Genomic DNA, 57,671 nt, shown 5'->3' with positions numbered 1-57,671 from the left:
ATCTTCAACTGGATTATTTGTTGAGCCGTGATCAGTTTGCGGAAGCGTATGAGCGGGTACGGCCGATTGTGACCGGGCAATTGAGTTGTAGCCAATCCGTTCCACATATCACTTTTGCCAATTTTCTGCTCCCCTTGTTACAGGAAGGTCGGCTGGAAGAAGCGGCCATGTTCCACGAACGGGGCTACCGCTTAATTCATGACCAGCCAGGTTATATCTCCTCGCAAGCAAAGCATTTGAAGTATCTGACGATTGTCGACCGCGCACGGGCTATTTCTTGTTTGGAGAAGGGATTGCCAGAAGCGTTGGCTTCAGCAGACCCCCATTCCAAGTTTGAATATTTCTTGGCGGCTTCTGTGCTGTTCGCTTATTTGGATGATCGGGAAAAGCAAGTACTTCATATTCCCGAATATGTGACAGAAACATGGTTGCAGGAGCAAACGCAGATGCTGGCACGCCAATTTGACGAACGCAACGGCACCACCCACTACAGTGACCGCATCAGGGAAGAACTGCGGGAAGTGACATTGCTCGCCGGACGGGTGCGCGCTTGGCAGATGGAACAAAAGGCGGGCCAGGAAGAGGGGGAAGCGAAGGCACGAGCTGCTTGGGAGGCACTGATGCGGGGCGTGGAAGCCCACGATCCGGAAGCGATGTTCCGGCTTGCGCTAGCCTTGCTCGAAGGCGGCCCGGAAGAGCAACAGGAAGGGATCGCTTGGTTGCGCCGGGCGGCTGAGGCCGGTAGATTGGATGCGGCTCATGTGTTGGCGGAGCAATTGTTTGAGCGACAAGCAGCTGAAGAGGGGGCTGCGCTATTGCGGCAAACTGCGCAGGCGGGGGATCCCCAGGCGATGAATCAACTGGGCTACCGGTTGTTGTTCGGTGTAGGCTTGCCTGCCAACCAAGAAGAAGGAAGAGACTGGCTGCGCAAGTCGGCTGAAGCAGGTGCGTTGAGCGGCATGTTCCAATATGGGTTGTGTTTGCTTGATGGCCTGGGAGGGTCGCAGGAGCTTGAGCAAAGCGAGTTCTGGCTCCAACGCGCAGCCGAAGCGGGCCATGCAGTGGCGATGCAGGTGCTGGGTACGCTTTTGTTGGAAGGCAATCTATTCCCGCACCGGCAGGAAGAAGGGGAACACTGGCTCCGCCGATCAGCGGAGGAAGGGTATCCTCCTGCCATGCACCAGTTGGGAAGCCGTTTGATCACGGGCCATGTGCTTACCGCGCAACCCGAGGAAGGGAAGCAGTGGTTGAAACGGGCCTCGGAAGCCGAGTATGGACCTGCTATGCATGAACTGGGCTACCGGTTGCTTGAAGGGGATGGCCTCGCCAAGAGCAGTTTGGAGGGTGAAGTGTTGTTGCGCCGGGCAGCCATGGTGGGAGAGGAAGGCGCCATGTTGGAGCTGGCCGGGCGGCTGTTGCAAGGAGATGGGGTCGCATTTCGCTGGGAAGAAGGGTTTGAGTGGTTGCGGAAGGCAGCTGCCACCGAACTGCCGGAAGCCATGTTTTTGCTAAGTTGCTATCTGCTGGACTATCCCGATTTAGCCACCCATGAGGGCGAGGCGGTAGAATGGCTACGCAAAGCGGCTCTCACCGGCCATGAAAAAGCGCAAGCCTTGTTGGATGAGTTGGGAAAAGCATAAATTACGCATCAGCCGGAGGCTGGCCACCCATGAGGGAGGCCGGCCGTTTTCATTTGGTCTTCACTTCCTGATTTGCACATTTTTTAAACAAAAAGGAATTTAAGAGAGAATGGAGAATTAACAGCGTGAATGTACGGATGACTCATTGATATTTGCTTGGGGTTGTCTGATAAATCAAGTTGATACATATGAAGTGGCGGAGACATCTTTTCCTGATAAGCGCCGATGGGCAAGGAAAGCGAAGGGAAAGTGGTGTTGGATTCGCCGGGGATACGCACCAGACGCACCCTGAAAACCAGATGGATGAACAAAGGGGAGATGTGCAATGCGTTTGAGAATGGTATGGCTGTCAGTTATCGTGGGCTTGTCGTGGATGTTGGTGGGATGGACGAATCCGCCGGCGCCAGCAGATGCGGAGGTTCCGTCCAAGTGGCAAGCCGCTCAGGGGAAGGCATTGACAGTGAGGCTAGAGCCAAGCAAAAACAAGCAGGAAGCGGTGTCCGATGTGGTGATCACATACAAACCGGATGTCGTATTGGCTTATGGGCGGGCGAAGTTTCATTTGCCTAAAGGGTTTTCTGCGGTGGCCGGAGATCTGATCAATGGCCAACCATTGACGGCGGACTATATTCAAAACGGGGGGCAAACGGTGACTCTGCCGTTCGGCGTGGATATAGGGGCGATGCGCATATTTGAGTTGCGGCTGGTCGGGAAAAAGTTGCCCTCGGCGGGACAGTATAAGTTCAGAGCGGAATATTGGGGCATTGGCATCGGCATTTACAATACGGCCGAAGCGGTGCTAGAGTTGAGAAATTAAGTGCATCACCCCCAGTCTTATGCGGTCGGGGGTGTTTTCTATTGCGCCGATCATTTAAAATGAATGGCAACGGATGGTTCAATCAAGTGAGGAGGCGAAAGCGTGTCCATTCGCAAAATCGAACATGTCGGCGTGATGGTAAAAGATATGGATGCTTCACTAGCTTTTTATCAACAGGTGGTGGGGATGGAATTGATCCGCCGCATGACGGTGCCTGCCGGGGGATTGGAATTGGCGTTTCTCGGTTTTCCGGGGGCAGAGGAGACGCAGGTGGAACTGATTCAGGGATATCCGAAAGCATTGCCGGAGGAGGGCAAAGTCCACCACATTGCATTTACTGTGGATGATATCGAAGAGGAATGGAATCGGTTGAAGCAACTGAATGTCTCTTTTCAAGACGAGGAGATTACCACCCTGCCTGTTGGTCGCTATTTCTTTGTACACGGCCCTGATGGGGAGTGGATCGAATTTTTTGAACCGAAGAAGTGACGACAGAACGCCATGCTTTCCAGCATGGTGTTTTTCAAGTCATTATGCTAGAGCGTGTCTGATGAATAGGCCAGCGGCCAGACACACCCTAGTGGCATTTGCTGTGTTCATTGTATAATGAAGAGGGAGCGAAACAACTGATGACTTCGCAGAAGAAATGAGTGAAACCATGAGTAAACCATCGATGAAACGGGTATTGCCGGCTTTGGTTATGGTTGTGTTTGTGATATTTTTCACAAATGATCTGGTGGAGCAATTATTGCTGTGGGCGATCGGTGTGACCGTGCCATTGACGCTCTGCCTGACAGAAACGAGGAATCGTTTGGGACAGATTGATCGTGTGTATCAATGGTGTTGGCGCAGTTATCCGTGGTGTGCAGGACTGGGGGCGGCTTCATTTCTTTTGCCCAAGGGTAATCTTGCTGGGCTTCTCTCTGTGCCGTGGCTCGTCTTCACCGTGGTGGTGGCGGTGTACGGATGCAAACGCCTGCTTGAGCGAAATCGCCATGCATTGGAAGAGCTGGCGATGGATTGCGGTTTGCTCTACCTGGCTATCGGCGGGGGATGGTTGGCGGCAAGCCGTTTTGGGATGCCTGTTCTTCATTTCAGTGAAGAGATTGTAGCGTTGACTGGCATCCATTTTCATTATTCCGCCTTTGTGGTGCCGATCTTTGTCGGATTATTAGGCCGTGCAGTGGACTGGCGTGCCCAATTCCCTCTTCGGTACCGGTTGATGTCCGTGGGAGTGATCACCGGCCCGATGTTGGTGGCCATGGGCATCACTTTCTCCACCGTACTAGAGTTTGTCGCAGTTGTTTGGTTTGTCGGAGCCTTGCTACTTTATACCGCACTGCTTCTCCCCGTGGTTTGGAAGCGGGAACAGCGTGGAGGGATTCGGGCCTTGTTTTTGCTTTCTTCAGTGACTATATAGGGGACAATGGCTTTGTCTGTCATTTATAGCTTGGGGCGGATGATGCAGATTTCTTTTTTCACCATTGAGGAAATGGTTCTCCTGCATGGGATTGCCAACGCATTTGGCTTTGTGACAGCCGGAGCGTGGGCTTGGTGTGCGAGTTTGCCTCCAGAGCGCGGATTGCCGTCTGGGATTCCGCATAGTTTGCTTGCGGGAAAGGGGCGGATTGGTGCCGACATTTTGACCCGCTTGGGATGGGTTGATGAAGCACGCTGCGTGCGGGGGCTGGTAGATGATTTTGCTGTTTTCGCCCGGCCTGATTTTGATCCGGATGCCGTTCATCCTTCGATTCGATCTTTTTATGAGGATACGCTGGCCTACCGACTGGAGGCGAAAGTAGAGTGGCAAAAAGGATTCCGGCGTTTTTCCGCATGGTATAGCCGGTTAACTGGCCGCATCGGGCAATGTCATCTTCCTCCAGCTGGCGAAAAGGTGACGGAAATGAACAGTAGACTGGCAGCAGTGAAAGAAGTGTGCGACAGGAGAGTGGCGCCCCGCGCTTGGGTTCGCACGCATGCTGGAACGGGCCGGACGGTATTCGTGGCGGTTTACTCCATTCATACCTTCGCAGAGGAGACATATATGAACATTGCCCTGCCGTTTCCCGGGGGCAACTTGACCGGCGTGTTGCGGCTGGAGCATGGTACGGGGGCGAAAGGGAAAAGCGATGGGTTGGTTCTGACGAGCATCCAAGGAGTGAAGCCGGGTGATCAGGGGCTTTATTGGACCTCGCGCTGGGGTTTGGTGGTTTTACCTTTGCGTGAACGGTTCCATGTCTGGGTGGATGAAGAAGGCAGGATGAAAGCTGAGCATGAGATGTGGATATGGAAATGGCGGTTTCTTCACATCCACTATCAGTTGATCCGTAAGGAGGCTGCCCAAGGGAAGCCTTAGGTTGATCCGTCCTAAGGTTGTTCTAAAAAAAATAGACAAAGCGTTAAGAGATGCGCTTTGTCTTACTTATGTTAGTAGATGGGGTAAGTTTCGCCAAACAAATTTCCGGCTGGGTAGACATGAGTGAATGAATAAAGCGATTGGTTAACAGAATGTAACGTTTTCCTTGCTTTTGGAAATAATCAATCTTGCACTCGCGCCGCAATTGGCTCAGACAGCGGGTGATGGTGGCGCGAGTGGAGAGGATGGCGGCAGCCAGCTCTTCATGCGTGATGGGAAAGGGCAGGGCAAGCTGATGCTCGGTGGTCTTGGATTGGAATGGCTGAGCAAGGAAGAAAAGAAATTGGATGAGGCGATCCTCCACAAATTTGTTATGTTTGATCATTTGCAAAGTTTGTACGCGGGTCCAATATTTTCGCAATTCAGCGATAACGGAAGCGGCGATTGGAGAGTGGAGAACCTCCCGCCAATCACAGATGGAGACCTGGACGGGGCTGTGGGGGCGAAACTCACAGGTTCGATCTGGGATGAACGGTACCTCAAATATGCTTCCTTCCTGCAAGACATCCAACAAGACATGGTTGCCATCCTCTTTGGTTTCCCACAAGGTGCCATAACCGGCTTGGATTATGTACACCTTTTCGGGTTCCATTTGGACGGGGTGATGTTCAATCCACTGATCGTTGGGGCATTGACTCAAGAATGTTTGTATGGTTTTCTCCACGCCTATGCCTCCGCGAAAAAAAGCTGAGAGGAGATTGCGTTTTTATTATAAAAAGGACGCAAAGTTTAGTGCAATGAGTTAAATCTAGATATATTTACTGAATATTAACCTTTATTTAACGAAGCCGATTTGATGAAATGCCGTTGTTCTGAGGTTGTGGGATCGTTTGAGCGAGCAAGGATCGACGAAAATGGTTAAATGAGATGGTTAAATTGTCGTTAAAAACAGCTTTGAATTCCTGTCATTTAACCAGTCGGATTAACTAGATTTCAGATGATGAAAATGATTTAATTTTTATATGAATAGAAAAGCGGTTTGACGCCTCACTTGAGCGGCGTAGCAAGAAGGCAGTATCAGATTTTTCCGCCATTATAACCCACTTATTTCAAAAAACGATATAAAAAGGAAATTTCGTTGTTCAACGAGCGCCGTAGGCAAGTGATGCGAAAAAGGGGCACGGTTTTGAAACCTAAGGGGGATGCCGCGCATCTATTCATCAGACAAAGTACCAGTGAGAAAGGAGAGGTTTCGATGGAAAAGCAGCCGATGCCGACCGTTGGCGGCAAAAAGAGGGAAAGCAAGGAAATCCTCAAAAATAAAAAGCCGCAAAAACCAGGGACGGATGATGTGACCACTAAAGGCGATCAACCTCCTCCAGGCGGTATGCCGTCTGAAGATTGATGTTGGGATAACGGCAACCCATATGGTGACAGCGAAAGCTGAACCTGAAATGGATCAGCTTTCGCTGTCTGCCAAGGTGGTGGGTGCGTGCAATAGGGCCTCAAACCGCAGGGCCATATCGTAAAAATCGGCCGCCTTTTTGTAAGCGTTTTTCTCATAGTAATGTCGCCCCAAATCGTGGGCCATTTTTTTTGCCAAGTTTAGCTGGTTCTTTTCGACAGCCATATCAATCAGTCTCTGCGTTTCTTTTTCATACAGCTGTTCTTGAAAGTGGGATTTGTACAATAGCGCTTTAAACATGTGAAACTCGACATAGTGGTACCATTGTTGATAGGTTTCCGCGATTCGCAGGCCCTCTTTCAAATATTGGTCCACTTTCCCCAAATCTTTGCGTTCCATGTAGATGAGAATCAATTCCCGGTATGTGTGCACTTTCGGTTGTTCCGCGCCGATTTTACTACGTAGCTGGAGGCATGTCTCATAGTGTTTGATGGCGGTGTCAATTTCCCCTTTTGATTGGTATGCGCGGCCGTAATTGTATTCAATCATGCCGAGGAAGTTGACGTTTTCGGTTTTTAACACGATTTCCAACGCCTCATCCAAACACTTGATCGCTCGGTTGTATTGATGGTTCAAGTTGTATTGCGTTGCTTTGGTAATCAGCACTTTGGCCTGATCCACTTCATTGCCCAGCTTTTTATGTATATCTAAGCTTTTTTGCGAATAGTGCAGGCAGATTGTTTTGTCCTGCGACAGATGCTGTTTAACAAGGCTGAGATTATAAAACAGGATCGCCAAATCTTTTTCTCCAACGCGGTTAGACAAGCGCTCAGCCAGCTCGTAATAATGAGTCGCTTTGATGTAATCTTGCGTGCTGAAAAAGATGTTGCCGCAGTTGAGATAGTAGTAGAAAAATTCGATGGACAGGTCGGGTGGAACTTCGTCGGGAACCGATTTCTTGGACAATTGAAACACTTGTTGCGCTTCACTGATGCGGTTGTCTGTCAGATAGTGCCGGATCAATATCGTGTAAATGTTGATTCGTGTGTCCAGCAGGTGCGATTCAAACAGAGCGATTTTTAGCAGGTATTCATCCGTTTCATTAAGAATGCGCGTTTTTTTGTACTGGTTGATGATGTTGGCAATCCGTTGCTTTTTTTTGTTGGAATCATCGTCGCAGATGTCATCGGGAACAATGCCAAGCTTCTGGCATACGGCGCGGATAAATGGGGCAGATGGTTTGGTTTTGCCATTTTCGATGCGGCTGAGATAAGCAACTGAACAAATGCCCTCGACCAATTCACTCTGTCGCATATTCTTCATCATGCGAAGCTGTCTTATTTTTTCTCCGATATGCATGGCCACGGCCACCTACTCTGTTAGTCAATTCTTTAATTTTAATATACCAAAATATTGTACCAATAAACATTATTAAGTGGAATGATGTAAATGCATTTGCTACTTATGATGATCATCTTTTCCACATGATTGATCGTGATTAAAACACGATATTTACTATGAGGGGCGGGTACGTCAAGCGGGGAGGGGCGCCACCGCTGAATGGTTATCTTTCTCTTGGATGAGATTTCTTCTATATTAGAAAATGGATAGGCTGGACACGATAGGAGAATGGAGACAATGAAGAAATCAATTTTCATAGGGGCTTTACTCTTGATTTTGGTTGGCATCGCCATCTTGCAGAAGGGATTGCCAGGCTCATCAGAACTCGGCCCAGGGGACCCGGCACCCGCTTTTACGCTTGAGACCATTGACGGTCAAAAATACGTATACAGCCATGCCAAAGGCAAACCAGCGATTATCAGTTTTTTCACCACGTGGTGCGATCCTTGCCATAAGGAGGCCCCGCTGTTGGTGGAGTGGCATCGAAAGTACGGTTCGCAAGTGGAGTTTGTGTTTGTCAATTGGACGAAACGGGATGATGTAAAATCAGCCCAATTCTTTGCCAAAGATTATGGGATTTGGTTTCCTGTGGTGATGGATACACAAGACCGTGTATCAAACCAGTATCAAATTCAAGTGATTCCGACCACTTATTTTATTAATCGGGACGGGAAAATCGAGCGGATTGTTAAAGGTGTGCGTCCGGCCGATACAGAAGCATGGTTGCGTGCGCAGGTCAAGTAGAATCCTGAGACAGAGATGAACGGGTGTGGCAAAGAAGGATAACTATCTTTTTTCAATAGGTTTTGTTTCGTTTCATAACGGATAAATCTATGTCGTAAGAAGATGAGATAATAGTATAATAGGTGTCAAAGTCATGATTTCATAGCTTTTAAAAAATCGCATGACACAAAGGAAGGGAATGGTAACATGTTAGGAAAAGTGGCATCTGATGTACTTGGCCTGAGCGATGTGGGGATTGTAATTAAGCCGGAAGATTATAACAAGGTAGATACCGACGATTATGTGATGCATGAAGATAATGAGCGGATCTACTTCCTCATCAAGTCGAAGGCCGATGAGTATTGCTTCACCAACAGAGCGTTGATTCACCTGGATGGAACCAGCGCATCGAGCAAAAAACGCACACTGTACCGGTACGACTACTGCAACTATCGCATCTCCAATGTTACCTTGGAAACTGCTGGCGTGATGGATATGGACGCGGAGATCAAGTTTATGCTCGGCAAAAACGTGGAGTACTCGATCGATGTACATAAAAAACATATTAATGAGTTGAAAGACTTGTACAAATCACTCGTTCGCATCTCCATGGTGCAGGCGGACAGCGAAGCATTGCTGGGCTTGTCCAGAAAGAGCATCGAGATGGCCTCCAACACCCTGAGCCAAATCAGAAGTACAGAAGGCATGCTCAGCCAACAATTTAAGGAATTGAACCAAATCGCGTTTGATTGGCTCGCCAGCACAAGAAGTCGTTACATGGTGACAGATTTCGGCTTTGTGTTTGATCGTTACATCAACAACTGATAATGGATTCTTGTCCGCCCGTGCATCGAAAGCTCGATCACGGGTTTTTTTTAGGTGAACAAAGGGGCCGACTTGGAGCGAGGAACATAAGATAACGATTGAAATGAAGCACTAGATGCGCGAAAATAAATATAAAAGTTCCTAATCGAAAGCGTTTGCAAGAGCGGATGAACTGTGAAGGGAGCGGACGATGGTGGATGATCCGAGGAGTCGGATGTGGGGAGTGGGGCTCCTGTTTCTGGCTTTTGTCTTGGCTCTGCTGCTGAAACAAGCGTTTTTTGCGCATCTCTTGGGAGTCGGATTCGCGATGGTGGTCTGGACGAAGCTTGCCGCTTTGTTTCCGCGCAAACTGTCTGACTTTTCACTCGCGCAAAAGGTGCTGTATGTCTTTTTGATGTTGTCGGTCTTCGGTTTGACGATGGCGTTGGTGACAAACCGGGGGTGACCGTTTGATTGGCATACCAATGGGAAGGCGCGCTTTCGCCGGTATATGACGGGAAGTGCCACGCACTCTAGCTGTGTGGCATTTCCCTTTTTTCCATCTATGGTTCGGATGGGAGTTTTTTGCTTGGGCGCAAAAAATAGCGAGCCTTACGCCTCGTGAGCGGCGATAAACTCGTCCAGCCGTTTCTTTTGCCGCAAATGGTGGGCGAAATGCATCACGATGTGATGATACCATTCTTGGGCGTTGATATAGCCGAAATACGGGTGTTTTACCTTGCGATCAGGCGAGATGGAGTCAATGGTGGGGGCGATTGCTTTCATTTGTGCTGACAATTGCTCCAGCTTTTGTCGAAGTTCTTCTCGGGAGCGGGGCTGCTGGGAGGTGTGTTCGGCCGATGGTGGCACTTTGGCTTTAATCGGGGGAATAGCACCTGTCATATACACCCATTTGCCTACCCACGTTTTTTTTAATTTGCGGTTTTCCGGTGCCGTGGCGCAGGCTTGGAGTGATGCCAATTGTAAAAAGCCCGTTTCGATGAGGTGATTGTACATCTCACCGAGTGACCATTCTGTTGCTGATGGCTTCAGTGTAAACAATTCCCATGAGTATTTGTCCAATTCGTCCATGTAGTAGCCGGCTAGTTCTTCATATTTCTCCAGAATTTCCTTCGTTTCCATCTGATTGTCTCCCTTGGTCGTAGTTGCCTTCATTATAACAATCGTAATCCGCTTCACGATGAGCAATTGTGTCCATTACCTGAAACGCTTGGCCTACCTTGATGAAGTAGTTTCAATTGACCAATCCATATGCATGCGGCCAAGCCATCGGAAATCATTGGATTGGCCGACGGTAAAAAAATTGTTGCATTCTTGACATAAAATCACTTAACATAAAAGAAAGTTGGAAGCGCTTAGATCGTTTCTGTATTTGTAAGTTAATAATGGTGATGAGGATAGGAGACCACTAATTTAAACTCTTTGCGACGTTGCAAAAGGGTTGTATTTGTGGTCTCTTTTTTTCATCCCAATATTTAGCATGGGAGGGAATTGCCGATGAATTGGCTATTGACATTGTTCAAGCCAGCTCCTCATATTGAGAGGTTGCCAGCGGATAAGATTGATTCAACTTATCGTCGGCTTCGGCTACAAGTGTTTTTGGGCATTTTTATTGGTTATGCTGGCTATTATTTGGTGCGGAAAAACTTTTCCCTGGCCATTCCCGATTTGGTGCGGGAAGGCTTCTCCAAAGGTGAGTTGGGACTGGTGCTGTCAGCCATTTCCATCGCATATGGTATCAGCAAGTTTTTGATGGGGATCGTTTCCGACCGGAGCAACCCCAGGTACTTCCTAGCGACGGGCCTTATTTTATCAGCTCTGATCAACATGGCGTTCGGTTTGATTCCCGCTATTACATCCAGCATCACAGTGATGTTTGTGCTGATGTTTTTAAACGGCTGGGCGCAAGGCATGGGATGGCCCCCTAGCGGAAAAACGGTGGTGCATTGGTTTTCCATCAGTGAACGGGGCACAAAAATGTCTTTGTGGAACATCGCCCATAATATTGGGGGCGGGCTGGTGGCTCCGTTGATGACACTAGGCATCGCGATTTTCGCCACCTGGAAAAGCGTGTTCTTCTTCCCGGCGATGATTGCGCTGGTGATCGCCCTGTTCATCTTATTGACAGTACGCGACACGCCGCAGTCGGTAGGCTTGCCGCCGATTGAAGAATACAAAAACGACTATCCGCAAGGAAGCGAAAACGAAGATTACGACAAGGATTTGACCACGAAGGAAATTCTGTTCAAGTATGTGTTGAACAACAAGTTCTTGTGGTATATCGCCCTCGCCAATATCTTTGTGTATTTTGTACGCTATGGTGTCATCGACTGGGCACCCACTTATCTCACGGAAGCGAAGGGCTTTTCTCCAGAGGGTTCTAGATGGGCGTACTTCCTGTATGAATATGCTGGCATTCCAGGCATGCTGCTGAGCGGATGGATGAGCGACAAGCTGTTCAAAGGGCGGCGCGCACCGGCAAGTGTCATATTCATGGCCGGCGTATTGATCGCGGTATTAATCTACTGGCTAAATCCGGCGGGCAATCCCTTGTTGGATAACATTGCCCTGGTAGCGATCGGGTTCTTGATTTATGGTCCAGTTATGATGATTGGTTTGCACGCATTGGACTTGGTGCCCAAAAAAGCTGCAGGCACCGCGGCTGGCTTGACTGGATTTTTTGGGTACCTCTTTGGAACCGCTTTCGCCAGCGCCATTGTTGGCTATGTCGTTGACGGCTTTGGTTGGGATGGGATGTTTACACTGTTGGTTGTTTCTTGTGTTTTAGCCATCCTTTTCTTGGCTCTGACATGGAACACAGGCAAATCTGAGCAAAAAACGGTTTAAACCGTCATTTGACTACTGACATCAATGGGGGAACAGCTAATGAAAAAGTCAATGAAACGTGTAGCCATGACCATTGCCGCATTAGGACTCAGCTTTGCAGTCGGGGTGACCAGCGCTTTTGCCGCACCAGATGCAGCTCTGGCGGGCAAAGGACACAAGGATCTTTTGTCACCCGACCGGATCCTGAATGTGGCCCATCGGGGGGCTTCCGGCCATGCGCCTGAGCATACCATCGTCGCTTATCAGCTGGCGAAAAAGATGAAAGCGGACTACATTGAAATCGATTTGCAGATGACCAAAGACGGCCACCTCATCGCCATGCACGATGAAACGCTGGATCGGACCACGAACGGCACCGGGTTGGTCAAAGATCACACCTTGGCCGAAATCAAGCGGTTGGATGCCGGATCATGGTTCAACGAAGCATATCCGGATAAAGCGAAGCCGGACTACAAAGGATTAAAAGTACCGACGCTTGATGAAGTGCTTCACCATTTTGGCCACAGTGCCAATTACTACATCGAAACCAAAGCGCCGGAAATCTACCCGGGCATGGAAGAAAAATTGCTGAAGACCTTGGAAGCTCATCGACTCATTGGCAAGCACGCCAAGCGTGGAAAGGTGATCATCCAATCTTTCAGCCCAGAAAGCTTGAAAAAAATCCATGCCCTAAACCCAGAGATCCCCTTGGTTACCCTGCTGTGGTATGAAAACGAACAAGGCCACATCACGAAACGGGAACTGGATGAGATCAAAACCTACGCCATCGGGGTTGGTGCCAACTTCGACCGCATTGACCGCGCGTACGTCCAAAAGGTGCGCAAGAGTGGCTTGCTGTTCCACCCTTACACCGTCAACGAAAAACCGGATATGAAGCGCATGCTCGATTGGGGCGCGACCGGCATGTTCACCAACTACGCCGACCGCTTGACCGACCTTTTAAAAAAGAATTGCAACTAGCTGCCGGAAGATCCAGGACGGTGAAAAAAACTCTTCTCACAAGCTTGTGAGAAGAGTTTTTTTTGGTCGGCATCACAATGTTAATTTTTTCCTTGCTGACTCTTTAAGTATTGGATTAGTTGTGGTTGATTACTTTCTTTTGCTATGGTTTCAGTTAATGCTATCGTAACTAATCATCCTGTTAATTTTGGCATGTTTTAAAGGTGAGATATTTTATTGTCTGATGCAAACATGTTTCCTTCTAAATACGCTATCACAAAATCTTTATACTCTTCCCATTCCCATTGGGTTATGGGCAAAAGACTGATAATTTCTTGGATGAGTTGTTTTAGTTTGGGTGCGTTCATTCGTGCCATTTCCTCTGTTCGTTTATCACGGATCCAGCGGAATGGTACAAAGATATCTGTGTTTACCTTGATATATAGCCCCCAATCTTCTCCGTCAGCCTCGGTATAGAATGAGAGTGTGATGGCTTCTCCAAATACTTCCCATTCGAAATTGTCATTATAACAAGTAGTTCCCAAATCAATGTGCATTTCGGTGATATCGCCATTTTGCTCTATAAAGGAAACCAGATCTTCGGTTGGATGTGATGTGGTTACTTTCATTTGATTGTGCGAGGCCAAAGTTCGTGTCTCTTGTACATTGAAGGATTTTCTAAATGCATCGTCACCAGCAGAAACTGTAACCATTTCTATATAACTTACATATCCAAATGATTGAGCGGCCAAGAATATTTTATGAATGAGATCTAAGTTTGTTGTTTTGTGTTTGTCTATTTCAACATAGATTGCTCCTGCTATAGAGGGATCATGCCGATGATAGAGTCTTTCCATTTGGATCGGCTCCTATATCATTGATATTTACTATATTCATATGATTTTAAAACGATGTGATTTTTAAGCAAGCTAACCTTGATCAGTTGGATTAACATGTTGTCAAGTTAATAACTGTTAGCCAAGAATAATACCTAATCCATGTCTGGGTTTGAAACATTGACTCTAGGACAAAATTTTTCGTTACGGTTATCTTCTAACATTTTAACATCTGTTTGTTTTCAATAGCATTTTGCTCCAATAAGTCGGTTTCGCCAATTGTTTCAAATCAAGATTATTGTCTGAGCGCCTGCATTCTGTTTTCAAAAGAGGCTGTTCTGTGGGCTTCCCAATCAAGTTTGGTCTGTGTAGCGTCTCGATAAACAGGTAGCTTAGATGTCAATAGATGTTCGCCTCGCTGTTGATAGTAGATTACTTAACGGATAGTTTGAGATATTCTTCCATATAAGGCAGAGGGTCAAGCCACTCCCACTCGGTGACAGGGAAGCGGGTTAAGCAATTCTCAAGCAATTGCTTCAGGATGGGGGCGTTTTTTTGTGCCATTGCTTCTGTGCAGTCATTTTTTTCCCAAAAGAATGGAACGAAAATGTCAGTATTAATATGGATATTAATCCACCACTCCTCGTCAGGTTCAAGAAAGAGGACTAGGGCGTGTCTGGTGAATCCATCATGATTTCCTGTTAGAATGTTCATAACAACAAAAGCAAGGAGACATCATGATGAGACGGCGTTATGAGATTACAGATGAGGCTTGGGAAAAGATCGAGCCTTTATTGCCTTCGAATGGGAAACGAGGCGGACAGTGGAAAGACCACCGAACCATTTTGAACGGAATCCTGTGGAAGTTTGGGACGGGAGCTCCCTGGCGGGATCTGCCTGCACGTTATGGTTCTTGGAAAACTTGCTACTATCGTTTTACACGTTGGCAAAAGGATGGGACGTGGGATCGCTTGCTTAAGCATGTTCAGACTTACTCCCACGCCGTTTCCGATGTCGATTGGGTTGTTTTCGTTGACAGCACGATTGTCCGAGCTCATCAGCACGCCGCAGGCGCGCCGAAAAAAGGGGGACCCTCGCTTCCAGAATGAGGCACTCGGACGAAGCCGCGGAGGTCTGACGACCAAAATCCATCTTGCTTGTGACGGAAAAGGTCGACCGCTTGCTTTTACAATCACTCCCGGTCAACAGCATGACTGTACCCAATTACAAGCATTACTCGATTCCATTTCCGTTCCCTGTTTGGGAAAAGGAAGGCCTCGCAAGAGGCCGGATCATCTGATTGCCGATCGCGGCTACAGTTATCCGTCTTGTCGTCGATTTCTTCAAAAACGTGGGATTTCCCATACCATCCCCGAACGCAGAGATCAGGCGGAGCGTCGGGCCAAAAAGCCGGGGCGTCCTCTGACCTTCAACAAAGAACAATATTCACGCCGAAACGTGATTGGACGCTGTATTAACCGCCTGAAGCAATGGCGTGGCTTCGCCACTCGTTATGAAAAACGGGCGGTTTATTTTTGTGCCGCCATTACCTTGATTTCCTTGATCATGTGGCTCAATTAATCATTCACCAGACACGCCCTAGTTGTACGGCACGTCCCAAAAGAACGGTGTTTCCATATTCATTTATACCGGTGGTGCATAAGGAGAAGTAAAGCCTGCTGACATCGTGATTTTTTTCTACAAACGCAATGAGTTCTTTTGTCGGTGTTTTGGTAGTAATATTCAACTTTTCAATTGGTTGTTCAAATGGTTCTACCCCTTGTAAATTATAGGTTTCAACAAAAGCGTCATCACCGATTGATTCGGTGGTTACTTCAACTCGATTGATATATCCGAAGTCTTCTGCTACACTGAATACTTTTTGACTCAGATCCATTATCGAGGTTTTGCTTTTGTCCAACTCGGCATAAATCGTTCCAAGTCCGTAGTTATAACGCCATACACGTATTGCCAATTTTCATCACACCTTTTTAATTTAATAATTCAATTATAATCTAAAATATGTTTTTGTGAATATTTCAGATGATGTAGAAATCGACAAAAGTTTCCTTAAAGAGCTTTTTACGCTCGGAGACAGGAAACCATAACAAACATGGTTGTTCCTGCCTTTGGTGTTATTAACCTGCAGATTGGTTGTTGTTCACTGCAAATAATCCAGACTTCTTCAAATCATCCAACTCACCCAACTCACGCTCAATTTCGGCCAAAGCCGCTTTGATGGACTCCGCTTCTTTCTCTTGCTTAGATTCCATTGCAGTCAAATCAAGCTCAGTGATTTCATCAATAACATCACTCAGCGAAATCCACCCATCTGAAGTGTCTTCTGTTGTTCTTTCTTTTACTGGAGCGGTTTTCTTTTTCTTCTGATCCTGCATTTCCTGCTCAATCCGGTTGCGCTCGGCTTCCGGTTTGGTTTGGTAAAAGTCGAAGCGACAGCTTTAGCTCTTTCTCAATAAATTGAAGAGATGCAATTCCCTGTGGCTGTTGATCATCAGTATAAGTAGGCATATCGTAGCCGGAGTTTTTTATTTGCTTATTGGCTTTTTTCAATTGACCAGTGATTGCGCTTTTTCCTGAAGTGCTATTGATCCCTTTCACTTCATATATTTCTTGTTCAATTCGAAAATCAGGGTTTGAAATTTTGGTATCTGGATAAATGTGTATATCACGGTCGTCTTCTAATACTTCAACGATCTGTTTATTTTCAAAAACTTGACGCTCTAGGAACTCGATCTCACCGACCGTTCCCAGCCAAGCTGCTTCATTTTTTTGCTAGAAGAATTATTTCTAAAGTTAATGAATTTTTCTTCCGCGTAGCCTGTAAGATAAGGTCTGAGCGCCTGCATTCTGTCTTCAAAAGAGGCTACTCTGTGAGCTTCCCAATCAAGTTTGGTCTGTGCAGCATCTCGATAAACAGGTAGCTTAGGTGTCAATAGATGTTCGTCTTGCTATTAGATAGTAGGTTACTTGTTCTTTACGGAAAGGTTTAGATACGTTTCCGTATAATATAGGGTGTCAAGCCACTCCCACTCGGTGACAGGAAAGAGTGTTAAGCAGTTTTCAAGCAATCGTTTCAGGACAGGGGCATTTGTTTCTGCCATTGCTTCAGTACAAGAATCTTTTACCCGAGACAAAGGGACGAAAATATCTGTATTGATAAATATGTTCATCCCCCACTCTTCGTCGGGGTTGAGATAAATGATTAGATCCACGGCTCCGCCTATTAGAACAGTCTGGCCCTTATCGTTTATTCCTGTTGTGCTTAATGAGAAGCAAAGTTCATTGACATCAGGGTGTTTTTTTATAAAGGTTAAAAACTCTTCAGTCGGGGCTTTGGTAGTGATATGTAACTGATCGATTGGTTTAAACGCTCCTGTTCCTTGCACATTATATTGTTCAACAAATGCATCTTCACCGATTGATTCAGTAGCTATTTCGACTCGACTGATAAATCCAAAATCTTCCGCTATGGCGAATGCATTCTTGATTATGTCCATCATCGAGGTTTTGCTTTTGTCCAGCTCGGCATAGATTGTTCCAAGACCATAGTTATAACGCCAGATACGTATTGCCAATTTTCATCACACCTTTCTGTATAGGGTCGCTGTATCATCTTCACGATGTGCAGTGTATAACTTATTAGTTGATACATGTTTGCCTCGCTGTTGATAGTAGTTTACTTAACGGATAGATTGAGATATGTTTCTGTGTAATGCAAGGTGTCTAACCACTCCCATTCGGTGACAGGGAAGCGGGTTAAGCAATTTTCAAGTAATCGTTTCAGGACAGGAGCGTTAGTTTCGGCCATTGCTTCTGTGCGGGCATCTTTGATCCAAAACAAGGGGATGAAAATATCTGTATTGATAAAGATGTTCATGCCCCACTCTTCGTCATGTTCAAGATAGATAGTCAGATTTACGGCTCCACCTATAAGAACAGTGCGACCATGATCATCTACTCCGGTTGTACTTAATGAGAAATTAAGCTTTCTAACATCAGGATGTTTTTCTATAAATGCAATGAATTCTTCAGTTGGGGCTTTAGTTGTGATATGTAACTGATCGATTGGTTTAAATGCTCCTGTTCCTTGTACATTATATTGTTCAACAAATGCATCTTCGCCAATTGATTCAGTGGTGATTTCGACTCGACTGATATATCCGAAGTCATCTGCAATAGCGAATGCTTTCTGAATTAGATCCATCATCGAGGTTTTGCTTTTGTCCAACTCGGCATAAATCGTTCCAAGTCCATAGTCATACCGCCAGACACGTCGTGCCATTTTTCATCACATCTTTCTGTAAGGTTTCAATGACGTATTGTCTCATTAGTATATATATTAGTTCCCGTTTTTTTCGACCAAGGCAAACTTGAGAATGAGCTCTTTTTCGTAATACACCTGAACATTTTTATTGAAAGCACGAATAAAGGACACAGTGGTTTTTGCCAGGTCATCCTTGAATGTACTCCAAGCACTCAAGTCATATGTTCTCTACGCATTTAAAATTGTTAATTATATAACATATACAATTTATAATTATTTTGAATAAAGTTCAACGTGTTTATATATTGTGATCGTTTTTTGGAAAAAAATAAATTATTGTGCGAAAAAGAATGGAGAGGAATTAATGAAGGTGGGCTGTTCATTAGATTGTGGAGATAGAAAAGGCTAAGCATACGAATAAATTCATGTTAGAATGACAAAATCAGTTATAATATATTTGTTTTTATAACAATCAGTATTGCATGCATAGATTTTCTTTGCAATACAACGGTTGTTAAATGTATCTTGATACAAAGATGCAGTGGGAGTGGAGGATAGCATGATGTCACGAGATCCAGGTGTATCACGTTTTCATGGATGTCTATTTATGTTTTTAGCCATCTGTGTTGTTTCGATTATCTTTCCGCTGGTATTGTTTTTTTTCTTTTTCAATGGAATGGGACCGACTGTGTTTTTCTATGTCATCCCTGTATTATATGTCATCTTTATTAATGTGTACTGTTTCCTCCTGGTGGGGCGGGAGCGGAATCAAGAATCAATTGAAGAAGAAGAACGGTTGAGAACTTTTGCCTATTTCCGACCTTCCGGAGGGCGTCTGTTTTTATGGTCTCTGCTCGGTGGGGCATTGGGAACCTTAATCGGGCGGATGGTCTTCAAGTATCAAACACATGACAAATTGTTTAAGTGGGGCCTTGTTTTTCTCTTGTTTTTGAATGTGGGAGGATGTGTGCAAGTGTTTAGCATCCTTGGTGTAGCAAGCGATTATTTTATAGAGGAAGACAAACGCGCGCAACAACATGAACAATGGGTAAACTCGAAGGAAGTTGCCCACACCTTGGTGCAAGTGATAAACACCTATGCCAAGCAAAAAGAAGATGCCATTAATCGGCATGATCCTTCCCTGATGAAGAATGTTGACTGGGAAGCGTATGAAATGGACAAGCTGCGGTTGAAAATCGAGAACGCCGACCCAGGGTTACGCATAGATATTAAAGGCACCAAGATCTATTTGGATGGGAAAGTGAACGCTACATACAGCGGAAATGAAGAGTTTTCTGTCATTGTCGAAATGATGCAAACATTCCGCGATCCCTCCGATTCTTTCGATGGAGATCCAGTGCGAGAGATTCACCTTTATTATGATAAGGATCAACAAAAATGGATAATCAATAATGATGTGTCCACTGACAGAACGATCGCTGTGGCCGAGCAAAAAGGAAAGCCGGTAGTAACTTCTTTTGATTGATGTACATCTGGTACAAGTGTAGTGGACATGTAGAAAGAAGCAGAAAAGGTAAATTGAGAGAAGAATCTTATATCATAAATGGGAAGGAGGTGTATAGTTTACAATCTACGACCACCAGTAGTAAACCTTGTACCCAATGAGCCTTTTCAGGCTTTGAAGTGATGAAAAGGTTTTTGAATGTGGCTTCTTCAGCTGTTTTTATTCATTAGGCGGTCTCCTAGGCATATACCCATATCATTTCAAAAAAAATCCTTTATTTGCGCCATCGCTTGATTTGACTGGTCAGTCAAGTCCTGAGGCTTTTTTGAAGTGCTCGAAAATGGTAATAAACGGAATGAAAGGGGGATTTTGTTCGTGTGTTTTTGGGGATCTTCCCTTACACTGGTTCAAGGGATATGATGACCCCTGTAACTGCGGGAGGCGGAAGGTATGAAACGTCAAGGACTTATCTGGTTATTATCCGGTTTGATTCTATTAATTGTGTTAGCAGGTTGCAGCTCGTTGGCGGGTGCCAAGAGTGATGTCACTTTGCGCATGGGCGTTGTACCCAAAGGGGATCCGGCGGAGATGCGCGAGCGTTATGAGAGCCTTATTGCTTATTTGGAGAAAGAGCTGAGCGTTGACATTGAATTGTATATGCCGAACAATTATGACGACGTGATTGCGGCAATGAAGGAACGGAAGATTGATTTCGCCCTGTTTGGTGCTTATTCTTTTGTGAAAGCGGAGAAAGAAATCGGCGCCGTTCCTTTGGTGATGGAATCATATCCAAAAACGGGAAGTGGATACCGTAGCTTGATTGTCACCCGCCGGGGCAATGGCATCACTTCGATCGCAGACTTGCGGGACAAGCCGTTTGCATTCGTGGATCGCACATCCACATCCGGCTTTTTGATGCCCAATGCCTACTTTCAATTATTGCATATCCAGTCGCACCAATTCTTCAGTGAAGCACGGTTCATGGGAAGTCATGACGCGGTGGCGAAAGCGGTGAAGAGCGGCCGGGCTGTGGCAGGGGCGCTGGACAATCAATCCTATGAGCAAATGCTGAAAAGCGGAGAGATCAGCCCAGATGATTTGACCATTCTTTGGAAATCAGAGTTAATTCCTGGCTCACCCATCGCTGCCCACCCGGAGATGGATGCCCAGTTGCGGGCGAAGTTGACCGAAGCCTTGCTTACGGCTCACGCCCGCGAACCGGATGCGGTGGAGGATTTGGGATTGGCCAAATATGTTAAGGCGGATCGCGGGATGTATCAGTCCGTACGTGATGCGATGTTTTTGATTGACGCAGGCTATACGTTAAATCGATAGTTTTAGTAAGGCGGCAAGCGGGAATATGGTCTTGTCGCCTTGTTCTATGCGCTTATCCCATAGAAACGTCCCCAAATGGTTTACTGGTGGGACGTGACCGGAACATAGGCACTCATCCAATAAGGAAAGAGTGTCTTTTCATTTTTTATTTTAATTTTTGCAACTGTTTTTAGTTTGGTTTTCTGCTAAAATGAAGGAATGTCAGGAGAAACATGGAAAAGGAGTGAGTATGATGGGCCGTCGCTTTGTGTCGGATGATATCAATGATGATTTGATGCAAGAGAAGGTTGAAGATGCACTGGAGTACAAGCCGGTAAATCGGGACAAGCCGAAGCGCAAGCGTTTGAAGCGCTTTTTCTCGTTTTTGTTCGGGGTGATTCTCATTCCTACGGTGATGTCGATCGTATTGACGGCATACGAGGGAAAAGCAAAAGAATGGGTATGGGATCTGTTGGGAATAGAACAGGCGAAAGAAACCGAGATGGATCAATTGAAACGATTGGTTAAAGATGGGAACTTGATCCATTACGATTGCGGTGTGTTAGGCTCTACCGTGCGCGGTGTGGTGGACAACTGTGGTGAACCTGCATTGAGTAGAAGAACGCTCCTCTCTGATGCGATAACTCAAACTCTGGGCTATCAAAAAGGCGATCATCATATCATTTTACTTGATTTTAATAATGAGAGATTGAAACGGATCTCTGTGCTTGACAACATGTTTCAGTCGACGACGTTGGACGATATCCAGCGCACGTTTGGCGTAACAAATAATAAGCCGTTTGAATTTGAGAAAACAGAGGGCAAAGAGAAAATCAAAACGCAAACATACACATACAACATGGAAGGCGGACAAGAATTAAAATTTACTGTTCGCAAGGATAACAAAAAGTTGTTACAAATCGAGTTAGAAGATCCCAAACAATACCCTTATGTCAAGAAGTATGATCCTTATAACCGAGTTCATCGGGCACCTGCTCACAAAGAAGCGAGTGGCGGCATGGATGCGGTGCTCAAGCTGAAGGCCGCCTTTGACAAAGGGGACATGATCAATTACGACTGTGGCCCGTTGGGAAGCAGTTTGGCAGAGGTATACAAGAAGTGTGGCGCCCTCGTATCTGCAAAGGGTTACGACATGGGAGAAGAAACTCAATATGTGAATTGGGCCTTTAAAAACAGAGAGATCAAGACCAAGTTTTATCGTGGAGTATTGGCTTCCATTTCTGTGAACACTTTCTCTTATTCTGAGAAAAATTTTAAAACGGTGGAGAGACCTTCGCTCGCTATCACCCCAGAACAAGTGAAGCAAGTGTTTGGTAAGCCGATGCAGGAGAAAGAAAGTACGTTCTTAGATAGCAAATCCCTTTATCTTACATACAAGATAGATGGGAAAGAGATTACGTTCTCTTTCAGCGAAAACAAGTGCCAAGACATCTGGTTGCGCCGAGCTGATATGTTTGAGCCGAATTTTGGCTATATCAAAAGGGAGTTTAAAGAGAAACAAACCTATCGTTAATGGCAAGGGAGGGAAATGATCATGTCGAAAAAAAAGAAATGGTTGTCCGCGATCTTTGGCGTGCTGTTGATCCCGGGGATCTTGAGTATAATTCTGATTGCGTTCGAGGATCAAACCAACCAATGGGTGATGCAGATTGCCGGTAATGAGCCGGTAGAGGTGAAGACAAAACGATTGGCGCAGAAGAATGAATTGATCTACGGCGATTGCGGCGCACTGGGGGATCACTTGGATGAAGTGATGAAAGAGTGCCCCAACTATGTGTATCAATTGCGTTCGCAATCGACGACTGCCCCGTTTGAATTGAGACATGAAGTGCGGATCAAAGGGGAAGCAGGTCGGTCGGTGACGTATTTCTTCACCAATGAAGTGTTGACGGAGATGGAAGTGACTGATCCTGCTTTCTCACAGGTGACTTTCAATAAGGTAAAAAAAGAGTTCAATGACACAAAACACAATGGACTTAATGATGAAGTGAGCGAATATGCCTATCCTGTGGGCAAGAACAAAGTGACCTTCGTGTATGATCCAGACAAGCGGTTGTTGCGCACCATCCGCTTGGAAGGAAGCAACATCAGACCAAAGGGAGAGAACAAATCCGTTCCGGCGTTGCAAAAGGAATACAAAGCGAGCCCGGATAAAGAGCTGCCCTTGGCTGGTGGGGAATCCGCAGCGCAAAAGCTGAAGCAATACATGCAGGCTGGGGATTTGCCGGCATATGGTTGTGGCGCTTTGGGTGCTTCTTATGACCAGGTGCTGACCACCTGCGGCAAGGACTTGGTGTATGAAGAGCAAGATAAAGAGCAGAAAATCAAACGCATCGGTTATGAATACAAGAATCGAGCGATCAGATTAACTTTCCATGAAGACAGACTGACACGAATCGAAGTGGAGCAAAAAGATAATCATTGGAAAATTGCCGGAGTGAATAAGGTGTTTGGCAATCCGGTCAAAAGAGAAGTGAAGCAATCTTATTACCAATTGGGAGAGCATGTGGCGGTGCTCAGCTATAATGATACGATGCAATTAAACAAAGTGGCCGTCGCCGATGCAAAGTGGCACAAGCAAGAATTGCAAAAGAAAAAATCAGACGAATTCAATCTGGAAGATTTGCTCTATTAGTAAAAAGCCCACGGAACAACCTGCCGTGGGCTTTTTTATCGTTTGCTAATGGAACTTTTTTCTCCATTCAATTACGCTATCTTATGTGATTGCAATCACCGTCGGCGTATAATCGATCAGCAACATGCCGCGCTCAGCGATGTTGCCGTTGGGGCCGCAAGTGACAGGGCTGACATAGTGGCTGACCATCCTGTCGCAAACGCCGTAAGAGTCCAGGGGTTCGGTCAACGTGAATCGCGTGTGAATCAGATGTTCCGGAACCTCATCCAACTGCTTGCCAGTACAGTCAGGATGGGCAATGGCATTAAGGCCACCCTTCACATTGCGGTATGTGATCAGATGAGCAAATGTGAACGGCTCGCCGTCCTGATGGATGTGGTTGGGGGATGCGAATGCTTCTTCGCCCGGTTTCACAAGAAAATTGACCAAATGCACACCGACATGAATGGGCATCACCAATTCGCGCGTATCCCAAAACGTTTGCTCATAATCATGGAGGATGATGTTATGTAACAGGGGATTTGCCTTTGTGGCTTCAGACAGCGGCGCGAATGCCCGGTAGGTATCCACATGTTCGGCATTGAAGGTCCCTTGAAAATATTCGCAGACTTCCACGCCATCTTCCCGGACATGGTTTGGTAGCCAGTAAAAAGTGCCATCCCACGGCAAGATAATAGCCCGAGAATAGCGGCGGAAACGTGTGTGATTCGGTGCATAAGGATCAGGCGGCAGATCGGCGAACGCCTGTTGCAATTGTGACAACTCTTCTCCCAGTGTCGGATATGACCACAATTGTTTAAGGTCGAAACGAATGAACCCGTTTTCTTGTAATGGTTTAGATTGAGTGAGTAACTTTTCCATGTCGACAAACCTCCTGTAAGCATCATACCATGCCGCATAGATGCAGAGGGGAATTTTGCAAAGTCTGAATCTTGGGATGATCGAGGGGCCTGCTGTGATGAAAGGAAGAAACCGAGGTGGGATTGTAACTCGACTCAGGTGGATAATATATTTCAATAGTAAAAGAAAATAACTTTTCCGGAATGGATATTTTGTTGTTGACATTGGTGTTCCATCTGGATACAATAACTATTGTAGTCAATTGAACACGGGGCATTAGCTCAGCTGGGAGAGCGCTACACTGGCAGTGTAGAGGTCAGCGGTTCGAGCCCGCTATGCTCCACCAAAGACAAACCGCGAAATCTCGCGGTTTTTTGCTGTTCTCAGATAATGGAATGGGGCTGAAAATGGCCGTTTGACCACATTTTGACCACACACTTAAGGTAAGTAGAATGCGATAGAAGGCATTAGAGTACCAAGAGAAAATGCCACTTCATGAATGTGATTTGGCCTCTATGATGAATGTGGTCAAGGTCGTAGTCATACCAAATGATGCGCATTACACTTAGAAAGGATTAAGACAGCGTATGGTTGCAAACAAGATTGCAACCATACCTGTGTTCCGGCAAAACCGTCTACAAGAGGTTCTGATCGAGAGACTTAACGATCTAGTTGACTTAACTCCTTTTTTATCGAACGTATACCTATTTCCTTCCATATTTGAGTGGTAATTGGGCGTATTAATAAGTGATAGATGGCAACTACAAAGTTAACTGTATTAATAATTTTTCCATCCAGATGATATAAAGGATAACATTCTTCAAATTTCTCGTTCTGTTTTAGAGAAAAGAAACTTCTTTTTTTATTTATAATGACCAATTTATTAATTTCGTTCCGTTTTAAAGAAGAGAAACTTTCTTTTGCTTTTTCAATTAATCAATTCAATAAAATAGTCATACTCATCTGTTAAACGGAGCCAAGCATCTGGCTATCTGTTTTTAGCAAAAGAGTGTTATTTTTTGGGGGAATATGTATTTAAAAAAGAAATTGTTAATAACATCACGGCTGCGTAAATCACTAAATCCCATAAGTCCCCGAGATTTTGACCGAAAAATTTAGCCCACCTCACGAATTCAATTATTGCACTCTTCATTTATGGTGTTTAATATTCAACCATTTACTGTGCAAGATAATCCTATCGTGCTTTTGGGTTTTGGGCACTTTTTGGCACATGCCGTAACTTTGCCTCCATATACCCCGGCATAAAATGTTAGGCAAATAAGGCAAGTTGCCCAGACTTTGCATGCGGTACCACAGGCAATTGCAATTGCGACGTGTACGGCTTCTGGAACTCCGGCATTTAATATACATTTCTTCATACAAGGTGTAACTCTAGTTGTAATAGAATTTTGTTGTTCTATATCCTTATAGAATTTAACAGTATCTAGTTTTTCCCATTATTAAGAATCCATCCACTGATTACTTTGCTATTTTCCATATTGTAGTGAGAAGTTTTTACTCCGTTTAAAGTTGTAAACACTTCAGCTTTATTATTTTCTTTTGATATGAATATCAATGAAATTGTATTTTTGATTTTAATTGTATTCGAATCAAATTGAACTCCAAAAAAACTTTTTCCTTGTTTATTATTAAAGTATACCGTTATAATATTATTGTTTTTGACACTGTTAGGGAAATTTTCTTCAAATTTCTTTTTCTCAGGCTGAGCCAGTTTTATATACTTATCAATAATGGCTTTATCTGTTACTAAGCCATCTTGGAGCTCTTCAGCATTCTCAATATAATATATAATCGTTTCTAAAATTTTACGAAAACAATAATGTTATTTATCGCTGAAATTTGACTGTATCTTGTGGACTTGCACTTAAGTAGGTAAATATTTGGGATCATTGAATGGTATATGCAATTGGATTATATTTTAGGGAAATCAAACATTTTTTTACATTATATCTAAACTTTTCTAAGTGGATAATTATGAGCAAAAACATTTTGCAATCATTGTAGACAGATCTGAGTGGAAGTAAAACAAAGAGTATCTTTATGGGGAAGATATTTCATGAATTTCTATTGATGAAAATATGTTACAGTAATTCTGCGATTTTAAACAGATGAGTAGAAGTATGTTCATATTCTTCGATAAGATGATTGATTATTCTAAAAACTTTTGTAACGATTCGTATATATATTTAAATGAGATTTTATTATAGATGGAACTAATTAATATTGTCTAAGAAGCAATTATTAAAATGGTTTGGTTAACTTGATGTTTCATCAATAATCATCGTTAGGAGGTTTTTGTATGTACAGGATTTTAACAGGAGCGATTTTTTGTCTGATATCCTCAATTTTATTTACAACTCGCTATATTGCCGCTGCCATTTTAAATACTAAAGTTTCAGTGGGTTCCAATTTTCCCATATTCCTTGACTTTATAGGGGATGAGTTGAAAATCGCAAGTTTTATTGCTTTACTAATTGGGGTTAGTTACATCATTCTGGGAGAAATGGAATTGAAAAAGGGGATCAAATGAGAACTGAATGCGTAGGGATACTCTTTGTCATTGACATATGAGCTTAATCAAGCTATATGGGATGGGTTTTAATGGGAGTGAATGCATGGGGAAGCTGGTCATTCGTGGTATGTAAAGGTGAAAATGGAGGAAAACACAGATGATCATTTGTTGTTTTGGAGAACAACGGCTGGAGGATAAATAGGCATATTGAGAATACTGGGGGGACGTACATAAAGGCAGACAGATTAAAAATCTATCGACCTTTATGTTTTGCTTTTCTTTTGGCAATTTTCATTTCTCTTTTTTTCCTAGCCAATGCTTCTTTCTCCTCTTTGCTTATTATTTTTCGTTCTTTTTTGCGCTCTTGCAGTTCCAATTGCATTGCCTCATGGGCATAGTTGGAGACCCCTTTTTGTTGCATCTCTTTGGCCACTTGGCGAGCGAGGCGTTTGGGGTTGACTTTTTTCTCTTTCTTTTCTATTTCTACTTGGAATCTGCGTTTTTCGATGTACGACAGCAATTTTTTGTTGACAAAATCGAGGATTTCAGTGTCTTTCGGCTCTGATCCAAAAATAACTTGGCCTGCACGTAATTTGCTGTCGACGGTTTCTTCAATAACTCCAACCCAAAATTGACCGTCATGATAAACGGTTAGCTTCATTTCAGGTTCCCCCTCTAAAAAAATTGTGAATGTGAAAGGAATGATGGACGAGCCCGAGGGGGCAAGGATACTGCATTAGGAGTCGACTCCTAATGTAACTGGACTACCAACCAGTTATGTGATTTTTCATTCCTTTTATGAATTAGAATTAATAGATTGGAAGCGTAACAACTGATATGTTACCTCATGCAGTTGAGGTTGAATTAGTTTCGGTGTTTTCAGCAGATTCAGGTGTGTTGACTGTTCGCAACTCGATTTCCTTGATAAAAAAGGATAAAACGACACAAACCAAAAGTGAAAGCATGATAAAAAGGAAAATCCCACCAATCGCTTCGTCGATGGTATGGCGAAGCTCCATCACCAGATGATCGAATTGGGCCATTTGAGCGGATGGCAGGTGCGCACGGATTTCTCCTAGCTTCTGCGGATCCAACAGGGCTTTTAAAGTTGATTCGTAATGGGAACCATCTAATTGCACGCGGCTATTTGTTATTTTATCTAAAAGTGGGATATGGGTCAATTTTTCGTTAAGTTGCGTTGACATGATGGTACCCATAATCGCAACACCCACGGTTCCCCCTAATTGGCGGAATAGCTGGTTGGTTGATGTGGCTACTCCCAGATAGCGATGTTCCAAAGCATTTTGTGCGGTCAAACTAAAGATCGGGAAGCAAATACCCAATCCGATTCCAAACAGGACAAGTTTGGAAACCAGCGTCAGCGGTGTTGTGCTTGGATCACTGAGATAGAGCAAATAAGATGCTCCGGTCATCGTTACCAACCCGAATATAGACAGTACTTTGTACTTTCCTGTCTTACTCACAATCTGGCCGCTGATGGTGCTAAAGACCATCATGCTGATGATCAAGGACATCATGATCATGCCCGTTTTGGAAGAATCGGTTCCCAGTACACCTTGGGCCAAGAACGGAATGTACATAATCGTGCCGAACATCCCGATCCCAATCCCGAATGAGACGATATTGGACAAAGTGAAAATGCTGTTTTTGAACAGATTGAGTGGAACCATTGGACTTTCCACTTTGCTCTCGATGATGAGAAAGACAGAGAATGAAAGGATGGTCATTCCCAGTAATGACAATATCAACGGAGAGGTCCAGGCATATGCTTTACCGCCAAATGATAACGCAAACATCATAGGCAGCATCATGGCGATCAAGGCAAATGCGCCCCAATAGTCAACAGCTTCCCGTTGATGAAAGTCGGTTTTGGGATACAAGGACAAAATCAGAAAAAGCGAAATGATCCCAACGGGAAGGAAAACCCAGAAAATCCATGGCCAGCTCCAATGGTGGACGATAAATCCGCCGATGGAGGGGCCCAATATGCTTGTCAGACCAAATGTAGCGCCTAGCATACCTTGCCATTTTCCCCGTTCCCGCGGTGCGAACAAGTCACCAACTGAAGTGAAGACTGTTGACATGACCATGCCTTCACCTATACCTTGTACTCCCCTGTAAAGGATCAATTGAAACATGGTTTTGGCGGTGCCGCACAAAACGCACCCAAGAATCAATACCCCCAAGCCATACAGCAAAAAACTTCTCCGGCCATAAATGTCCGACAGTTTACCAACGATTATGACGGTGATGGCAGAAGCCAACATATTGATGGTAAACACCCAGTCAAAATAATCTGCTCCGCCTAATTGGGCCACAATGGTTGGTAAAGCGGTGCCGATGATAGTTTGATTGAGTGAGGCAAAAAACAAAGCGGACATAATCGCCAGCATTACAATTAGTTTTTTGCGCTGACTTAGATACTCCATTATAACAACTCCTTCCTGCACAATATATTATTATATTATACCATTTCAAACTAAATGATGATTAAATTTTTTTATAAAAATTTAGGTCCGTCTTAGCGGTTGCCTATCGAAAACAGGTTTAACATAATTTTTAAAATAAATTTGAATAAAGTATTGTCAAAATAAATTTGAATAAAGTATTGTCAAAATAAATGTATATTGATTATAATATGAATTATTCAGATCATTAATTGACAAGGAGGGGAAAAAATGGCTAATCTCTTTGTTTTTAATGAAGAAGTAGAGACCCAAGATCATGAAAAGATAACGCTTTTTTTGGAGAGGTTTGGCATTCAGTTTGGGAAAGTTGAGCTGCCCGACCAAGCAAAGGAATTAGCGAAGCTGCAGACGTTGACGGATGAGCAACGCTCTGGCCTAATTGATCTTTTTCCTGAGGAAATAGATAAATTTTCATCATTGACAGGATATCGGTCTGATGTGGTCTGTTTTTATCCTGAATTTGAGCATTTAGATTTTATACTAAGTAAATTTGCTCCCATTCATTTTCACTTTGAAAATGAGTTTTGGTATTTTGTGGATGGAAGTGCGAAGTTTGGTTATCTCGGTCATGACGGAACCAAATTTCAAGTCACGGTGGAGGCAGGGGAGTTTATCCAAGTGCCTGAAGGAGTATGGCAATGGTTTGAACTGACTGAAGAAAAGCGCATGAAAGCCATTCGTTTCTTTTATACAACTGGAACGGTGCCGGAACGTGTCCCTGTCGAATTGTAAATATTCATATATTTATTGCGGGCGGGTGTTGGTGTGAGTCTAAAATCAAAAAGTTTAACCATGGAAGCCGTTTGTGCCGTTAGAGCCGCAAATGCAGATTTGCTAAAGGACCCATATTCACAAAAAATAGCTTTGTTGTTGCCCGATGCTGAGAAAAACTGTGAGATTTTGGATCGTGGGTCCCGCGGCATGTTCTCGCGTAGTGTAGTGTTGCGGAGCCTGTATTTTCGTGATGCCTTGATCGACCAAGCCAAGCATCATACCCAACTCATTGTGTTGAGCGCCGGTTTTGATTTGCGGGCAACGTCTTTGCCGGAATGGAAAGGAAAACATTTCTTTAGTGTCGATCATCCCTATTCACAAGCATTCTGCCGAAACGTATTTACGCAAGCGGAGATTGATGTCTCCGATGTCAAATTTGTCGGGTTTGACTTGAACCGGCCGCCCAAGGAATTGATGGATTCTTTGCGGGATAATGGGGTGGACTTTAACGAGCCCACGACCGTTGTCTGGGAAGGAGCCACTTATTATTTTGCCAAAGAAGCCGTGTATCAAGTGATGGACGCGTTTGCCGCGAACTTTAAACAGTTTGCCTTTTATGCCGATTTGATCAACATCAAGTCATTTTTTGAAGGGGACAAGCCCGTCAGTGTGGGTGTTGAAAAAAATCTTGCCTTTTTGGAAAAGATCGGAGAACCGTGGATTGGCTTTTTTGATATGGAAGAATTGAGAACTCGCCTTAAGGAAATGGGCTATCATGCCGTTCAATTGATACCGAGAGAAGATTTGGAACAAAAATATTTTGGTGAGATTCTCATGAGCCGCGATAACACGTATTTTCTCAAAGCTACAGTAGAAAGGAATTGACAAGATGGACAGTGCTTTGTTCGTGGATCAGCTCCTGAAGGAAGTAATGGATGATCAGGAAGAGAAGAAGAGACAGATCAGACTTGAAGGTTTAGATGAGCAGGCCGAGTTGCCGGAATTTGTGATCAAACATTGGTTGAATTTTGCGGTCTACTATGAAAAAGCGGCAACGTATTTTATTGCCGATTGGCTGAAGACAACAAAAGAACCCGATGCGTTCGTAAATTTTGCGCATCAGATCCGTGATGAAGCAAATCATTATGTGTGGTTGCGCAAGTATTTGCAGGAGTACACTGATCCAGATGCATTCACTCCGCCTAAAGAATGGCGCTATTTGATGGAAGAGTATTATCCAGGGTTGGATCATTTGGTTGAACGGTTGGCAGCGCATAACATCGCATCGGAAAGTGCCGCTCTTGGTTTTATGGAGTTTGCTTTGGATCGTTTTCCAGAGTCCATCCGGAATACAGTGGAAAAAGTGGCCAAAGATGAGCACTTCCATGTTTCATTTGGGTGTACCTTGTTAAAGAAATATTGCACGACGCCAGAGCTGCAGGAGCGCGCGTTGAAGGCTACGCGTGAAGCAATGAAGTTGATGCGCCAAGCGAGAGAAGTGTTCGTCCAAATTTAGGCAAATTCATTTATACAGACTTGGGGATGATTTATGAATAGAGTTGTAGTGACAGGGATCGGAGTCATAGCCCCAAACGGGGTTGGCAAAGAGCGATTTTGGGAGCAGTTGGTCGCGGGAGAATCCTATATCGTCCGGGACGCCGAGATGGAATCGATGGATATTAACAGCAAAGTATTGGCACGGCTACAGGAATTTGACCAAGATAAATTAATCGAATATTGGGATGATATAGATTTTTCTGCTCAAGATCGGTTTGTGCAATTTGGTTTAGCTGCTGGACAGCTTGCGATGGAAGATGCCTCACTCGCTCCTTCTGTGGCAGAGGCTGATGAGAGAGGGATTATTTTCTCTTCAGCGATTGGCGGCACACAAACGGTAGCAGATATGTTTAAAAGGTTGAGTGATAACGATGACCAAATGTTGGAATACCAGCAGGTGGGAGAGATATTTTATAACTCCGGAATGTTTAACTATCCCGCTGCACTGTTGGCTAAAAAATATTCGCTTCAAGGCCCGTGCACTTCCTTGTCCACTGGTTGCACGGCGGGCTTGGATGCGTTGGGGCTCAGTTATGAGTTGATCCGGTCTGGTGAGACCAAGGTCATGCTGGCAGGGGCGTCTGAAGCACCTTTGGTTGATTTGACATACGCCACCTTGGATATTATCGGTTCTTTGTCTGTCGCCGAGTGTGAAGCCAAAAAGGCTTCAAGGCCTTTTGATGCCAAACGCGCCGGATTTGTCATTGGTGAAGGGGCCGCTTTTCTGGTCTTGGAAGAAGAGCAGCACGCGCTTGCCAGAGGAGCCCGCATTTATGGCGAGGTGGTTAGCTATTACAGCGTGAGCAACGCTTTTCATATGACCGATTTGAAAGCGGATGGCCAGTCGATGAGTGACGTGATAAGCGCCGCAATGCACATGGGTGGTGTAAAGCCGGAAGAAATTGATTATATCAATGCGCATGGAAGTTCAACTCCACAAAATGATGTGTTTGAGACCAATGCCTTCAAGCGCGTTTTGGGGGAACACGCTTATAAGGTGCCAATCAGTTCCACCAAATCGATGATTGGTCATTCGTTGTCTTCTGCCAGCTTGATGGGTGTGATCTCAGCTTTGATGTCCATTAATCATTCGGTGGTGCACCCAACGGCCCATTACGAGTTTCCTGATCCGGAATGCGATTTGGATTATGTACCCAATGAAGCGAGAAGTTTGCCCGTTAACACGGCAATGGTGACCGCAAGCGGCTTTGGCGGTATTCATTCGACCGCGATTTTTCGAAAATATGGAGGTACCCAACGTGCTTAAGCGGGTGGTTATTACTGGAATGGGGATTGTCAATCCGTCTGGGATTGGCAAAGAGGAATTTTGGAACAAGGTCAGTCGTGGAGAGTCGGCGCTCAGACAGATCACTCGCTTTGACGCATCCCAATTTCCGGTGCAAGTTGCCGGTGAAATTACTGATTTTCAAGCAGACGATTTTATCCCACGCAGGTTTAAGGTAAAGACAGACCTTTTTACCCATTACGCGTTGGCAGCAGCGCAGTTGTCACTTGCTGATGGGGATGTGGACTTGCAACAGGAGGATCTGCATCGGGTGGGGGTCTTCCTGGGGAACAACGCGGGAGGTTGGGATATATGCGAACGCGGTTTTTACGAATTGTACAAGCAAGGGGCTTCCTATGTGAATCCTTGGCAAGCGACCGCTTGGTTCCCCACCGCGCCCCAAGGGTTTATCACAATACGCCATGGAATCAAAGGGTATAGCAAAAGCTTTGTCTGTGATCGCGCGAGTGGTGCGTGTGGCATTTATTTTGGTGTTCGTTCCATTCAAATGGGATATAACGATCTCGTTCTTACCGGAGGGACGGAAGCGCCGCTTACTCCTTTTGGCATGACATGTTATTACGAAACAGGCGATTTGGCAGCCGCCAAGACACCTGAAGATGCTTATCAGCCATTTGATCAGGAGAGTAACGGGATTGTGTTGGGAGAGGGAAGCACCATTTTGATTCTTGAAGAGTTGGAACACGCACGGGCGCGTAATGCACGCATATACGGAGAAGTGATTGCTACCTCGATGACCACCGATCACAATCCGGAACAGGGGCTGGCAATGCAAAAAGGAATAAGGAAGGCTTTAAGTCAAGCAGAATTGACTCCCGACGATATCGATATCGTGTTTGCGGAAGGTTCTGGGTGTCGCACAAGTGACCGCGTGGAGCTGGAAAGCTTTGAGGAAGTGTTTGACCAAACGCAGGTAACGGTGCCCAAGTCAATGTATGGGCATTTATATGGGGCAAGTGGTGCGACGGAACTAGCTTGTGCATTGCTGGCGATGGAAACGGGTGTGGTGCCGCCCACAATCAATCTTAAGAAGCCTTTGACCAGTGACTCCGTAGAGATTGTGCAGGAACCGTTGGTGCGTCAGGTATCTCATGCCTTGGTGCAATCACGGGCAAGGGAAGGCGTCAATGTGTCGATCATTATTCGATCCTTTACTGATCAAGATCAATAGGGGGATTTATATGGTTTATGAAAAGTTTAAGGAGATGATCGTTGCTTTAGGCATCCCGGCTGAAGAGGTGCATGAGAATGCCTATTTGCGTCAAGATTTGGCCTTGGATTCCACAGAAACGGTGCAACTTTCACTTGAATTAAAGAAGCAATTTGGTGTGCAAGTGAAAATTGCCGCCAGAGAAGATAAAACAGTCAAAGATATTTGCGACCTGGTCAAGTCTGAATTGGACAAAAAAAATGGGGAGGCGACGTAAAAGATGCGTCCAACTGTTCCAGATGTTCGTTCCTATTTCACGAAAGCATACAGTGAAAAGCTGCCCAGCCGTCATGAGTGGACAGCCGGCACAGCTTCGCCGGAATTGATCAAACTGGTATGGGATCAAACGATCAAACCGCATTCCAAAGTGATTGAAGTGGGTTGTGGCATCGGTACAGAAGCGGTTTTTCTCGCTGTACGGGACATGGAAGTGACAGCAGTCGACATTTCGGAATCGGCAATCGAAACCGCACGGAAGTTGGCGGATGTTTATGGCGTGAATGTGGACTTTCACGTGGCCGACGCGCTGAATCTTCCCGTTGGAGATGGGGAGTTTGATGTATTTTGCGATCAAGGGTGTTTTCACCATCTCACCGATGAAGAACGGGGGCAATATGTGAAGGAAGTATTGCGCGTTCTCAAGCCTGGTGGATTATTCGTCTTGCGTTCGTTTTCGGACAAAATTCCCGGAGGCCCGCAGCCACGACGAATCTCCAGCAAAGAGTTAATTGATACCTTTGCTTCTCATTTTTATCTCGAACATTTGGAGCGGGTTCTCTCATTCTCCACGGAACAACGCCAATTTCCATTGGGCTGGTTCTCGTTATGGTTCAAATCTGAGTAAAGATGTCTGTTAAAGGAATTGGAGTGGATATCGAAAGGGTGGATCGCATAGCTCATCTGATCCAGGAATATGATGACGAAGTATTGCAGATGATTTTCACACCGTATGAACTGGAGCAGTGCAAATCGGATTTATCAGGTTTGAGCTATGCGGTTTGCTTTTCCGCTAAAGAGGCAACAGCAAAAGCATTGGGAACAGGGTTTGCCACTATCGAATGGACTGACATTGAAATCCATATTGAAATGAGCCGTGTCTTTGTTCGTCTGCATAATGAAGCCCTTCAGATCGCTAATGAGAATAATATCAAAAACATTATGGGATGCTGGAGTTCCTTTGACGACCATGTTCTTGTTCACCTGATCGCCGAGGGCTGACATGCCCTTATCATAACAGGATGCTAAGGGGATATCGATGAAGAGCATTTATGATCAGATTTCTCCGCAATTTAATGTTGCGTCGTATTTTTTGGAGAAGAATCTAACAAACCTAGCCGACAAAACGGCAATTTATTATAAGGACCAAACGATCTCATATGCCGAACTCTATGCCAATGTGCGAAAAATGGCAAGCTTGCTGAAAGATTTGCAAATTGATTGGGAGAATCGCATTTGCATCTATTTGCCCGACTGCCCGGCATTTGTTTACGCATTTTGGGGCGCAATTTGGATTGGGGCAGTCCCGGTGGCGATCAATGTTTCCTGCAAGGTAAGTGATGTTGAATACATGCTGACGGATGCCAGGGCGAAATTATTGATCACCACCAAATCCTTATATGACGGTTTGTCCCGGAAAGACAGTCCTTTTTTGAAGGAAGTGCTTTTGGTGGATGACGTTATTCCGCTTGAGTCCCGTTTGTCACACTATGTTGAGGAGACGGAAGCGGCAAATACGTCACGGGATGATGTTGCATTCTGGCTATATACTTCCGGCAGCACAGGGCGTCCCAAAGGAGTGATCCACCTTCATCACGACATGGTGGTTTGTGCGGAAACTTATGCGAAAAACACCATTCATCTGACAGAGCAGGATGTTATTTATTCGGTTGCCAACATGCCATTTGCTTATGGTTTGGGGAATTCGTTGTATTTTCCATTGTACGTCGGGGCTTCCGTTGTTTTGTCAGATGCGGAGAACGTGTTTGACGTGATCGATGACATTCACCGTTATCGGCCAACAGTATTTTTCGGCCTGCCGTTTATCTACGCCAGCATCCTGGCAGTCGACGACATCGCGCCACTGCATGATGATTCTGTTCGCTTGTTTATTTCGGCAGCGGAGCAATTGCCCCCAACCATTTGGCGCAAGTGGAAAGAACGATATGGCAAAGAAATCTGCGAGGGGATCGGGACGACGGAGTTGTTGCACATTTTCCTTTCCAACACTCCTGGTGACTGTAGGCCTGGAAGTACAGGCAAACCGGTGGATGGTTATGAGATCAAATTGCTGGATTCTGAAGGAAATGAGCTTCCACCAGGTCATGTAGGTGATCTTGTAGTGACGGGAGAGAGTTTAATGCAGGGTTACTGGAATCGTCATCGTGAGACGCGAGAGGCGATCTGTGGAGAGTCCATGCGGACGGGGGACCGTTATTATAAGGATGAGGACGGTTATTATTATTTTGTTGGTCGGAATGATGATTGCTTTAAAGTGAATGGGCAATGGATCATCCCTTTCGAAATCGAGGATGCGCTTTTGCGGTATGCTGATTTGTTGGATGCCGCCGTCATACCGGAACAAGATGAGCGGGGGATGGTGATGGTTGCGGCGTATGTGTGCCCAAAAGCAAATGACGGGAAAAACACTCATCTGGAGCAAGAACTGCGAAAAGTCTTGCGCTCAAAACTGCCAGCTTACAAGGTTCCGCAACGGGTGTATGTGATTGAGAAACTTCCGCGAACCTCCACAGGCAAAATAGACAGAAAAAGGCTGACTGCTACACGGGGAAAGGAGATGCCGATTTGAGAAAGTATAAAGTGGCGGAAATGGAAGTGAAACCACTCGTCGACAAAGGTGGCGAAGTGAGGGTCATGATGTCACCCAAAACGGTTGACGCTACGCAATTGATTATGGGGACGGCAACAGTTCCTGTGGGAACCACCGTCAAAAAGCATGTTCATGATTATGGGGAAGAATGTTTTTATGTGTTGCAAGGGAAAGGGGTTCTTTACCTGGAGGGAGTAGAATCGATTGAATTCTCTGCAGGAGAGGCTTTGATTGTGCCGAAAGGTGTGCCTCATTCCATAGAGAACACGGGGGACGAACTAATCAAAGTAGTGTTTGCCACTGCTCCTCTGGCTCCAACCGCACAAGCGGGTCATAGAAATATGGGAGGGAACGGACATGCGTAACATTATTCAGGAAGCACCCAATGTGGCGGATGGTTTTTTTAACCTGACGAAGGAAATCAAGCAATACTCTCCCATGGATGAAAAAACCAACGAATTGATTTTGATCGGCATTTTTACGGCAAACCGCGGGTTACGGGCGATTGACACACATGTCGAACGGGCATTGCAACACGGAGCGACCAAAGAAGAGATTATTGCGGCCATTTTGTTGGCAATGCCGGCGGTGGGGGTCTCCAATGTGACCTTGGCGGTGGAACGTGCCTTGGAAGCGATTCGGCAGTGGGAGGGTCATGGTGAGCAAGCTGATTGATTTAAGTGTGTTGGTGGAAAATTCACCTTCCGAACCGATGAAAGTGGCTGTAAAGCGGCTCGATCATAAGCGGGGAGCTCGGCATTTTTGTCGACAAGCGGCATGGAATAACAAATTGCCGCTAACGAAACGAATTGCGCAATTCTTTCGCTATATGAAAGGATCGCGCAAGATTAAGCCCTCCGATTTTCCAGATCAGGAATTTTTGACGATGGATGTGGTTACGATTCCGACACATATGGGCACCCATGTGGATGCGCCCATCCACTATGGTTCCAAGTGTGAAGGCAAGCCCGCAAAATCGATTGATGAAATTCCCCTGGAATGGTTTTATGCACCCGGAGTCCGCTTGGATCTGCGCTTTAAGGGACCTGGGGAGCTCATAACGGTTGCCGACATACAACATGCTTTGAAAGAAGCGAATCATGTGATTCAACCTTATGACATTGTCTTATTGTGGACAGGCACGGACCGACTCTGGGGAAAGCGGGAATACTTTACGCATGCCCCGGGGATGAGCCGCGAAGCGACACAATGGCTTGCCGACCAGGGAGTTAAAGTGATGGGGATTGATAGTTATGGTTTTGACCGGCCATTTGGCGTGATGCTCGAGGAATTTTGGCGTACCAAAAACCCAGAAGTATTGTGGCCGGCACACTTTTATGGGCGCGAACGGGAGTATATCCAAATCGAACGGTTGACCAATTTGGATCAGTTGCCTCCGTCAGGCTTCCATGTCGCATGCTTTCCATTGCGTGTGAAAGGGCTTGATGCGAGTTGGGTGAGAGCTGTCGGTATTGTGAATGAATAGGAGGAGCAAAATGCCACGCATTGAAAACTCGATTATCGTAGAACGCGATTTTGATACTACGTTTGACTTGACCAACGATATTGAACTTTGGACGAAATTATTTACGGAATACAAGGAAGCAAAGGTGTTGGAGAAAAACGGAAACGAAGTGCTTTTTCAACTGACAACATATCCGGAAGGGGAGCGGCCTTCCCGCACATGGGTGTCCCGGCGCATCATCGACAAGGAGAATAAACAAGCGATCGCGGAAAGATTGGACCCTAAGTTTCCGTTTAAATATATGAATATTCGGTGGTCTTATGAGGTCTTAAGCCCCAATCAAGTGAAAATGACATGGATGCAAGAATTTGAAGTGGATCCAGAATGTCCAATCAGTGAAGAGAAAATGACCCATTTCCTCAATCAAAATACCAAGATCCAAATGAGCGCCGTGAAAGAAAAAGTAGAATCATGGCCGGGAAATGTGGAGGGATAAGGGTGAAGAAAACCCCAATGTATGAAGAGACATTTGTGGCAGGCGCGAAAGAACCATTAAAAGTCCTGCACCAACTGGCAACAAGTGATTTTGTGACTGATTATCTATTATATGAAGGAAATGGTGAGGTTCGGCTTGTCGGCAATGTGGTGGCCAAAGTCGAAGTGCAACAAGACATGGTTCGCTTTCAATATGCTGGTGACACTACAGAAGAAGCGGCGAAGGATCCACTCAAACAAGCAGAGAGGTTTTTGTACACGCTTCCTTTGGAGCAGTGGACGGCATATGGTTATGTGGGGTTTGATGTTTGCAAATATTACTATAACTATTCCAAATCCAGTGCGGAGCCAATCTTGTGCATGATCGTGCCGGAGTTCGAGCTTCGTTTCACCCAAAGCGGGGTTTATGTAAAGTCGGTCACCCAGCAGGATGAATTGATCAAAATATTGGAGTCGGAGGTTGACTTGCCGACCTATGAGCGGTATCCGCTGAAACTGGACTATGCTGACCGCGAAAACTATCAACAAAAAGTCCAATGTCTCATTGACAAGATCCAGCAACGAAAGCTTCATAAGGCGATCCTATCCCGTTCAGTCAAGGTACATGATCAACTTGATCCCGTTCTCACTTATGCAGAGGGGTCAAACGTCAACAACAGCGTGCGTTCGTATTGTCTTAAACTGGGAGGTACAAAAGTGGTGGGTTTTAGCCCTGAGATCCTCATGGCCGTCGATCATGAGAGATTTGTGCTGACCAATCCACTTGCTGGGACACGTCCGCGCGGGGACTCACCTGAACGGGATCGACAATTGCACGATGAGTTATTCACCGATGCAAAAGAGGTGAAAGAACACGCATTGTCTATCTGGTTGGCGCAGGATGAGATTCGGAGTGTGTGCGAGCCAGATACGGTTCGGGTGCTGGATTTCATGCAAGTGAAACGATACCGTTGTGTTCAGCATCTTTCGTCACGGGTTGGAGGGACGCTCAAAGCGGATCGGACATCCTGGGATGCGTTAAAAGCCTTGTTGCCCGGCATCACCGTGTCGGGAATCGACAAAGCTTCCGCGCTGGAATGGATTTCGCAGTTGGAAGAGGAGCCGAGAGGCATCTATGCCGGAGCGGTAGGGTGGATTGATTCAAGCGATAGAGCGGATTTGGCGATTGCGATACGTTCTGTTTTCCAATACGGCGATGTCATTTCGTTTCAAGCGGGTGCCGGTATCATGGGAGAATCGAATCCTGAGAATGAATACATGGAGACGGTTAACAAAATGAACACCATGCTGTCCACTTTGGTGCTGAAACATGAGTGAAGGAGTGGCGTGTGAGAATGGCATGGATTGATGTTGGCGGCATTCGCACGTACTATGAAGTAAGAAACATCGAGGAAATCGATCATTCAGAGGATGTGTGCCTTTTCATTCATGGTGGCGGAGGCAGTGTCCGCCACTGGCATCCTCTTTTTTTGGAGACGGAGATGGACATGCCGATCATTGCCTTGGATTTGCCCGGACATGGATTGACGGGTGGGACAATATGCAAAACCATTCCAGACGTGGCAGCATTTATTGATCGGTTCTTAGATGCCTTGTCGGTGAAACGACCTGTCACGTATGTGGGGCACTCCATTGGCGGTCTGATCGGTTTACAGTTTGCTTTGCAATTTCCCGCGAACGTAAACCGATTAATCCTGTTATGCACCTCAGCCAAAATCAGATTACATCCTGACTTCGTAAAGCAAGCATTGTCAGGAGAGTGGGATTTGGAATCATTGAAAGGGAGTTTTTTTCCGGGGGTACCGGAAGAAAAGCAATCGCTTGTACTGAATGAATATTTGCGCTTACGAACGGATGCGGCGAGCCAGGATTTTTCCGGCGTGAGTCAAATTGACCTACAAGGAGAGTTGTCAAGGATTCCCTGTCCGGCTTTGGTTATTTCAGCGAATGAAGATGTGATTATTTCACCTCGCCATTCACGCAACTTGGCTAAAGGCTTAAACTGTGCCAAGCACGTGGGAATACCCAACGCGGGGCATTATGTGCAAGTGGAACAGCCACAGTCAGTCGCACACGAGATCCATCGGTTTTATCATGCTGTTCCTGAGTGTTGATTTTCAAACCAGTTACAATCAGCAAAGCCGAGGAAAAGAAATTTACGGTTGGCATATGCCCCTGCCGTGTGTGTGGAAGCGGTGGGGGTATTTGATTTGTTGATGATTTGGCAATTTGATAAGCCCAACTGGAATGGAAATGAATCGATCATGCTTGTGCAATGCATAGCAGCCGAATAGAAGAGATTGTTAAATCGATGAGAGGAGACGACTGAAAAGAGGTAGGAAAGGGTGATAGAATAACCACTTCATTTCTAATTTGAAGTAGATAAATAGTTTTTTAGCGCATGGATGGCTTCTATTATTTTTTTGATTTCATCTTGATCATTTCTTTTTTGTCTTGCATGCAGAAGTACAGGACAAACTGATTCGATCGATCTCCCAAACTGATCCATCTAATCATATCGGGGAACCATCCATGTATGGAAATGGTGTGTAGTATCTTCATTATAGAAATAGTAGACTTGTTCAATCCCTAAAACTTTGCGTTGTGCTTTACGTATCAGATGAAGCGTATGAATATAATCATTTAGTTCCTCTTCGGTAAGCTCATCTAGACACTTCACATGCCTTTTTGAAGCTAAAATTACAAGACCTCGAACAGGGTATGCAACATCTTGATGAGCATGAAAAAACTTTGTTTCATAGATTGTGCCACCATTTGGCTGTACGGTTCCTTCTACAATGGCACAGCTTAAACAATGAGCAGTAATCTTACGGTCGTCTGCTAAGGTAATGTTTTTCAAATATTACTCACCCCTGTTATAAAGATCAGTTAGCACGGTGACCTGGAGCAAGATCTGATATTGCCAAAAGTAAATCGCGAGAATTCGCGTTTTTTTGTGCTTTAGAGGCATAAAGCGAACCGGAATAGGCTTTTAAAAAGATGTTTTAAGGAATAAGGATGTTATGATTATGAAGTGGTTTGAATGGGCGGAGAGAGTACATGTTGATGCCAGAGTGGCGTATTTACTAACCTTGACAGAAAGAACCCTGCATAAAATAGAAAATTACGAGTGGTATCTCTTAGGCAAGAGAAGTGATCGATAAGTGCTGGGCATGGATCGAAGAGAAGAAGTATAGTGGAGAAGATCTTTAAGAGATTTTAGATTTATATGAAATCCAGATTATTTACCAAAGAGTAAGAGTCATATTAAATAAATTTATATTTTAGAAAAGTTTTTGTAACGATTCGTATGTATTATAAAAGAGATGAAACTAGGGCGTGTCTGGTGAATGATTAATTGAGCCACATGATCAAGGAAATCAAGGTAATGGCAGCACAAAAATAAACCGCCCGTTTTTCATAACGAGTGGCGAAGCCACGCCATTGCTTCAGGCGGTTAATACAGCGTTCAATCACGTTTCGGCGTGAATATTGTTCTTTGTTGAAGGTCAGAGGACGTCCCGGCTTTTTTGCCCGACGCTCCGCCTGATCTCTGCGTTCGGGGATGGTATGGGAAATCCCACGTTTTTGAAGAAATCGACGACAAGACGGATAACTGTAGCCGCGATCGGCAATCAGATGATCCGGCCTCTTGCGAGGCCTTCCTTTTCCCAAACAGGGAACGGAAATGGAATCGAGTAATGCTTGTAATTGGGTACAGTCATGCTGTTGACCGGGAGTGATTGTAAAAGCAAGCGGTCGACCTTTTCCGTCACAAGCAAGATGGATTTTGGTCGTCAGACCTCCGCGGCTTCGTCCGAGTGCCTCATTCTGGAAGCGAGGGTCCCCCTTTTTTCGGCGCGCCTGCGGCGTGCTGATGAGCTCGGACAATCGTGCTGTCAACGAAAACAACCCAATCGACATCGGAAACGGCGTGGGAGTAAGTCTGAACATGCTTAAGCAAGCGATCCCACGTCCCATCCTTTTGCCAACGTGTAAAACGATAGTAGCAAGTTTTCCAAGAACCATAACGTGCAGGCAGATCCCGCCAGGGAGCTCCCGTCCCAAACTTCCATAGGATTCCGTCCAAAATGGTTCGGTGGTCTTTCCACTGTCCGCCTCGTTTCCCATTCGAAGGCAATAAAGGCTCGATCTTTTCCCAAGCCTCATCTGTAATCTCATAACGCCGTCTCATCATGATGTCTCCTTGCTTTTGTTGTTATGAACATTCTAACAGGAAAACATGATGGATTCACCAGACACGCCCTAATGCATTAGTAATGTTTAGTTCGTTAAGAAGTTTAGTTCTTTCATTAATGATTGGTAGGAGGCTTTTTGTGTGTACAGGATTTTAACCGGAGCCATCTTTTGTTTGATCTCTTCAATCTTATTTGCCACTCGTTACATTGCTGCTGCAATTTTTAAACACAAGAGTAGAAGTAGGTTTGAATTTCCCTTATTTTCTTGAATTATTAGGGAGTGAGTTGCAAATCTCAAGCGTTATTACACTACTTATAGGGATTGGGTATATCGTTCTAGGGGAAATCGAGGTGAAAAAAGGAATTTAAGGTCAGAGATATTATGATAACAAGTCCTAGAAGGGTTTTAAATCATTTATGTGCTTTGAGATAATTTTACGGAATAGTTGGGTATAACAAAAAAAAGAAAAATTGAATGGAGATGTCGTTTTATATGTTAGCGATATGTAAAAAGGAATTTTTCGCTTTGTTTCGTGGTTTTAAATCCGTTTTTATATTAGTTGTGTTTATTGGGTTTTCTTACTTTATTGCTGATGTTGTTGGGGAAAACCTTAACCATCTGTCTTCGGATGGATTGTCTCAAATTGAAATGGGATCGCCTTATGCAGCAGGATTAAGATTTTTGGTAATCGGGCTGGGGTTCTTATTTGTATGTCTCCTTTCTCATGACATCGTGAATAAAGAGATCGAAACCCAGACAATTCGTTTTTTGGTGACCAAGTCTAGTCGTTCCTCCATTATCTTAGGGAAATACTTGGGTATCGTTCTCTTTTGGAGCACGATTTTATGTCTGTCGTATATCCCAATTGCTTTTGTTTCTAAAACCATCGACATTCATCTATTAGGGAGTTTAGTTTGCTTTGTGTCTTTTGTGATCAGTTGGACGATATTGTTGTCTACAATTATTTACCGACCTTCATATACATTATTAGGGCGTGTCTGGTGAATCCATCATGATTTCCTGTTAGAATGTTCATAACAACAAAAGCAAGGAGACATCATGATGAGACGGCGTTATGAGATTACAGATGAGGCTTGGGAAAAGATCGAGCCTTTATTGCCTTCGAATGGGAAACGAGGCGGACAGTGGAAAGACCACCGAACCATTTTGAACGGAATCCTGTGGAAGTTTGGGACGGGAGCTCCCTGGCGGGATCTGCCTGCACGTTATGGTTCTTGGAAAACTTGCTACTATCGTTTTACACGTTGGCAAAAGGATGGGACGTGGGATCGCTTGCTTAAGCATGTTCAGACTTACTCCCACGCCGTTTCCGATGTCGATTGGGTTGTTTTCGTTGACAGCACGATTGTCCGAGCTCATCAGCACGCCGCAGGCGCGCCGAAAAAAGGGGGACCCTCGCTTCCAGAATGAGGCACTCGGACGAAGCCGCGGAGGTCTGACGACCAAAATCCATCTTGCTTGTGACGGAAAAGGTCGACCGCTTGCTTTTACAATCACTCCCGGTCAACAGCATGACTGTACCCAATTACAAGCATTACTCGATTCCATTTCCGTTCCCTGTTTGGGAAAAGGAAGGCCTCGCAAGAGGCCGGATCATCTGATTGCCGATCGCGGCTACAGTTATCCGTCTTGTCGTCGATTTCTTCAAAAACGTGGGATTTCCCATACCATCCCCGAACGCAGAGATCAGGCGGAGCGTCGGGCCAAAAAGCCGGGGCGTCCTCTGACCTTCAACAAAGAACAATATTCACGCCGAAACGTGATTGAACGCTGTATTAACCGCCTGAAGCAATGGCGTGGCTTCGCCACTCGTTATGAAAAACGGGCGGTTTATTTTTGTGCCGCCATTACCTTGATTTCCTTGATCATGTGGCTCAATTAATCATTCACCAGACACGCCCTAGTAGGGATTATTACAAGTATTCTCTATCCCGTTGTTGGTGTGTTATCCCTTGCTAAAAACGGGGTGATTTGGGGGATTTTGCGGTATCTTACTCCATATTACTATTTTCTTTTAAAAGGTTATTGGATACTTCTACCGCTGTTGATCAGCTTGTTACTGGTTTTCGTTGCAACAATAATTTTTGCGAGAAAGGATTTATAATACGGTGATTAAAGTAGAAAATTTAACTAAGATGTACGGAAATAGGGCAGTTGTGAACAATGTTACTTTCCAAGTAGGAAAAGGCGAAATATTTGGTTATCTGGGGAAAAACGGTGCTGGAAAAAGTACGACAATAAATATGATTACAGGGATTGTTCGCCCAACATCGGGAAAGGTTTTTTTATTTGGACAGGATGTGTTGGAGAACCCCTCTGTTATTTATCAAAAGGTCGGTGTACTACCAGATAGCTCCAATTTTTATCCGGCTTACTCTTCCTTGGATCATTTAACACTTTTTGGAGAGTTAAAGAGAGTAAAAATAAAGAAACAAGACTTGTATCAACTATTAGAACGAGTTGGGCTACAAGGCCATGAGAAAAAAAAGGTGCATTCTTACTCGCTAGGAATGAAGAAAAAATTAGGAATCGCTCAAGCGCTAATTGGTAATCCAGAAATCATTTTTCTTGATGAACCGACTTCAACACTTGATCCAGAGTCAGCGATCGAAATTAGAGAACTCATATTTTCTTTGTCACAACAAGGTAAAACCATATTTATGACATCACATAACCTAGAAGAAGTTGAGAAGATATGCCATCGCGTGGCAATCATGCAAAATGGAACGATTACTCAAATGGGGACTTTAAGGGAATTGAGAGAAAAGAATCAAGCTTCTATTCATGTATATTTGGTTACTAAACAAGAAGCGAACGCTAAAGATTCGTTTATTCAAAGTCTTAAACAACGAGGAATCTTTGCAAAATCAACTGAGTCTGGTTTTCATTTAAAGATTGATTCAGATCAGGTTTTTCCTGAAATCATTTCCATCGCTGTAAGGGAAGGAATTTCTATTTACCGTGTTCAATTTGAAGAAGTTTCATTAGAAAAAATATTTTTGGAATCTAAAGCAACACAATAAATCGATGATCATTCATTTAGAAGTCTACTATACTCTGCCAAAGACTAGCCGCGACATCTCGCAGTTTTTGTTTTTTTAAGAAAATATATTCAGGGAAAGCTACCAGCATATATGAAGCGTTTTGTTTAAAATATTTCCACTCATTTCCTATTGACGTAAAATAGGATTGTATCAAATCATCATTTGGAAGGTGAACGCTTATTGAAAAAATTCTTAAGTAGAATGGCGAGAGGACTGCAGAGTCGCAAAGGGTCGCCAACAATGGAATATGTGGTGGTCATCGCCTGTGGAGTTGCGCTGGCTTTATTGTTAAACCAAGTGATGGCCTTTGCAGAGGTGCAAGGAGCACTGAAAGATAAGATCATGCAAGTGATCACAGGACAAAACATGGTTGTCTCAGTGGATGAAGATTCTAAAGAACAATCATTTAACGAAAGAAAAAACGATTTTTTAGAAGGCCAGAATGGATAAACGATCTTGCATTTGGTTATCAAGCATTAAAAAACAAGTTCAAAGAAGGATTGTCTGAAACCTGGGAAAATATAAAAAACATCGAGTTGGGGGAAGTCACCCAGTCTTTATGGAATAACACTGCCAATGCTCTAGATAGCGTATGGCAATGGGTGAAGGAAAATAAAGAAGTGGTTGCTTCAGCTGGGGTAATCATTGCTGGAGTCGGGCTCTTACTCATTCCAGGATTGGAGCCGTTGGGGCTCATGCTGTTGGCGAACTGGGGTCTTTCACTTGGCTTCGGGGCGTTACTAAATGGCGGCAAAGTGGATAAGACGGTGCTGTTGGGAGCGGCTATTGGTGGAGCGGCTGGAGCCATTGGTGGTGGAGCAGCGAGTGCGCTCTTTTCCGGTTTGGCGAAGTTTGCGCCAGGGCTTGGAGCCGCTATAACAGGATCGCGTTTTCTAGGTCCTATTATCAGTGGTGGGAAGCAGATTCTTGGTAAATCTCCCGCTTTTGTCCAACGCATGGCCAGCGGACTCTTTAGCAAAATGGGTGCCATGGCTGCAACAGAAGGGGCTATCACCAGTGGCGTAGATGACTGGTTAAGAGGGAACGAGCTGAATTGGAAACGAGCTATTCTCTCAGGGCTGGCCGGAGCTACATTGTTCGGTTTTGCTTCGGGTGCTTATCCACTTGTGCAACCACTCATTAATAAAGCTACGGCTACGATTGAAAAACATGCAGGCCCGGTTGTGGCTAAGATTAATAAACTTCCCATTCCCACTTTGGAAGTTCTTGAAGCACCCGGAGTAGGAAAAGTTCCTAATTCGAAAACTGTTGGAGATACACCGTTTGGTGCTTGGTTGCAGAAGTTTGCTTCAAATGGTGGGAGTAAGGGGACGCCTAAGAAAACTAGTTATGTTTCTTTAAGCAAAAGCGATATCAAACATTTTAGTAAGCATATTGTATTCAATTTTAGTAAACAAGTTCCATACTTATCAGATGATGTCTTAAAGGCTAAATTGGAAAAAAACTCATTTTTTAATCCGAAGTGGAGCACAGAAAAAATTATTTCAGAGGTAGAGAAAGGGTATAATGAAGCTATTCAGAAGGGGATTACAGGTGAATATATATTTAATTCAGATGGTGAACAAATTACTATCTTCATTCATTCTGATGGACAATTTGCAACAGCGTATGGGTCGCATAAACTAAACCTTAGTTATTTTGGACGTTAGGAGATGTATCATGGTAGAGGTAAAGTATAGAATTATAGAAGATATAGATGAACTAAAAACACTTGATAGAGATAGTTTTGATCGTTGGGGAGAAATTGAGGGCTTTTTTATGATCCGCTTCAATGACAAATTTTATTGTAATACAACATACCATGAAAATGAATTACGCCCAGGTGAAGAAGGTTTCGATTTAATTACGATCTGGTTTGACCATTTTCTTCAAGCAGTAAAATTACTTGAAAAGCATGATTATGTCGCAGTAAGAGATATAGAGACCCCCGATGTTTTTATTGAGTTTAAAAAGTTGGATAAAAGTGATTATATCTATGCTGGAGCAATCTTTGTTCATTCAAAAAACACCTTAGATATTCGTGATGCTGTGGTTACGACTTCATTACCATACCAGGGATATGAATTTATAAATGAAAAAATAGCATATAAGGATTTAAAAGAAGAGATACTAAAAAAAAGTTTTCAATATATTAAGGAGTTAGAGCAAATTAATCAAGAGCTGATCTTTTCTAGGCGAATTCAAAGATTAACAGCAAAGATAAATCAGATAAGAGATTAGTAGTTATAAGGACAAACGGAAAAATAGGCACTATTATTCCTGATGTAGGACAGCGGCTGTAGGAGTCATAAGTATGCTTGAAAAGCAAGTTAGACAGATTATAAAAATAAGATCAACGTTGCATCCAAATGATCTGAGTGCCTATATGTATTGGGATAAATTAACGGAATTATTAAGTATGAATGAACTTCAAACAATTAAATTATTGGAAACTTGCTCTGAAGAAGAAATAGAATGGATAAGTGAAGTATTTGAAGATGTCGCTTACAAATTGCAAAGTGTAGCGTATATCAAATGCTTGGAAAGATTGGATAAGAAGTATCCTAATTTGAATTTAACTAAGTTGATTATGGATGCGAAAGAAATGATGGATACGGAAGATCGAATTTTAAAAGAGGATACTTAAGAAACCGCACCAAAAGAAGGGATACTGGGTTAGTAATTCAAAGTTATTCGTGAAAGTAGTGAAATAAGTGGGTAGCAATGACCATGTTCAATTTCAATTTTCTATGCCATCACTTGACTTAAATCCGGATTTTTTAAGAGAGCTGGCCAACATATTGGGTTTACCCTATGACGAAGAAGATTTTGAGGAGAAATGGTTTAACAGAGATAAGACTGATGTGTATGTTATTCAAGATATAAACAAAGACACCAATACGTTTATTTTGGTGCAATTACTAGCTGAAGGTGAGTTTGATGGAATTGTTCTTCGTTTTGGAAGTGAGTATGTAGAAAAGGTTAAGGAAGTTTTTTTAGAAGTGCGGAAATCCGGCTTCATATCTGATTATGTTACTGGGCAGCAACCACCTGTCTTTAGGAATGTACTTCATCATCCAGAGCGCGATTGGGTTCCCAAATTTATTGAACGTTATAATTTGAACATTAATTGCAGTTTAGGATGAAAACTAGAGTAGTTCTGATACGATTTGTTCAAATAACTAATTATAGGGCGAAGATACAATGGCAGTACAGAGGTCAGGGCTGATCTTAAGGTACTAGCGAATAATCTACTAGTGATGGGGGATGAGGAATAGCTCATGTAGATTATTGATGAAAATGGTTATGCTTACGAATATCAAAAGCTATCCAATTGGTTGAGATTGAAATGAGGTTCATTTGGGTGAACTAACAGACTACTGCCAATTTGAACAGAATTGGCCTATCTATGAAATTACGGCGCTCGATAATCAATTGGATCGTATTTTGTCTGTCCTAGAGATTCCATTTGATCGATATCAGGTTGAAAAAAAGTTTGAGGAAGCTTGGGAATCCGAAGATCGATTTACGAATTTGGTCATTTCTCACCCTGAGGATAAAAACATTTTCTTGTTGTACCATATAGATTTTCATACTCCTGATTATGATTATGTCATTATTCGTGGGAAGAAAGAAAACAAAAAACAGATTCAAAAAGTGTTTGTAGAAGAATGGATGCGTACATCGGGACCGAAATATCCACCCGATTTTGATATTGATGAGTATTTTAGTGATATGATTGAAAAAAAGTAAGCTTAATTGGTGCAATGATTAAAGAGAACAACTTGGATCTTCAGTGGTTTGAAATTAATGAAGAGAACGAATTAAGTTGATCGGGGCTTCTTACATTTGAAGCCCTTATTATTTTTATATAAGGGAGTTTCATAAACGGATGGTTAGTAACCATTAAGATGCACCAACTTTAGGACAGTTAATCTGGTTGCGAACGGACCCCTTTTTGATTAAATATGTGTTTTCTTACCTATTTCTTTGAAATAAATTGCAGCTAAGTTTTGAGGTAAGGTACGAATCAGTAAGTTGTAAAGAGTCACCAATGTGGGAATATATCATTGTAATCGCCTGTGGAGGGGCTCTTGCCATGTTGTTGAACCAAATCATCGCTTTCAGAAATGAAGGTAGTTTAGGGCGAAGGAGGAATATTGTTGTTTAAGGACAAGTGGAAGATAGCTACTATTCTATTTCTACTATTTGTCATAAATTTATATATACCCCATTTAACATTTGCGCAGACCCATCCATGGATGGCCTCAAAATCAGAGCAGATATTACTTGCAGATGGCATTGAATTACCAACGATTCCGAGCAATGACCCCATTGAGATACCAAAAGTAGAGATACCGAGTGATCCAATTGAGATACCTAAAGTGAAGATACCGGAAAATAAGGTTGAAGTGCCGAAGGCGGAAATTCCTAAAGCCCCGGTGCAAGAATCGACCGGTTTTATTGATCAACTATTGAAATGGCTGCAAAAGCAGTTGTCCTTGATTTTAGCGCTGCTGTGTCTGGGGCTGGGACTGTTTTTACTAAGTACCAACCCCCTTGTAGGCACTTCGATCGTGATGGGAATGGCGGTTAGCGGATTTGGTGCTTGGATGGCTGATAAGGATGTTTCTAGCATAGCCCAAGAGGCGTTAATTGGGGGAATCGCCGGTTTGATTGGATTAGGGGCCGGTGCGCTTGCCTTTCGGTTGATTGGGGGGAGAATCGCAACAATGGCTCCTCCGTGGCTAGGCAAATGGCTTCCGTTCGTCGGATCAGGTGGTGTGGCCGGAGTGGCGGACAGTGCATCCTTCGATTATATGCGTGATGGGAAGGTGGACTGGAAGAAAGCAGGACTTGCCGGATTATTAAGTGTTGCGATTGGGTTTGCTGGTTTGGGGGTTGCTCAATACGGAGGAAAACTCATTGGTCCTGCTGTTGTATCCAAAATCAATGATATTCCGTTAACGGCCGTTTCTGTTTTTAAGGATGGGACGACTTCTGCTCCGAAGACTGTTGGGGATACACCGTTTGGTGCTTGGTTGCAGAAGTTTGCTTCAAATGGTGGGAGTAAGGGAACGACGAGTGAAATTACTAAAGATATAGCGAACATTAAAGTCAAATTTAAAAAGGGTTATGATAAACATTTAATAGAGGTAGAAGGATTTAGAGCAAAGCCATCGATTGGAATAAAAGGTGGTCATAATCTAAGTAACTTTGAAAAATTCATTTTAGATAATTTTAGTGACCAAGTTACAGATATCAGTCAAGTAATTGTCTATAAAACACAGCATCCCAAGGTAAAAGGTATTTATGAGATCAAGTATAAATTACCAGTCTATGATGGCAAAAGTATGGCTAATGGCGGCAAGGGAAATTTTACAGGAAATTGGAAAGTATATAAGAACCCTAAAACGGTTTACGATCCTAACATAATATCTGATGAACAGATTTTAAAATTAGGTAAAGAAGCTATGGCAGAGGGAATCGATAGTAAAAGGATAAGTCTCGGTAAAGGTAGATCTCCTAGTGATACGGTTGAAGGTTTCGCAGAGATAAATGGAGAAAAGTTAAAGTTTATAGGTTTTAAAGACAAAAATACAGATGAGATTATTAACTTCTTTCCTGTGATTAATTAAACATATTAGGGGGCCTTAAGAAATGGAAAATGATGTTCTGATAATAGAAGACTTTGAGGAAAAAGTGGACGTTATGAGGTTTTATTATCAAGTAATAGGCGATGGTAAATTTTTACAAGCGTTGAATGAATTTAGGTTAGGACAGGGGTTTGGTATAGGTCCAGTTTGCTGTACCTTTGCTATGGATTATGAACCTTGGGAGGAAGGGTATTTTGGAGATAGTGGAGTGAATTTTAGTATACATCCTCCATTGGTTGAGATAGAGGAAAATGCAATTGTAGACTATGAAACATTTTATCAATATTTAAAAGAAGCAAGTGATAATTATTTAACCCGAAATCATCATGATAAAGATAAAGTTAAAGCTTACTTACAAGAAATTAAACATAAATTTGACATATCACAATGAAAGAACAGAGGTATAGCTTCAATCAAATAAAAAAATTAATTCAAACATTACTAGTGCAACAAAGCAACTAGTAAATGCCCAGCTAATAACAAAATTATCAAAGATGGAATGTGGGAAGAATTTTAAGCAAAGAATAGACTTCAAAGTCTAGAAGATACTGCCGGGAGATTTCCAGGTATGAAACTAAATTTCTCGGATGGGGTGACTAAGTCATGGTTATTTTAGATAGACCCATTGCTCATTGGTGGTTGGAGGATAGGACGAAGATAGAAACTTTTGTTGAACCTGGACGGATGAGATCACTTATAGACATGTGTGAGAAATGTATTTCAATATTGAAACGGTATGAATTATTATCTCCTTCAAAGATCCTTTTGTCGAATCGTTGGTTGTTTAATGAGAAAGTAGGAGAACAAGTAAAGTGGCAACTGATTCAAAAGGGAGACATTTTAATAGACTATCCTAGTTACAATGAGAATGAGTTAGCAACGTATTTTTTGGATTGGTTGAAGAAGGAACAAGGAGCCACCGGTTACGTATATCCTTGTTTTATTCAGATTATTGGTGAAGGAAAGCTTATAAATCAGGACGGTGTGAAGCAGGGATTCAAGAATGTGGTAAGTATAGAAGCGAGGTTTACTGAAGCATTAGTAGTTGATGTAATAACGTATAGCACGGCTTGGTTACCAAATACGTTGGCAGGGGAGCCTCAACAAGAAATCTATAAATGGAATGCACCGAGGCTGGAAAAAGCGCTTTATGAAATAGAAGCTGCTCTTGGAGTTGAACCGATTATAGATGATGCAAATGAATTTTGCCTCATTAACGGCTATCGATTGGATAATGCTAGAGATATTGACGGAGAGGTAATTCCAATAGATGAAAAGGGTCGTATCATAGGCTGAAATCTGGGGCGTGTCTGGCGAATAAAACTGGCGGATTTTCTTCAATGAGGGCCCGCTTGGTCAGTGGGGACGCTATTTTGCGGTCGCTGGTTTATTCATCAGGCACGCTCTATTAATGGAAGGAGCAATAAGTGGTGGGGGCATTTTATTGAAAAAAACTATTAAATACGTAGGATCTTGGGAGCAATGAAGGCAACAGAAGGCACGTTCTCTAGCAGTATGAGTGACTGGTTAAGAGGGAATGAGAGGGATTGAAAATGAGTTCTCTCTGGTTTGCCCACTTGCTAAATCTGTAGTCGAAATTGAGAAAGGAAGCAGCATGGCAGATGAAAAGTGATCATGAAGCAAATAAAGACTTATTTCAATACTGGTTAATGGAAATGGAGGATAGATTAGATGAATTAATTGAAAAGCTGCCGAAGGAGCTACAACTTAATTACAGTCCTGACTCATTATTGCGACTCGAAAGCTGGATATTGGAAAACTATGCTACTGTAGGAGATATATTAAAAGATAGTGAGAAGACGATGTTGGACTCATTGGCACGATATGTTGGGGAGGTATATCGTAGAAAGTTGAAGGGAAAGTGGAAGCTTTATTTAGATGAACCGGATAATGTGTTTTATGAGCTACTAGTCATCGTGGTTGAAACCGAATCAGTTCCACCAATTTGTCCATTAACAGAAGTCACAGCTAGTGTCGACCGTAGAAGAGGTAACTATATTTATAATCTTTTTCAAAAGAAGATGAAACAAATGAATAAAAAGCTCAATGAAGAAAAAACAAGGTTACAAGGTCGGTAAATTTGTTCGAGTGTTGTTTAATGAAATGAGGCGAGATGAATCCGAAAGAGGACCGGGTTTTTAGTAATTAGGCGTGGTCACGCTTGACCGATTTTTAAGGGTGAAGGATTGGGTGTTTTTATAGGCTAAGTGAAATTACATAGAAAGGGAAGATTAATCGTTGGCTCTTTCTCTTGCATGCTAAATAAACGGTACGCTGTGGAGAAATTGCTGTTTGCACTGGTATATGTGAAGTGGATGATTAGATAAGCGAGGATCCGTTTAATTATTTCATAAATGCAATAAAATATTTTTGAGAGATGAAATATTACGATGATCAGCTAAGCAATGTGTTTTAGAACACATTGAAAAAATGTTCTGAATTTTATAAAATTTGGAATAAGGAGGAGGGTTTACTTGGTTTGTTTTCCTCTTTTGACCATTAACATAAGTGTGATAGGAGGAATCAATCATGAAAATCTTCGGAAAATGGTTAGCGGTTTGCATGGCTGTGGTGACGGTGTTTTCCCTTGGGTTCAGTACCGTGAGCGCTGCAGAGGCAACTAATGAGGCCAATACGAAGGCTTGTGTCAATGTCACATTGTATGAGCATATTAATTATGGTGGTCGCACTTGGAGTGCGTGCGTTGACAGTGAGGGTTACAGAGGGGTTGGCTGGTTTAATGATATGGCTTCTTCTCTCAAGGTTTCCGGTGGATGTGTAAGAGTGTTTGAGCATGCTTATTGGGGCGGACGTTCGCTCAGATTCTGCCAAGGCAGTCCCGACTTGGGCAGCTGGGGCTTCAATGATATGATCTCTTCTTTGCGTGCTGACTAAAAAAAGTGGTTTTCTGGTGCGTGTCTGATGAAAATAGGAGTGCGGCTCCCAAAACGGTTTCCCATTCGCTTCATATGTGACGAGATGCTTGTCGGGGAAAAGGGTTGTTCGCCGCATCTACCCACTAGCTTGATTCGCCAGACATGCCCTAAGCTGAATGTGGTTCCTCCTCCTTATTTGACAAAAGGTTCTTGCTCTTTTGTGTATAAGAGTAAGAACCTTTTGTCATGGGCTCACTTATAAGTTCTCTGGTCTCATTTCATTGTCTTTAAGTGAAAGTTGAAATGGATGAAGCTGATGTTAAACTGAATGGGAAATAACCGCATTGCTTGAAAACTGTTAATTTGCTCGAAGAACATAATATCGGGGGAAAAAATTCATAAAAAGGAAAAGTGTTTAATTCTCCACTTTTGGGTATTATGGTTTGGCAGGATAAATGACTGTTTTAAAATAACGGGACAACCGGATCAGTTCGGGTGCTAAGGTGTGAAAAGGCCAGCGGCTCCTAAACCATTTTCTCATTCGCTTCACTTGCGCATCGGCGATCCTTGAGAAAAGGCTTTTCCGCCGCTTCTTTTCCACCAACTTGAGTTGCCGGACACACCCTAAAATAGGTTTTTTTGATTTTTTATGTAACATTTGCGTTTTTTAGTATGAATTTATTTATTATATGTATTTAATGAGGAGGGAACGGGACTTTTGTAGTGATTCCAGTTAGAAATAGGCCTGGTTGGAGTCTACTTCACCAAAAGCGATAAAAAGGTTTGCCCATATTCAGCGAACCCGGAAGAAGATTGTCGGTTGTGATCTATGTGCGGAATCTTTACTCCGAAATAAATGAAAACAATAAACGATGCCAGTCAGTCATCATTAAGGAGCGCTACTTGAAATGAAGTTTATGGAATTGATTGAACAATTGTTCGCAGACTATGGTTACTGGGTTCTGTTGATCGGGTTGCCTCTGGATGCGATTGCTTTGCCGATTCCTCCGGGCAATACGACATTGACTTACACCGGTTTTTTGTCTTTCAAAGGGGTGCTGTCGTGGTTGCCGGCCATCGGAGCCGCCTATGCCGGGGCAGTTTTGGGGATGACCGCCACTTATGCACTTGGTTATAAGCTGGGGGCGCCATTGGTTGAGCGCTATGGGAAATGGCTGTTTATAAAGCCGGAAAGCTTGGAGAAAACGCGGCAATCTTATCGTAAATACGGGAATAAGTTGTTACTTATCAGTTACTTTGTGCCTGGGATTCGCCAGTTTATCGGTTATTTTGTAGGGATTATCCGCATTCCGTACCGTACGTTTGCTTTGTATGCGTATCCGGGAGCTCTGATGTGGGTGATGGCGTTTTTTGCTATTGGATACGTTTTTGGTGAACAGTGGGAGGAAGTTTTTTTGTTGGTTGAAAAATATTTGAAATACTTGTTCATCGTTTTGGGGATTGCCGTGGCGGTATTTGCGCTGGTCAAATGGGGAAACCGTTTCAATCCTTCCAAACAGGTGGACAACCGGACGGAGTAAATGGCAGTACAAGCAAATGAAGGGGGCATGGCAATGAAAAAGGTTGCCGGGAATTGGAGGGGATGCCGGAACCATCCGTTCCGGCTTAGAAGTTACTTTAGCCCACCAGTCTGGCGATAAAGATGATTACCGCGATGACGGGAAGAATGAAGGCCCAATATTCCATGCGGATGTAGAAAAACGAATGTTGGGGACCTAATTTGAATTCTTGTCCTGACTCCTTGTCCACAAACACCCGTTCAGCCGTTTTGCTGTTCAATCGTTTTCCCAAAAACCAAATTATGATGGCGGATAGGAAAAAGCCCACGATGAGGGCGAGGTTTGCCGGCAAGGATTGTTCAGGAAAATTCAGCCATTCGACGGTAAGGAATTGTAATGGAGCTACACACAATGCCACAATAGGAAGGATTAAAATACCCCATCCTTTCCAAACGATCATGCACTTGTTCCTCCTTCATCAAAGGTATAAAAGATATCATAGCATAAATTGCTAATGTTTGGACTAAGCAAATGCAAAACAGCGGGTAGAAGGAAACCCGCTGTTTTGCTTGGATCACGTGTTTGGAGGAGTTGTTTTTCGTTATCGTTCAAGTGGTTTGGTTAGGAAGGCGATACCAAACTCTAGCTTGTGAATGTCTGTTTCCGTACTTATTGTTTTACAGCGTTAGCGGCGTTGATGCGGCCGTGAGCCCAATAAGTGCCCGTACCGGAAATTTTGTCCGCGGTTCCTTCGATGGCTTGACGAATTTCACTGGCGCTTTTGCCTTGGGATGCGAGCAATGCGGCTTCACCGGCGACCAACGGGGTAGCCATGGAGGTGCCGGACATCGCTGCATAACCACCACCAGGTACGGTGGAGAGAATATTGACTCCTGGAGCTGCTACGTCAACCCAGTCACCGTAGTTGGAGAAAGAAGCTTTTTTGTCGTTTTGGTCTGTGGCGGCAACAGCGATCGCTTCATCATACCGGCCAGGGTAGCTGGGGGCGCTGGTTGATTCATTACCAGCCGCAGCCACAATCACGGCGCCTTTGCTGGCCGCGTACTTAACCGCATTTTCTAGGGTTTGGGAGCTTTGCGGTCCACCCAAGCTTAAGCTGATGACTTGCGCGCCGGCGTCAGCGGCATGGGTAATGCCATTGGCCACTGAATCCCATGTGCCGGAACCGTTGGCATCCAAGACGCGCTCTGCCAAGATGGTTACTTCAGGAGCCATACCGGCAATCCCTTCACCATTGTTGGTTTTGGCAGCGGCGATCCCGGCGCAATGGGTGCCGTGGCTGTTTTCGTCCATGGGATCGTTGTCATTGTCAATGAAGTCTTTCCCTTTTTCCACTTTGCCGGCCAGATCCGGATGATTGTAATCC

Annotated in this window: 61 protein-coding genes, 1 tRNA gene and 1 pseudogene (2 of these 63 running past the window's edge); 47 read left to right on the top strand and 16 right to left on the bottom strand. The window is 44.1% G+C overall.

Translation table 11 applies throughout. The annotated features are described in order from the left end of the window. From NYR52_RS14740 to NYR52_RS14725, 4 genes and pseudogenes are all read left to right on the top strand, one after another. Window positions 1-1,640 carry the 3' portion of a hypothetical protein gene (locus NYR52_RS14740; protein ID WP_259435932.1) on the top strand. Its footprint begins 502 nt before the window's first position, so the window shows 1,640 of its 2,142 coding nt (coding positions 503-2,142); its start codon lies beyond the left edge, outside the window; it ends in the stop codon at window positions 1,638-1,640. A gap of 325 nt (window positions 1,641-1,965) precedes the next feature. Continuing rightward, the gene (locus NYR52_RS14735) at window positions 1,966-2,457 is read left to right on the top strand and encodes a BslA/BslB family hydrophobin (RefSeq protein ID WP_054095730.1); all 492 of its coding nucleotides are present in this window, start codon (window positions 1,966-1,968) and stop codon (window positions 2,455-2,457) included. 102 nt (window positions 2,458-2,559) lie between these two features. Next, window positions 2,560-2,946 (top strand): VOC family protein, encoded by a 387-nt coding sequence (locus NYR52_RS14730; protein WP_259435931.1) that lies wholly within the window; start codon window positions 2,560-2,562, stop codon window positions 2,944-2,946. Between the two features lie 157 nt (window positions 2,947-3,103). Continuing rightward, a pseudogene (locus NYR52_RS14725) lies at window positions 3,104-4,813 on the top strand (YndJ family protein). Between the two features lie 43 nt (window positions 4,814-4,856). On the opposite strand, the gene NYR52_RS14720 reads toward NYR52_RS14725, so the two are convergent. Then, on the bottom strand, window positions 4,857-5,537 hold the full coding sequence (locus tag NYR52_RS14720; RefSeq protein ID WP_259435930.1) for a Crp/Fnr family transcriptional regulator: 681 nt from the start codon (window positions 5,535-5,537) through the stop codon (window positions 4,857-4,859). Window positions 5,538-6,068: 531 nt separating this feature from the next. Here NYR52_RS14720 and NYR52_RS14715 point away from each other — a divergent pair. Further along, window positions 6,069-6,218, top strand: a complete 150-nt coding sequence (locus NYR52_RS14715) for a hypothetical protein (RefSeq protein ID WP_022737991.1) — start codon at window positions 6,069-6,071, stop codon at window positions 6,216-6,218. A gap of 54 nt (window positions 6,219-6,272) precedes the next feature. Here NYR52_RS14715 and NYR52_RS14710 read toward each other — a convergent pair whose 3' ends face one another. After that, window positions 6,273-7,577, bottom strand: a complete 1,305-nt coding sequence (locus NYR52_RS14710; RefSeq protein WP_132221392.1) for a helix-turn-helix transcriptional regulator — start codon at window positions 7,575-7,577, stop codon at window positions 6,273-6,275. 279 nt (window positions 7,578-7,856) lie between these two features. On the opposite strand from NYR52_RS14710, the gene NYR52_RS14705 reads away from it, so the two are divergent. The 3 genes from NYR52_RS14705 (at window position 7,857) to NYR52_RS14695 (ending at window position 9,612) form a co-directional block, all read left to right on the top strand. Further along, window positions 7,857-8,363 carry a TlpA family protein disulfide reductase gene (locus NYR52_RS14705; protein ID WP_259435929.1) on the top strand — a complete coding sequence of 169 codons (507 nt, stop codon included), beginning with the start codon at window positions 7,857-7,859 and terminating at the stop codon, window positions 8,361-8,363. A gap of 186 nt (window positions 8,364-8,549) precedes the next feature. Beyond that, on the top strand, window positions 8,550-9,167 hold the full coding sequence (locus tag NYR52_RS14700; protein WP_132221388.1) for a PH domain-containing protein: 618 nt from the start codon (window positions 8,550-8,552) through the stop codon (window positions 9,165-9,167). A gap of 190 nt (window positions 9,168-9,357) precedes the next feature. After that, window positions 9,358-9,612 (top strand): hypothetical protein, encoded by a 255-nt coding sequence (locus tag NYR52_RS14695; RefSeq protein WP_211341911.1) that lies wholly within the window; start codon window positions 9,358-9,360, stop codon window positions 9,610-9,612. A 146-nt stretch (window positions 9,613-9,758) separates the two neighbouring features. Here NYR52_RS14695 and NYR52_RS14690 read toward each other — a convergent pair whose 3' ends face one another. Next, window positions 9,759-10,289 carry a DinB family protein gene (locus NYR52_RS14690; RefSeq protein WP_259435928.1) on the bottom strand — a complete coding sequence of 177 codons (531 nt, stop codon included), beginning with the start codon at window positions 10,287-10,289 and terminating at the stop codon, window positions 9,759-9,761. A gap of 375 nt (window positions 10,290-10,664) precedes the next feature. Here NYR52_RS14690 and glpT point away from each other — a divergent pair, with 375 nt between their 5' ends. Next, complete coding sequence (glpT, locus tag NYR52_RS14685; RefSeq protein WP_102993455.1) at window positions 10,665-12,014, top strand: glycerol-3-phosphate transporter; 1,350 nt, start codon at window positions 10,665-10,667, stop codon at window positions 12,012-12,014. Window positions 12,015-12,053: 39 nt separating this feature from the next. Further along, window positions 12,054-12,974, top strand: coding sequence for a glycerophosphodiester phosphodiesterase (locus tag NYR52_RS14680; RefSeq protein WP_259435927.1), 921 nt, complete (start codon window positions 12,054-12,056; stop codon window positions 12,972-12,974). A 197-nt stretch (window positions 12,975-13,171) separates the two neighbouring features. Here the strand turns inward: NYR52_RS14680 and NYR52_RS14675 are convergent, their stop codons facing one another. Next, window positions 13,172-13,810, bottom strand: a complete 639-nt coding sequence (locus NYR52_RS14675; protein ID WP_259435926.1) for a hypothetical protein — start codon at window positions 13,808-13,810, stop codon at window positions 13,172-13,174. A gap of 719 nt (window positions 13,811-14,529) precedes the next feature. Here NYR52_RS14675 and NYR52_RS14670 point away from each other — a divergent pair. Continuing rightward, window positions 14,530-15,370, top strand: a protein-coding gene (locus tag NYR52_RS14670) for an IS5 family transposase (RefSeq protein ID WP_375163159.1) whose coding sequence is annotated in 2 segments (ribosomal slippage) — window positions 14,530-14,865 and window positions 14,867-15,370 — 840 coding nt in all. Because the reading frame shifts where the segments join, the coding sequence is not laid out codon by codon here. A gap of 4 nt (window positions 15,371-15,374) precedes the next feature. Here NYR52_RS14670 and NYR52_RS14665 read toward each other — a convergent pair. The 5 genes from NYR52_RS14665 to NYR52_RS14645 all read right to left on the bottom strand — a co-directional run bounded on the left by NYR52_RS14665 (window position 15,375) and on the right by NYR52_RS14645 (window position 18,092). Next, window positions 15,375-15,764, bottom strand: coding sequence for a hypothetical protein (locus NYR52_RS14665; protein WP_259435925.1), 390 nt, complete (start codon window positions 15,762-15,764; stop codon window positions 15,375-15,377). A gap of 163 nt (window positions 15,765-15,927) precedes the next feature. Beyond that, entirely contained in the window at window positions 15,928-16,185 is a 258-nt protein-coding gene (locus NYR52_RS14660; protein ID WP_259435924.1) for a hypothetical protein, read from the bottom strand. A gap of 7 nt (window positions 16,186-16,192) precedes the next feature. Beyond that, on the bottom strand, window positions 16,193-16,450 hold the full coding sequence (locus tag NYR52_RS14655) for a CdiA C-terminal domain-containing protein (RefSeq protein ID WP_259436774.1): 258 nt from the start codon (window positions 16,448-16,450) through the stop codon (window positions 16,193-16,195). 323 nt (window positions 16,451-16,773) lie between these two features. Further along, the gene (locus NYR52_RS14650) at window positions 16,774-17,385 is read right to left on the bottom strand and encodes a hypothetical protein (RefSeq protein ID WP_132221378.1); all 612 of its coding nucleotides are present in this window, start codon (window positions 17,383-17,385) and stop codon (window positions 16,774-16,776) included. Window positions 17,386-17,486: 101 nt separating this feature from the next. Beyond that, the gene (locus tag NYR52_RS14645; RefSeq protein WP_259435923.1) at window positions 17,487-18,092 is read right to left on the bottom strand and encodes a hypothetical protein; all 606 of its coding nucleotides are present in this window, start codon (window positions 18,090-18,092) and stop codon (window positions 17,487-17,489) included. A 589-nt stretch (window positions 18,093-18,681) separates the two neighbouring features. On the opposite strand from NYR52_RS14645, the gene NYR52_RS14640 reads away from it, so the two are divergent. The 4 genes from NYR52_RS14640 (at window position 18,682) to NYR52_RS14625 (ending at window position 23,509) form a co-directional block, all read left to right on the top strand. After that, the gene (locus NYR52_RS14640) at window positions 18,682-19,560 is read left to right on the top strand and encodes a YvbJ-related protein (RefSeq protein WP_259435922.1); all 879 of its coding nucleotides are present in this window, start codon (window positions 18,682-18,684) and stop codon (window positions 19,558-19,560) included. Window positions 19,561-19,989: 429 nt separating this feature from the next. Further along, on the top strand, window positions 19,990-20,874 hold the full coding sequence (locus NYR52_RS14635; protein ID WP_259435921.1) for a phosphate/phosphite/phosphonate ABC transporter substrate-binding protein: 885 nt from the start codon (window positions 19,990-19,992) through the stop codon (window positions 20,872-20,874). 229 nt (window positions 20,875-21,103) lie between these two features. Further along, complete coding sequence (locus tag NYR52_RS14630) at window positions 21,104-22,387, top strand: hypothetical protein (RefSeq protein ID WP_259435920.1); 1,284 nt, start codon at window positions 21,104-21,106, stop codon at window positions 22,385-22,387. Window positions 22,388-22,408: 21 nt separating this feature from the next. Beyond that, window positions 22,409-23,509: a hypothetical protein gene (locus tag NYR52_RS14625; RefSeq protein WP_259435919.1), complete on the top strand. Its 1,101-nt coding sequence runs from the start codon at window positions 22,409-22,411 to the stop codon at window positions 23,507-23,509. Between the two features lie 81 nt (window positions 23,510-23,590). Here the strand turns inward: NYR52_RS14625 and NYR52_RS14620 are convergent, their stop codons facing one another. Beyond that, complete coding sequence (locus NYR52_RS14620) at window positions 23,591-24,370, bottom strand: 2OG-Fe dioxygenase family protein (protein ID WP_132221366.1); 780 nt, start codon at window positions 24,368-24,370, stop codon at window positions 23,591-23,593. A 249-nt stretch (window positions 24,371-24,619) separates the two neighbouring features. Between NYR52_RS14620 and NYR52_RS14615 the strand changes: the two genes are divergently transcribed. Both NYR52_RS14615 and NYR52_RS14610 read left to right on the top strand, forming a co-directional pair. Then, window positions 24,620-24,695 (top strand) — tRNA-Ala (locus tag NYR52_RS14615). 1,974 nt (window positions 24,696-26,669) lie between these two features. After that, a complete protein-coding gene (locus tag NYR52_RS14610) occupies window positions 26,670-26,900 on the top strand; it encodes a hypothetical protein (RefSeq protein ID WP_022737193.1) in 231 nt (76 codons plus the stop codon). Window positions 26,901-27,135: 235 nt separating this feature from the next. On the opposite strand, the gene NYR52_RS14605 is transcribed toward NYR52_RS14610, so the two are convergent. Both NYR52_RS14605 and NYR52_RS14600 read right to left on the bottom strand, forming a co-directional pair. Beyond that, complete coding sequence (locus NYR52_RS14605) at window positions 27,136-27,543, bottom strand: YjdF family protein (protein WP_132221339.1); 408 nt, start codon at window positions 27,541-27,543, stop codon at window positions 27,136-27,138. A gap of 184 nt (window positions 27,544-27,727) precedes the next feature. Next, entirely contained in the window at window positions 27,728-29,332 is a 1,605-nt protein-coding gene (locus NYR52_RS14600; RefSeq protein WP_259435918.1) for an MDR family MFS transporter, read from the bottom strand. A gap of 249 nt (window positions 29,333-29,581) precedes the next feature. On the opposite strand from NYR52_RS14600, the gene NYR52_RS14595 reads away from it, so the two are divergent. The 15 genes from NYR52_RS14595 to NYR52_RS14525 are packed head-to-tail and all read left to right on the top strand — an operon-like array spanning window position 29,582 to window position 41,059. Further along, entirely contained in the window at window positions 29,582-30,103 is a 522-nt protein-coding gene (locus tag NYR52_RS14595; protein WP_259435917.1) for a cupin domain-containing protein, read from the top strand. A gap of 33 nt (window positions 30,104-30,136) precedes the next feature. Beyond that, on the top strand, window positions 30,137-30,970 hold the full coding sequence (locus tag NYR52_RS14590) for a class I SAM-dependent methyltransferase (protein ID WP_132221333.1): 834 nt from the start codon (window positions 30,137-30,139) through the stop codon (window positions 30,968-30,970). Window positions 30,971-30,974: 4 nt separating this feature from the next. Further along, complete coding sequence (locus NYR52_RS14585) at window positions 30,975-31,601, top strand: ferritin-like domain-containing protein (RefSeq protein ID WP_022737188.1); 627 nt, start codon at window positions 30,975-30,977, stop codon at window positions 31,599-31,601. A 33-nt stretch (window positions 31,602-31,634) separates the two neighbouring features. Next, entirely contained in the window at window positions 31,635-32,909 is a 1,275-nt protein-coding gene (locus tag NYR52_RS14580) for a beta-ketoacyl-[acyl-carrier-protein] synthase family protein (protein WP_259435916.1), read from the top strand. Further along, complete coding sequence (locus NYR52_RS14575; protein ID WP_259435915.1) at window positions 32,902-34,119, top strand: beta-ketoacyl-[acyl-carrier-protein] synthase family protein; 1,218 nt, start codon at window positions 32,902-32,904, stop codon at window positions 34,117-34,119. The genes NYR52_RS14580 and NYR52_RS14575 overlap by 8 nt, the downstream gene beginning before the upstream one ends. Window positions 34,120-34,129: 10 nt before the next feature. After that, a complete protein-coding gene (locus NYR52_RS14570; protein ID WP_022737185.1) occupies window positions 34,130-34,375 on the top strand; it encodes an acyl carrier protein in 246 nt (81 codons plus the stop codon). 3 nt (window positions 34,376-34,378) lie between these two features. Then, complete coding sequence (locus NYR52_RS14565; RefSeq protein ID WP_259435914.1) at window positions 34,379-35,002, top strand: class I SAM-dependent methyltransferase; 624 nt, start codon at window positions 34,379-34,381, stop codon at window positions 35,000-35,002. A 2-nt stretch (window positions 35,003-35,004) separates the two neighbouring features. Next, entirely contained in the window at window positions 35,005-35,376 is a 372-nt protein-coding gene (locus NYR52_RS14560; RefSeq protein WP_022737183.1) for a holo-ACP synthase, read from the top strand. Window positions 35,377-35,413: 37 nt separating this feature from the next. Further along, a complete protein-coding gene (locus NYR52_RS14555) occupies window positions 35,414-36,964 on the top strand; it encodes a benzoate-CoA ligase family protein (protein WP_132221327.1) in 1,551 nt (516 codons plus the stop codon). Then, window positions 36,961-37,350 (top strand): cupin domain-containing protein, encoded by a 390-nt coding sequence (locus NYR52_RS14550; RefSeq protein ID WP_259435913.1) that lies wholly within the window; start codon window positions 36,961-36,963, stop codon window positions 37,348-37,350. The genes NYR52_RS14555 and NYR52_RS14550 overlap by 4 nt, the downstream gene beginning before the upstream one ends. After that, window positions 37,343-37,660 (top strand): carboxymuconolactone decarboxylase family protein, encoded by a 318-nt coding sequence (locus NYR52_RS14545; protein ID WP_022737180.1) that lies wholly within the window; start codon window positions 37,343-37,345, stop codon window positions 37,658-37,660. Before NYR52_RS14550 ends, NYR52_RS14545 begins: the two co-directional genes overlap by 8 nt. After that, window positions 37,644-38,471, top strand: coding sequence for a cyclase family protein (locus tag NYR52_RS14540; RefSeq protein ID WP_132221323.1), 828 nt, complete (start codon window positions 37,644-37,646; stop codon window positions 38,469-38,471). The genes NYR52_RS14545 and NYR52_RS14540 overlap by 17 nt, the downstream gene beginning before the upstream one ends. Window positions 38,472-38,481: 10 nt before the next feature. After that, window positions 38,482-38,946 (top strand): SRPBCC family protein, encoded by a 465-nt coding sequence (locus NYR52_RS14535; protein ID WP_259435912.1) that lies wholly within the window; start codon window positions 38,482-38,484, stop codon window positions 38,944-38,946. 2 nt (window positions 38,947-38,948) lie between these two features. After that, window positions 38,949-40,262: a salicylate synthase gene (locus tag NYR52_RS14530; protein ID WP_259435911.1), complete on the top strand. Its 1,314-nt coding sequence runs from the start codon at window positions 38,949-38,951 to the stop codon at window positions 40,260-40,262. A gap of 17 nt (window positions 40,263-40,279) precedes the next feature. Beyond that, window positions 40,280-41,059: an alpha/beta fold hydrolase gene (locus NYR52_RS14525; RefSeq protein WP_259435910.1), complete on the top strand. Its 780-nt coding sequence runs from the start codon at window positions 40,280-40,282 to the stop codon at window positions 41,057-41,059. Window positions 41,060-41,454: 395 nt separating this feature from the next. Here NYR52_RS14525 and NYR52_RS14520 read toward each other — a convergent pair whose 3' ends face one another. Continuing rightward, window positions 41,455-41,805 carry an HIT family protein gene (locus tag NYR52_RS14520; RefSeq protein ID WP_310795325.1) on the bottom strand — a complete coding sequence of 117 codons (351 nt, stop codon included), beginning with the start codon at window positions 41,803-41,805 and terminating at the stop codon, window positions 41,455-41,457. Between the two features lie 494 nt (window positions 41,806-42,299). After that, window positions 42,300-43,140, bottom strand: a protein-coding gene (locus tag NYR52_RS14515) for an IS5 family transposase (protein WP_375163157.1) whose coding sequence is annotated in 2 segments (ribosomal slippage) — window positions 42,300-42,803 and window positions 42,805-43,140 — 840 coding nt in all. Because the reading frame shifts where the segments join, the coding sequence is not laid out codon by codon here. Between the two features lie 497 nt (window positions 43,141-43,637). Here NYR52_RS14515 and NYR52_RS14510 point away from each other — a divergent pair. From NYR52_RS14510 to NYR52_RS14440, 15 genes are all read left to right on the top strand, one after another. Continuing rightward, window positions 43,638-44,150 (top strand): ABC transporter permease, encoded by a 513-nt coding sequence (locus NYR52_RS14510; RefSeq protein WP_259435909.1) that lies wholly within the window; start codon window positions 43,638-43,640, stop codon window positions 44,148-44,150. Window positions 44,151-44,207: 57 nt separating this feature from the next. Continuing rightward, window positions 44,208-45,048 (top strand): IS5 family transposase gene (locus tag NYR52_RS14505; RefSeq protein ID WP_375163144.1). Its coding sequence is split into 2 segments (ribosomal slippage): window positions 44,208-44,543 and window positions 44,545-45,048, totalling 840 coding nucleotides; the frame shifts between segments, so codons are not numbered across the junction. Window positions 45,049-45,274: 226 nt separating this feature from the next. Further along, window positions 45,275-46,189, top strand: a complete 915-nt coding sequence (locus tag NYR52_RS14500) for an ABC transporter ATP-binding protein (RefSeq protein WP_259435908.1) — start codon at window positions 45,275-45,277, stop codon at window positions 46,187-46,189. A 261-nt stretch (window positions 46,190-46,450) separates the two neighbouring features. Beyond that, complete coding sequence (locus NYR52_RS14495; protein ID WP_259435907.1) at window positions 46,451-46,660, top strand: hypothetical protein; 210 nt, start codon at window positions 46,451-46,453, stop codon at window positions 46,658-46,660. A 50-nt stretch (window positions 46,661-46,710) separates the two neighbouring features. Next, complete coding sequence (locus NYR52_RS14490) at window positions 46,711-47,880, top strand: phage tail tape measure protein (RefSeq protein ID WP_259435906.1); 1,170 nt, start codon at window positions 46,711-46,713, stop codon at window positions 47,878-47,880. A gap of 10 nt (window positions 47,881-47,890) precedes the next feature. Continuing rightward, a complete protein-coding gene (locus tag NYR52_RS14485; RefSeq protein ID WP_022737166.1) occupies window positions 47,891-48,451 on the top strand; it encodes a hypothetical protein in 561 nt (186 codons plus the stop codon). Between the two features lie 73 nt (window positions 48,452-48,524). After that, window positions 48,525-48,857 (top strand): hypothetical protein, encoded by a 333-nt coding sequence (locus tag NYR52_RS14480; RefSeq protein WP_132221307.1) that lies wholly within the window; start codon window positions 48,525-48,527, stop codon window positions 48,855-48,857. Window positions 48,858-48,924: 67 nt separating this feature from the next. Then, window positions 48,925-49,356 carry a hypothetical protein gene (locus NYR52_RS14475; protein ID WP_259435905.1) on the top strand — a complete coding sequence of 144 codons (432 nt, stop codon included), beginning with the start codon at window positions 48,925-48,927 and terminating at the stop codon, window positions 49,354-49,356. A 214-nt stretch (window positions 49,357-49,570) separates the two neighbouring features. Next, window positions 49,571-49,963, top strand: coding sequence for a hypothetical protein (locus NYR52_RS14470; RefSeq protein ID WP_259435904.1), 393 nt, complete (start codon window positions 49,571-49,573; stop codon window positions 49,961-49,963). Window positions 49,964-50,373: 410 nt separating this feature from the next. Next, window positions 50,374-51,849, top strand: a complete 1,476-nt coding sequence (locus tag NYR52_RS14465) for a CdiA family toxin C-terminal domain-containing protein (RefSeq protein ID WP_259435903.1) — start codon at window positions 50,374-50,376, stop codon at window positions 51,847-51,849. Window positions 51,850-51,871: 22 nt separating this feature from the next. Then, the gene (gene cdiI / locus NYR52_RS14460) at window positions 51,872-52,258 is read left to right on the top strand and encodes a ribonuclease toxin immunity protein CdiI (RefSeq protein ID WP_102993398.1); all 387 of its coding nucleotides are present in this window, start codon (window positions 51,872-51,874) and stop codon (window positions 52,256-52,258) included. A 212-nt stretch (window positions 52,259-52,470) separates the two neighbouring features. Next, window positions 52,471-53,163: a hypothetical protein gene (locus NYR52_RS14455; protein WP_259435902.1), complete on the top strand. Its 693-nt coding sequence runs from the start codon at window positions 52,471-52,473 to the stop codon at window positions 53,161-53,163. Between the two features lie 326 nt (window positions 53,164-53,489). Then, window positions 53,490-53,966, top strand: coding sequence for a hypothetical protein (locus NYR52_RS14450; RefSeq protein ID WP_259435901.1), 477 nt, complete (start codon window positions 53,490-53,492; stop codon window positions 53,964-53,966). Between the two features lie 451 nt (window positions 53,967-54,417). After that, window positions 54,418-54,783 carry a beta/gamma crystallin-related protein gene (locus NYR52_RS14445; RefSeq protein WP_259435900.1) on the top strand — a complete coding sequence of 122 codons (366 nt, stop codon included), beginning with the start codon at window positions 54,418-54,420 and terminating at the stop codon, window positions 54,781-54,783. 889 nt (window positions 54,784-55,672) lie between these two features. Next, window positions 55,673-56,305: a DedA family protein gene (locus NYR52_RS14440; RefSeq protein WP_132221293.1), complete on the top strand. Its 633-nt coding sequence runs from the start codon at window positions 55,673-55,675 to the stop codon at window positions 56,303-56,305. 97 nt (window positions 56,306-56,402) lie between these two features. Here the strand turns inward: NYR52_RS14440 and NYR52_RS14435 are convergent, their stop codons facing one another. Beyond that, window positions 56,403-56,744, bottom strand: a complete 342-nt coding sequence (locus tag NYR52_RS14435) for a hypothetical protein (protein ID WP_132221291.1) — start codon at window positions 56,742-56,744, stop codon at window positions 56,403-56,405. 209 nt (window positions 56,745-56,953) lie between these two features. Further along, window positions 56,954-57,671, bottom strand: the 3' portion of a protein-coding gene (locus NYR52_RS14430) for a S8 family peptidase (RefSeq protein WP_022737151.1). 446 nt of this gene lie beyond the right edge of the window; only the last 718 of its 1,164 coding nucleotides appear in the window; the start codon falls outside the window, past its right edge; its stop codon occupies window positions 56,954-56,956.

This window comes from Laceyella sacchari, assembly GCF_024927925.1.
GTDB lineage: Bacteria > Bacillota > Bacilli > Thermoactinomycetales > Thermoactinomycetaceae > Laceyella > Laceyella sacchari.
Note: the sequence above shows the minus strand (reverse complement) of the source record. Positions and strands in the feature narration are given on the sequence as shown.

Bases quoted from the DNA above. Each gene is read 5' to 3' on its own strand.
- NYR52_RS14525 (WP_259435910.1), top strand. From the start codon at position 40,280: ATGGCATGGATTGATGTTGGCGGCATTCGCACGTACTATGAAGTAAGA.
- NYR52_RS14680 (WP_259435927.1), top strand. From the start codon at position 12,054: ATGAAAAAGTCAATGAAACGTGTAGCCATGACCATTGCCGCATTAGGA.
- NYR52_RS14570 (WP_022737185.1), top strand. From the start codon at position 34,130: ATGGTTTATGAAAAGTTTAAGGAGATGATCGTTGCTTTAGGCATCCCG.
- NYR52_RS14560 (WP_022737183.1), top strand. From the start codon at position 35,005: ATGTCTGTTAAAGGAATTGGAGTGGATATCGAAAGGGTGGATCGCATA.
- NYR52_RS14630 (WP_259435920.1), top strand. From the start codon at position 21,104: ATGATGGGCCGTCGCTTTGTGTCGGATGATATCAATGATGATTTGATG.
- NYR52_RS14485 (WP_022737166.1), top strand. From the start codon at position 47,891: ATGGTAGAGGTAAAGTATAGAATTATAGAAGATATAGATGAACTAAAA.
- NYR52_RS14735 (WP_054095730.1), top strand. From the start codon at position 1,966: ATGCGTTTGAGAATGGTATGGCTGTCAGTTATCGTGGGCTTGTCGTGG.
- cdiI (WP_102993398.1), top strand. From the start codon at position 51,872: ATGGAAAATGATGTTCTGATAATAGAAGACTTTGAGGAAAAAGTGGAC.
- NYR52_RS14695 (WP_211341911.1), top strand. From the start codon at position 9,358: ATGGTGGATGATCCGAGGAGTCGGATGTGGGGAGTGGGGCTCCTGTTT.
- NYR52_RS14610 (WP_022737193.1), top strand. From the start codon at position 26,670: ATGTACAGGATTTTAACAGGAGCGATTTTTTGTCTGATATCCTCAATT.
- NYR52_RS14565 (WP_259435914.1), top strand. From the start codon at position 34,379: ATGCGTCCAACTGTTCCAGATGTTCGTTCCTATTTCACGAAAGCATAC.
- NYR52_RS14585 (WP_022737188.1), top strand. From the start codon at position 30,975: ATGGACAGTGCTTTGTTCGTGGATCAGCTCCTGAAGGAAGTAATGGAT.
- NYR52_RS14440 (WP_132221293.1), top strand. From the start codon at position 55,673: ATGAAGTTTATGGAATTGATTGAACAATTGTTCGCAGACTATGGTTAC.
- NYR52_RS14625 (WP_259435919.1), top strand. From the start codon at position 22,409: ATGTCGAAAAAAAAGAAATGGTTGTCCGCGATCTTTGGCGTGCTGTTG.
- NYR52_RS14700 (WP_132221388.1), top strand. From the start codon at position 8,550: ATGTTAGGAAAAGTGGCATCTGATGTACTTGGCCTGAGCGATGTGGGG.
- NYR52_RS14705 (WP_259435929.1), top strand. From the start codon at position 7,857: ATGAAGAAATCAATTTTCATAGGGGCTTTACTCTTGATTTTGGTTGGC.
- NYR52_RS14450 (WP_259435901.1), top strand. From the start codon at position 53,490: ATGAAAAGTGATCATGAAGCAAATAAAGACTTATTTCAATACTGGTTA.
- NYR52_RS14690 (WP_259435928.1), bottom strand. From the start codon at position 10,289: ATGGAAACGAAGGAAATTCTGGAGAAATATGAAGAACTAGCCGGCTAC.
- NYR52_RS14675 (WP_259435926.1), bottom strand. From the start codon at position 13,810: ATGGAAAGACTCTATCATCGGCATGATCCCTCTATAGCAGGAGCAATC.
- NYR52_RS14640 (WP_259435922.1), top strand. From the start codon at position 18,682: ATGTTTTTAGCCATCTGTGTTGTTTCGATTATCTTTCCGCTGGTATTG.
- NYR52_RS14480 (WP_132221307.1), top strand. From the start codon at position 48,525: ATGCTTGAAAAGCAAGTTAGACAGATTATAAAAATAAGATCAACGTTG.
- NYR52_RS14660 (WP_259435924.1), bottom strand. From the start codon at position 16,185: ATGCAGGATCAGAAGAAAAAGAAAACCGCTCCAGTAAAAGAAAGAACA.
- NYR52_RS14435 (WP_132221291.1), bottom strand. From the start codon at position 56,744: ATGATCGTTTGGAAAGGATGGGGTATTTTAATCCTTCCTATTGTGGCA.
- NYR52_RS14635 (WP_259435921.1), top strand. From the start codon at position 19,990: ATGAAACGTCAAGGACTTATCTGGTTATTATCCGGTTTGATTCTATTA.
- NYR52_RS14600 (WP_259435918.1), bottom strand. From the start codon at position 29,332: ATGGAGTATCTAAGTCAGCGCAAAAAACTAATTGTAATGCTGGCGATT.
- NYR52_RS14555 (WP_132221327.1), top strand. From the start codon at position 35,414: ATGAAGAGCATTTATGATCAGATTTCTCCGCAATTTAATGTTGCGTCG.
- NYR52_RS14595 (WP_259435917.1), top strand. From the start codon at position 29,582: ATGGCTAATCTCTTTGTTTTTAATGAAGAAGTAGAGACCCAAGATCAT.
- glpT (WP_102993455.1), top strand. From the start codon at position 10,665: ATGAATTGGCTATTGACATTGTTCAAGCCAGCTCCTCATATTGAGAGG.
- NYR52_RS14445 (WP_259435900.1), top strand. From the start codon at position 54,418: ATGAAAATCTTCGGAAAATGGTTAGCGGTTTGCATGGCTGTGGTGACG.
- NYR52_RS14510 (WP_259435909.1), top strand. From the start codon at position 43,638: ATGTTAGCGATATGTAAAAAGGAATTTTTCGCTTTGTTTCGTGGTTTT.
- NYR52_RS14535 (WP_259435912.1), top strand. From the start codon at position 38,482: ATGCCACGCATTGAAAACTCGATTATCGTAGAACGCGATTTTGATACT.
- NYR52_RS14605 (WP_132221339.1), bottom strand. From the start codon at position 27,543: ATGAAGCTAACCGTTTATCATGACGGTCAATTTTGGGTTGGAGTTATT.
- NYR52_RS14455 (WP_259435902.1), top strand. From the start codon at position 52,471: ATGGTTATTTTAGATAGACCCATTGCTCATTGGTGGTTGGAGGATAGG.
- NYR52_RS14710 (WP_132221392.1), bottom strand. From the start codon at position 7,577: ATGCATATCGGAGAAAAAATAAGACAGCTTCGCATGATGAAGAATATG.
- NYR52_RS14580 (WP_259435916.1), top strand. From the start codon at position 31,635: ATGAATAGAGTTGTAGTGACAGGGATCGGAGTCATAGCCCCAAACGGG.
- NYR52_RS14645 (WP_259435923.1), bottom strand. From the start codon at position 18,092: ATGGCACGACGTGTCTGGCGGTATGACTATGGACTTGGAACGATTTAT.
- NYR52_RS14545 (WP_022737180.1), top strand. From the start codon at position 37,343: ATGCGTAACATTATTCAGGAAGCACCCAATGTGGCGGATGGTTTTTTT.
- NYR52_RS14715 (WP_022737991.1), top strand. From the start codon at position 6,069: ATGGAAAAGCAGCCGATGCCGACCGTTGGCGGCAAAAAGAGGGAAAGC.
- NYR52_RS14620 (WP_132221366.1), bottom strand. From the start codon at position 24,370: ATGGAAAAGTTACTCACTCAATCTAAACCATTACAAGAAAACGGGTTC.
- NYR52_RS14495 (WP_259435907.1), top strand. From the start codon at position 46,451: ATGGAATATGTGGTGGTCATCGCCTGTGGAGTTGCGCTGGCTTTATTG.